The sequence below is a fragment of the Streptomyces sp. NPDC005262 genome (genome assembly GCF_042872425.1).
GTDB lineage: Bacteria > Actinomycetota > Actinomycetes > Streptomycetales > Streptomycetaceae > Streptomyces.
On the sequence record NZ_JBIAKK010000019.1, the window covers coordinates 1 to 55,648 of the forward strand.

The 55,648-nt window shown below is 68.0% G+C and carries 55 protein-coding genes, 1 tRNA gene and 1 pseudogene (1 of these 57 cut by a window edge); 27 read left to right on the top strand and 30 right to left on the bottom strand.

Translation table 11 applies throughout. The features are described from left to right. Positions 1-292: 292 nt before the first annotated feature. Positions 293-991, bottom strand: a complete 699-nt coding sequence (locus ACFYP5_RS32660) for an SDR family oxidoreductase (RefSeq protein ID WP_389042567.1) — start codon at positions 989-991, stop codon at positions 293-295. 91 nt (positions 992-1,082) lie between these two features. Between ACFYP5_RS32660 and ACFYP5_RS32665 the strand changes: the two genes are divergently transcribed. Next, positions 1,083-1,673: a TetR/AcrR family transcriptional regulator gene (locus tag ACFYP5_RS32665; protein ID WP_389042569.1), complete on the top strand. Its 591-nt coding sequence runs from the start codon at positions 1,083-1,085 to the stop codon at positions 1,671-1,673. Here ACFYP5_RS32665 and ACFYP5_RS32670 read toward each other — a convergent pair. Further along, positions 1,670-3,139: an aldehyde dehydrogenase gene (locus ACFYP5_RS32670; protein ID WP_389042571.1), complete on the bottom strand. Its 1,470-nt coding sequence runs from the start codon at positions 3,137-3,139 to the stop codon at positions 1,670-1,672. The two genes, ACFYP5_RS32665 and ACFYP5_RS32670, sit on opposite strands and share 4 nt — an antisense overlap. Before the next feature lie 231 nt (positions 3,140-3,370). Further along, entirely contained in the window at positions 3,371-4,795 is a 1,425-nt protein-coding gene (locus ACFYP5_RS32675) for an aldehyde dehydrogenase (RefSeq protein ID WP_389042573.1), read from the bottom strand. Between the two features lie 148 nt (positions 4,796-4,943). Here ACFYP5_RS32675 and ACFYP5_RS32680 point away from each other — a divergent pair, with 148 nt between their 5' ends. Then, positions 4,944-5,639: a TetR family transcriptional regulator gene (locus ACFYP5_RS32680; protein ID WP_389042575.1), complete on the top strand. Its 696-nt coding sequence runs from the start codon at positions 4,944-4,946 to the stop codon at positions 5,637-5,639. Positions 5,640-6,092: 453 nt separating this feature from the next. Here ACFYP5_RS32680 and ACFYP5_RS32685 read toward each other — a convergent pair whose 3' ends face one another. Then, positions 6,093-6,284 (bottom strand): hypothetical protein, encoded by a 192-nt coding sequence (locus ACFYP5_RS32685; protein WP_389042576.1) that lies wholly within the window; start codon positions 6,282-6,284, stop codon positions 6,093-6,095. A 381-nt stretch (positions 6,285-6,665) separates the two neighbouring features. Here ACFYP5_RS32685 and ACFYP5_RS32690 point away from each other — a divergent pair, with 381 nt between their 5' ends. Both ACFYP5_RS32690 and ACFYP5_RS32695 read left to right on the top strand, forming a co-directional pair. Next, positions 6,666-8,072 carry a lipase family protein gene (locus ACFYP5_RS32690; RefSeq protein WP_389042578.1) on the top strand — a complete coding sequence of 469 codons (1,407 nt, stop codon included), beginning with the start codon at positions 6,666-6,668 and terminating at the stop codon, positions 8,070-8,072. Positions 8,073-8,685: 613 nt separating this feature from the next. Next, entirely contained in the window at positions 8,686-9,441 is a 756-nt protein-coding gene (locus ACFYP5_RS32695) for a dienelactone hydrolase family protein (protein ID WP_389042579.1), read from the top strand. Between the two features lie 190 nt (positions 9,442-9,631). Here ACFYP5_RS32695 and ACFYP5_RS32700 read toward each other — a convergent pair whose 3' ends face one another. Continuing rightward, complete coding sequence (locus ACFYP5_RS32700) at positions 9,632-10,177, bottom strand: ATP-binding protein (RefSeq protein ID WP_389042581.1); 546 nt, start codon at positions 10,175-10,177, stop codon at positions 9,632-9,634. A 180-nt stretch (positions 10,178-10,357) separates the two neighbouring features. Here ACFYP5_RS32700 and ACFYP5_RS32705 point away from each other — a divergent pair, with 180 nt between their 5' ends. Further along, positions 10,358-10,900, top strand: a complete 543-nt coding sequence (locus ACFYP5_RS32705) for a TetR/AcrR family transcriptional regulator (protein WP_389042583.1) — start codon at positions 10,358-10,360, stop codon at positions 10,898-10,900. Between the two features lie 285 nt (positions 10,901-11,185). Continuing rightward, complete coding sequence (locus ACFYP5_RS32710; protein ID WP_389042585.1) at positions 11,186-11,953, top strand: alpha/beta hydrolase; 768 nt, start codon at positions 11,186-11,188, stop codon at positions 11,951-11,953. A 529-nt stretch (positions 11,954-12,482) separates the two neighbouring features. Here the strand turns inward: ACFYP5_RS32710 and ACFYP5_RS32715 are convergent. Both ACFYP5_RS32715 and ACFYP5_RS32720 read right to left on the bottom strand, forming a co-directional pair. After that, positions 12,483-12,557, bottom strand: a complete 75-nt coding sequence (locus ACFYP5_RS32715) for a 50S ribosomal protein bL37 (RefSeq protein WP_100661309.1) — start codon at positions 12,555-12,557, stop codon at positions 12,483-12,485. 195 nt (positions 12,558-12,752) lie between these two features. Continuing rightward, positions 12,753-12,986, bottom strand: a complete 234-nt coding sequence (locus ACFYP5_RS32720; RefSeq protein WP_389042586.1) for a hypothetical protein — start codon at positions 12,984-12,986, stop codon at positions 12,753-12,755. 517 nt (positions 12,987-13,503) lie between these two features. On the opposite strand from ACFYP5_RS32720, the gene ACFYP5_RS32725 reads away from it, so the two are divergent. After that, a complete protein-coding gene (locus ACFYP5_RS32725) occupies positions 13,504-15,006 on the top strand; it encodes a carboxylesterase/lipase family protein (protein ID WP_389042588.1) in 1,503 nt (500 codons plus the stop codon). Positions 15,007-15,367: 361 nt separating this feature from the next. On the opposite strand, the gene ACFYP5_RS32730 is transcribed toward ACFYP5_RS32725, so the two are convergent. Then, a complete protein-coding gene (locus tag ACFYP5_RS32730) occupies positions 15,368-15,955 on the bottom strand; it encodes a hypothetical protein (protein ID WP_389038185.1) in 588 nt (195 codons plus the stop codon). Positions 15,956-16,755: 800 nt separating this feature from the next. Next, positions 16,756-16,832: transfer RNA gene (locus ACFYP5_RS32735), tRNA-Trp, on the bottom strand. A 326-nt stretch (positions 16,833-17,158) separates the two neighbouring features. Between ACFYP5_RS32735 and ACFYP5_RS32740 the strand changes: the two genes are divergently transcribed. After that, positions 17,159-18,142 (top strand): alpha/beta fold hydrolase, encoded by a 984-nt coding sequence (locus tag ACFYP5_RS32740; protein WP_389042589.1) that lies wholly within the window; start codon positions 17,159-17,161, stop codon positions 18,140-18,142. 216 nt (positions 18,143-18,358) lie between these two features. On the opposite strand, the gene ACFYP5_RS32745 is transcribed toward ACFYP5_RS32740, so the two are convergent. The 7 genes from ACFYP5_RS32745 to ACFYP5_RS32775 form a co-directional block, all read right to left on the bottom strand. Then, complete coding sequence (locus ACFYP5_RS32745; protein WP_389042590.1) at positions 18,359-20,143, bottom strand: MOSC domain-containing protein; 1,785 nt, start codon at positions 20,141-20,143, stop codon at positions 18,359-18,361. Positions 20,144-20,950: 807 nt separating this feature from the next. Beyond that, complete coding sequence (locus ACFYP5_RS32750; RefSeq protein WP_389042592.1) at positions 20,951-21,409, bottom strand: MarR family transcriptional regulator; 459 nt, start codon at positions 21,407-21,409, stop codon at positions 20,951-20,953. Next, the gene (locus ACFYP5_RS32755) at positions 21,406-21,900 is read right to left on the bottom strand and encodes a MarR family winged helix-turn-helix transcriptional regulator (protein WP_389042594.1); all 495 of its coding nucleotides are present in this window, start codon (positions 21,898-21,900) and stop codon (positions 21,406-21,408) included. Before ACFYP5_RS32755 ends, ACFYP5_RS32750 begins: the two co-directional genes overlap by 4 nt. 230 nt (positions 21,901-22,130) lie before the next feature. Continuing rightward, positions 22,131-22,838, bottom strand: a complete 708-nt coding sequence (locus ACFYP5_RS32760) for a hypothetical protein (RefSeq protein ID WP_389042596.1) — start codon at positions 22,836-22,838, stop codon at positions 22,131-22,133. 474 nt (positions 22,839-23,312) lie between these two features. Next, positions 23,313-23,840: an SMI1/KNR4 family protein gene (locus ACFYP5_RS32765; protein ID WP_389042598.1), complete on the bottom strand. Its 528-nt coding sequence runs from the start codon at positions 23,838-23,840 to the stop codon at positions 23,313-23,315. Positions 23,841-23,903: 63 nt separating this feature from the next. After that, a complete protein-coding gene (locus ACFYP5_RS32770; RefSeq protein WP_389042600.1) occupies positions 23,904-24,563 on the bottom strand; it encodes a response regulator in 660 nt (219 codons plus the stop codon). Between the two features lie 2 nt (positions 24,564-24,565). Continuing rightward, a complete protein-coding gene (locus tag ACFYP5_RS32775) occupies positions 24,566-25,513 on the bottom strand; it encodes a HAMP domain-containing sensor histidine kinase (protein ID WP_389042809.1) in 948 nt (315 codons plus the stop codon). Positions 25,514-25,785: 272 nt separating this feature from the next. Between ACFYP5_RS32775 and ACFYP5_RS32780 the strand changes: the two genes are divergently transcribed. The 3 genes from ACFYP5_RS32780 (at position 25,786) to ACFYP5_RS32790 (ending at position 28,058) form a co-directional block, all read left to right on the top strand. Further along, entirely contained in the window at positions 25,786-26,070 is a 285-nt protein-coding gene (locus tag ACFYP5_RS32780; protein WP_389042602.1) for a hypothetical protein, read from the top strand. A gap of 138 nt (positions 26,071-26,208) precedes the next feature. Continuing rightward, positions 26,209-27,516: a cation:proton antiporter gene (locus ACFYP5_RS32785; protein ID WP_389042603.1), complete on the top strand. Its 1,308-nt coding sequence runs from the start codon at positions 26,209-26,211 to the stop codon at positions 27,514-27,516. Positions 27,517-27,638: 122 nt separating this feature from the next. Continuing rightward, a complete protein-coding gene (locus ACFYP5_RS32790) occupies positions 27,639-28,058 on the top strand; it encodes a hypothetical protein (protein ID WP_389042605.1) in 420 nt (139 codons plus the stop codon). Positions 28,059-28,200: 142 nt separating this feature from the next. On the opposite strand, the pseudogene ACFYP5_RS32795 reads toward ACFYP5_RS32790, so the two are convergent. Beyond that, positions 28,201-28,465, bottom strand: a pseudogene (locus ACFYP5_RS32795) (ArsR/SmtB family transcription factor); the annotation flags it as partial. A gap of 294 nt (positions 28,466-28,759) precedes the next feature. Between ACFYP5_RS32795 and ACFYP5_RS32800 the strand changes: the two are divergent. Beyond that, the gene (locus ACFYP5_RS32800; RefSeq protein ID WP_389042607.1) at positions 28,760-28,966 is read left to right on the top strand and encodes a DUF5988 family protein; all 207 of its coding nucleotides are present in this window, start codon (positions 28,760-28,762) and stop codon (positions 28,964-28,966) included. 191 nt (positions 28,967-29,157) lie between these two features. Here the strand turns inward: ACFYP5_RS32800 and ACFYP5_RS32805 are convergent, their stop codons facing one another. Further along, entirely contained in the window at positions 29,158-29,598 is a 441-nt protein-coding gene (locus ACFYP5_RS32805) for a protein phosphatase (protein ID WP_389042609.1), read from the bottom strand. A gap of 333 nt (positions 29,599-29,931) precedes the next feature. Between ACFYP5_RS32805 and ACFYP5_RS32810 the strand changes: the two genes are divergently transcribed. Together ACFYP5_RS32810 and ACFYP5_RS32815 are read left to right on the top strand one after the other, a co-directional pair. Beyond that, on the top strand, positions 29,932-30,333 hold the full coding sequence (locus ACFYP5_RS32810) for a YciI family protein (protein WP_389042610.1): 402 nt from the start codon (positions 29,932-29,934) through the stop codon (positions 30,331-30,333). After that, positions 30,330-31,562 carry an RNA polymerase sigma factor gene (locus ACFYP5_RS32815; RefSeq protein WP_389042612.1) on the top strand — a complete coding sequence of 411 codons (1,233 nt, stop codon included), beginning with the start codon at positions 30,330-30,332 and terminating at the stop codon, positions 31,560-31,562. The genes ACFYP5_RS32810 and ACFYP5_RS32815 overlap by 4 nt, the downstream gene beginning before the upstream one ends. A gap of 47 nt (positions 31,563-31,609) precedes the next feature. Here the strand turns inward: ACFYP5_RS32815 and ACFYP5_RS32820 are convergent, their stop codons facing one another. Continuing rightward, complete coding sequence (locus tag ACFYP5_RS32820) at positions 31,610-32,056, bottom strand: DUF6228 family protein (protein WP_389042614.1); 447 nt, start codon at positions 32,054-32,056, stop codon at positions 31,610-31,612. A 531-nt stretch (positions 32,057-32,587) separates the two neighbouring features. On the opposite strand from ACFYP5_RS32820, the gene ACFYP5_RS32825 reads away from it, so the two are divergent. Next, positions 32,588-33,091 (top strand): DUF1203 domain-containing protein, encoded by a 504-nt coding sequence (locus ACFYP5_RS32825; protein WP_389042616.1) that lies wholly within the window; start codon positions 32,588-32,590, stop codon positions 33,089-33,091. A 168-nt stretch (positions 33,092-33,259) separates the two neighbouring features. Here the strand turns inward: ACFYP5_RS32825 and tpg are convergent, their stop codons facing one another. The 7 genes from tpg to chvE all read right to left on the bottom strand — a co-directional run bounded on the left by tpg (position 33,260) and on the right by chvE (position 42,107). Further along, positions 33,260-33,817 (bottom strand): telomere-protecting terminal protein Tpg, encoded by a 558-nt coding sequence (tpg, locus tag ACFYP5_RS32830; protein ID WP_389042618.1) that lies wholly within the window; start codon positions 33,815-33,817, stop codon positions 33,260-33,262. A 9-nt stretch (positions 33,818-33,826) separates the two neighbouring features. After that, positions 33,827-36,031: a telomere-associated protein Tap gene (tap, locus tag ACFYP5_RS32835; protein ID WP_389042620.1), complete on the bottom strand. Its 2,205-nt coding sequence runs from the start codon at positions 36,029-36,031 to the stop codon at positions 33,827-33,829. A gap of 21 nt (positions 36,032-36,052) precedes the next feature. After that, positions 36,053-36,409 (bottom strand): hypothetical protein, encoded by a 357-nt coding sequence (locus ACFYP5_RS32840; protein WP_389042622.1) that lies wholly within the window; start codon positions 36,407-36,409, stop codon positions 36,053-36,055. A 354-nt stretch (positions 36,410-36,763) separates the two neighbouring features. Further along, positions 36,764-37,939, bottom strand: coding sequence for a S1 family peptidase (locus ACFYP5_RS32845; protein WP_389042811.1), 1,176 nt, complete (start codon positions 37,937-37,939; stop codon positions 36,764-36,766). Between the two features lie 272 nt (positions 37,940-38,211). Continuing rightward, positions 38,212-39,447 (bottom strand): multiple monosaccharide ABC transporter permease, encoded by a 1,236-nt coding sequence (mmsB, locus tag ACFYP5_RS32850; RefSeq protein WP_389042623.1) that lies wholly within the window; start codon positions 39,445-39,447, stop codon positions 38,212-38,214. 6 nt (positions 39,448-39,453) lie between these two features. Further along, the gene (gene mmsA / locus ACFYP5_RS32855; RefSeq protein ID WP_389042625.1) at positions 39,454-40,995 is read right to left on the bottom strand and encodes a multiple monosaccharide ABC transporter ATP-binding protein; all 1,542 of its coding nucleotides are present in this window, start codon (positions 40,993-40,995) and stop codon (positions 39,454-39,456) included. Then, on the bottom strand, positions 40,992-42,107 hold the full coding sequence (gene chvE / locus ACFYP5_RS32860) for a multiple monosaccharide ABC transporter substrate-binding protein (protein WP_389042627.1): 1,116 nt from the start codon (positions 42,105-42,107) through the stop codon (positions 40,992-40,994). Before chvE ends, mmsA begins: the two co-directional genes overlap by 4 nt. Before the next feature lie 486 nt (positions 42,108-42,593). Here chvE and ACFYP5_RS32865 point away from each other — a divergent pair, with 486 nt between their 5' ends. The 4 genes from ACFYP5_RS32865 (at position 42,594) to ACFYP5_RS32880 (ending at position 47,898) form a co-directional block, all read left to right on the top strand. Continuing rightward, the gene (locus ACFYP5_RS32865) at positions 42,594-43,616 is read left to right on the top strand and encodes a nucleotidyl transferase AbiEii/AbiGii toxin family protein (RefSeq protein ID WP_389042629.1); all 1,023 of its coding nucleotides are present in this window, start codon (positions 42,594-42,596) and stop codon (positions 43,614-43,616) included. A 412-nt stretch (positions 43,617-44,028) separates the two neighbouring features. Continuing rightward, a complete protein-coding gene (locus tag ACFYP5_RS32870) occupies positions 44,029-45,009 on the top strand; it encodes an alpha/beta fold hydrolase (protein WP_389042631.1) in 981 nt (326 codons plus the stop codon). Between the two features lie 363 nt (positions 45,010-45,372). Next, positions 45,373-46,011, top strand: coding sequence for an HD domain-containing protein (locus tag ACFYP5_RS32875; protein ID WP_389042632.1), 639 nt, complete (start codon positions 45,373-45,375; stop codon positions 46,009-46,011). Positions 46,012-46,620: 609 nt separating this feature from the next. Continuing rightward, on the top strand, positions 46,621-47,898 hold the full coding sequence (locus tag ACFYP5_RS32880; RefSeq protein WP_389042634.1) for an MFS transporter: 1,278 nt from the start codon (positions 46,621-46,623) through the stop codon (positions 47,896-47,898). A 232-nt stretch (positions 47,899-48,130) separates the two neighbouring features. Here the strand turns inward: ACFYP5_RS32880 and ACFYP5_RS32885 are convergent, their stop codons facing one another. Then, a complete protein-coding gene (locus tag ACFYP5_RS32885; RefSeq protein ID WP_389042636.1) occupies positions 48,131-48,514 on the bottom strand; it encodes an alpha/beta fold hydrolase in 384 nt (127 codons plus the stop codon). An 89-nt stretch (positions 48,515-48,603) separates the two neighbouring features. Here ACFYP5_RS32885 and ACFYP5_RS32890 point away from each other — a divergent pair, with 89 nt between their 5' ends. The 4 genes from ACFYP5_RS32890 to ACFYP5_RS32905 all read left to right on the top strand — a co-directional run bounded on the left by ACFYP5_RS32890 (position 48,604) and on the right by ACFYP5_RS32905 (position 50,594). Next, positions 48,604-49,008 (top strand): hypothetical protein, encoded by a 405-nt coding sequence (locus ACFYP5_RS32890; RefSeq protein ID WP_389042638.1) that lies wholly within the window; start codon positions 48,604-48,606, stop codon positions 49,006-49,008. Positions 49,009-49,122: 114 nt separating this feature from the next. Then, positions 49,123-49,353 carry a DUF6233 domain-containing protein gene (locus tag ACFYP5_RS32895; protein ID WP_389042639.1) on the top strand — a complete coding sequence of 77 codons (231 nt, stop codon included), beginning with the start codon at positions 49,123-49,125 and terminating at the stop codon, positions 49,351-49,353. A gap of 69 nt (positions 49,354-49,422) precedes the next feature. Continuing rightward, positions 49,423-49,971 carry a GNAT family N-acetyltransferase gene (locus ACFYP5_RS32900; RefSeq protein ID WP_389042641.1) on the top strand — a complete coding sequence of 183 codons (549 nt, stop codon included), beginning with the start codon at positions 49,423-49,425 and terminating at the stop codon, positions 49,969-49,971. Between the two features lie 263 nt (positions 49,972-50,234). Beyond that, positions 50,235-50,594, top strand: a complete 360-nt coding sequence (locus ACFYP5_RS32905; protein WP_389042643.1) for a hypothetical protein — start codon at positions 50,235-50,237, stop codon at positions 50,592-50,594. A gap of 58 nt (positions 50,595-50,652) precedes the next feature. On the opposite strand, the gene ACFYP5_RS32910 is transcribed toward ACFYP5_RS32905, so the two are convergent. Beyond that, positions 50,653-51,402, bottom strand: coding sequence for an SDR family oxidoreductase (locus tag ACFYP5_RS32910; RefSeq protein WP_389042644.1), 750 nt, complete (start codon positions 51,400-51,402; stop codon positions 50,653-50,655). A gap of 70 nt (positions 51,403-51,472) precedes the next feature. Between ACFYP5_RS32910 and ACFYP5_RS32915 the strand changes: the two genes are divergently transcribed. From ACFYP5_RS32915 to ACFYP5_RS32925, 3 genes are all read left to right on the top strand, one after another. Beyond that, a complete protein-coding gene (locus ACFYP5_RS32915) occupies positions 51,473-52,375 on the top strand; it encodes a LysR family transcriptional regulator (protein ID WP_389042646.1) in 903 nt (300 codons plus the stop codon). A 52-nt stretch (positions 52,376-52,427) separates the two neighbouring features. Then, entirely contained in the window at positions 52,428-52,658 is a 231-nt protein-coding gene (locus ACFYP5_RS32920; RefSeq protein ID WP_389042648.1) for a hypothetical protein, read from the top strand. A gap of 70 nt (positions 52,659-52,728) precedes the next feature. Next, a complete protein-coding gene (locus ACFYP5_RS32925) occupies positions 52,729-53,820 on the top strand; it encodes an IS630 family transposase (RefSeq protein WP_389042650.1) in 1,092 nt (363 codons plus the stop codon). 189 nt (positions 53,821-54,009) lie between these two features. Here the strand turns inward: ACFYP5_RS32925 and ACFYP5_RS32930 are convergent, their stop codons facing one another. After that, a complete protein-coding gene (locus ACFYP5_RS32930) occupies positions 54,010-54,564 on the bottom strand; it encodes an SMI1/KNR4 family protein (protein ID WP_389042652.1) in 555 nt (184 codons plus the stop codon). 401 nt (positions 54,565-54,965) lie between these two features. Continuing rightward, complete coding sequence (locus ACFYP5_RS32935; protein ID WP_389042813.1) at positions 54,966-55,364, bottom strand: transposase; 399 nt, start codon at positions 55,362-55,364, stop codon at positions 54,966-54,968. A gap of 152 nt (positions 55,365-55,516) precedes the next feature. Here ACFYP5_RS32935 and ACFYP5_RS32940 point away from each other — a divergent pair, with 152 nt between their 5' ends. Next, positions 55,517-55,648 carry the start of a hypothetical protein gene (locus ACFYP5_RS32940; RefSeq protein WP_389042654.1) on the top strand. 330 nt of this gene lie beyond the right edge of the window, so the window shows 132 of its 462 coding nt (coding positions 1-132); its start codon is at positions 55,517-55,519; its stop codon lies beyond the right edge, outside the window.

Consider the following 55,648-nt stretch of genomic DNA (forward strand, 5'->3'; position numbering starts at 1 on the left):
CCGCCGAACCCACCCCCCATAGGCCGGAACTCCAACGCCACCGACCGCCCCAGCCGCACCCACCCCACCCCCCCACCCCCCCCCACCCCCCCCACCCCCACCACCCCCCCCCCCCCCCCCCCCCCCCCCCCCCCCCGGGGGGGGCGCCCCCCCCCCCCCCCCCCCCCCCACACCACTTCCTCCGAGCTGCGGGAACGCAGTAATTGGTGTTGCGTGTCCCGGTGGCCGCCCACGTGCTTCGACGGCGCGCCGGACGGCTGCCGGAGCCAAGAAGGCGAAGGCAAGAGGCCGGTCAGCCGAGTTCCGGGTAGATGTTGGTGATGTCGCCCGACAGGGCGGCCTTGACCTGGCGGGAGGTCTCGTCGGCGAGCACCTCGTACGCGCCCTTCTCGATCCCGTCCAGTGCCTCCTTGGCGATGTCGGCCGGCTTCGACTTGGGCTGGGTCACCTCGGCGGTCATGTCGGTGTCGACGTATCCCATGTGCAGGCCTGTCACGCCGATGCCACGGTCCAGCAGTTCAAGCCGGATGGCGTTGGTCTGCAGCCAGAACGCGGCCTTGGTGGCGGAGTACGCGCCATGCCGGGCCATCCAGGAAAGTGCCGAGTGCGCGTTCAGGATGTGGCCGCCGCCATTGCGCTCGATCACCGGGACGAAGGCCCGGGTCACATTCAGCGGGCCGAAGAAGTTGGTCTCGAAGACGTTCCTGATGTCCTCGATCGGTACGTCCAGGTAGGTGTCCGGTGCGTTGCTGCCGGCGTTGTTGATCAGCACGGTGACATCGGGCGCGGCCGCCACCAGGGCCTCGATCGAGGCCAGGTCGGTGACCTCGAGAGCCAGCGGTACGACGCGGGGGTCGGTGCTCGGCTGCGGGTTCCGTGCGGTGGCGTAGACCTTCTTCACGCCGCGGGCGAGCAGCTCGTCCACGATCGCCTTGCCGATGCCGCGGTTGCCGCCGGTGACGAGTACGACGGCGCCTTCGAGAGTGGTCACTTTGACTCCAGCAAAATTGGAAACCGATCTGTTTCCACTATCGTAAACCGATCTGTTTCCGACGGCAAGCCCAGCCGGTACCCTCGATGACATGACGACCTCGACGACACCCCGCGAGCGACTGCTGCAAGCGGCGGGCGAACTCTTCTACCGCGAAGGCATCAACATCGGCGTGGATGCGCTGTGCAAGGCCGCCGGGGTCTCGAAGAAGTCGATGTACCAGTTGTTCCGGTCGAAGGACGAGGTGATCGCGGAAAGCCTCGCCAGCCGCGGCCCGACGTACCAGGCCGCCCTGCTGCCGGGCCCCGACGACGAGCGGTCGCCGCGCGAGCGCATTCTGACCGTGTTCGAGCGGCAGGACCGGATGACCGCCGAGGGCAGCTTCCTCGGCTGCCCGTTCGTGAGTGCGGCGGTGGAGCTGAAGGACCCCGGGCATCCGGGCAGTGTGGTCGCGCGCCGTTTCAAGCAGCATCTGACCGACTTCTTCCGGGCCGAGCTCGTCACCGCCGGGGCTGAGGATCCGGACGGCCTGGCCGTGCAGTTGACGATCGTCTTCGACGGCGCGAGCGCCCGGGTCGTCGTACAGTCCCAGGCGCTCGCCGGCATCGGCGTGGTCACGGCAGCGGCCCTGCTGGATGCTGCCGGCGTCGAGCAGACAGCGCCGGCGGGCCAGGCCCGCTAGTCGGCGCTTCCGCGCACTCGGCGGACGCGGGTGATGGTCTTGTGCTCGACGTATCCGGTCAGGCCGACCTTGCCGTACTCGCGGCCGATGCCGCTGGCCTTGTAGCCGCCGAACGGTCCGTCGAAGCTCATCGGGGAACCGTTGATGGTGAGTGTGCCGGTACGCACCCGCCGAGCGATCTCAAGTGCCCGGTCGGGGTCGGCGGACCACACGCCGCCGGACAGGCCGTACTCGGAGTCGTTGGCGATCCGGACCGCGTCGTCCTCGTCGTCGTAGGCGATGACGGCGAGCACCGGGCCGAAGATCTCCTCCTGGGCGATGCGCATCCTGTTGTCGACGTCGGCGAACAGGGTCGGGGTGACGTAGTTGCCGCTTTCCAGACCCGCGGGGATCTGTGTGCCACCGGTGACCAGCCGGGCGCCCTCCTCGATGCCCACCTGGATGTAGGAGATCACCCGCTCCTGCTGATCCGGACGGATCATGGGGCCGACGAAGGTGTCGGGGTCGGCCGGGTCGCCGACCTTCGCCGACTCCACCAGTTCCTTGAGCGCGGCGACGACCTCCTCGTAGCGGCTGCGCGGCGCGAGGATGCGCGTCTGGAGAATGCACGCCTCGCCGTTGTTGCCCAGCGAGCCGAACTTCAGCCCCTCGGTCACCTTGCCGAGGTCGGCGTCCTCCAGGATGATCGCGGCCGACTTGCCGCCGAGTTCGAGACTGACCCGCTTCAGCTGCTCGCCGGCGATCGAGGCGATGCGACGGCCGGCCCGGGTGGAACCGGTGAACGCGATCTTGTCCACATCGCGGTGCGACACCAGGTATTCGCTGGTCTCCCGGTCGGCGGGCAGGATGCTGAGCACACCTTCGGGAAGGCCGGTCTCGGCAAACAGCTCGGCAAGCATCATCATGCTCAGCGAGTTCTCCGGCGAGGTCTTCAGCACGACTGTGTTGCCGGCCAGCAACGCCGGGGTCAGCTTCGCCATCGCCGCCGAGAAGGGCGAGTTCCACGGGATCACCGCGGCGACCACCCCGATCGCTTCCCGGCGCACGATGGTGTCGTACGGAGCCTCGGGGTCGGAGGGATCGACGATCTCCTCCCAGCCGAACTCCGCGGCGGCCTTGACATAAGAGTTGATCTGTCGGGTCAGGAACGGCTGGCCCATCTTGGTGAACCAGCCGGCCGAGCCGTTCTCCGCGGAGATCATCGCGGCGATCTCGTCAGCTCGCGCCTCACGCAGCGCGTTGAGACGACGGATGATCTCCTGCCGCTCCTTGGGATCCGTACGCGGCCACGGCCCGTCGTCGAACGCCGCACGGGCCGCGGCCACGGCCCGGTCGATGTCCTGCGGAGCGGCCTGTGCGACACGGCCCAGAACGGACTGGTCGTGCGGAGAAACGATCTCCAACAGGTCAGGGGAGCTGGGGGTGGTCCAGGCGCCGCCGATGTAGAGCTTGTCGTACACGATCATCTTGGTTCACTCTTTTCTTCCCGATTCGCAAGGCGTCGCACAGCGGGACGGCGCCTCGCGAGCGGTGTTGTTTACAGGGGGAGCCGGTGGACCCGAGACTGCGGGCCCTGCCCGGGTGGTTGTGGTGCGGGGCCGGCCGGTGCAAGGCAGTGGCCAGGGCCGGTCCCTTTTCGCCACTTGCGGTGAGCGGGTCACGTCCGGCCGGTCGCCCGGCGGTTCCGCTCGGCTGCGTCAACTGCTGATCGTCTTGAACTCGACGTACTGGCCCAGTCCGACGAACCCGAATTCACGGCCGATGCCGCTGGTCTTGTAGTCGCCGAACGGCCCGTCGAACGCGGCGTGGGCGCCGTTGACGGAGAACGTTCCGGTGCGGACCCGGCGGGCGATCTCCATGCCGTGCTCGGTATCGGCGCTCCACACGCCGCCGCCGAGGCCGTAGGGGGAATCGTTGGCGATCCGGATGGCGTCCTCCTCGTCCTCGAACGGGATGACGACGAGAACGGGGCCGAAGATCTCCTCTTGAGCGATGCGCATGCTGTTGTCGACATCGGCGAACAGCGTGGGGCGCACGTAGAAGCCGCCCTCCAGTCCCTGCGGCACGTCGGATCCGCCTACGACGAGACGCGCGCCCTCCTTGATCCCGAGGTCGATGTAGTTCCGCACGCGCTGCTGCTGGTCGGCGCGGACCATGGGACCGATGAAGGTGGTGGGGTCGGAGGGGTCCCCCACGGTGAGCCCCTCCATCATCGTGGCCAGCGCGGCGACGATCTCCTCGTAGCGGCTGCGGGGCGCGAGGATGCGGGTTTGGGCGACACAGCTCTCGCCGTTGTTCGCCAGAGACGCCGTCTTCAGCCCCTCGGTCACGGCAGCAAGGTCGGCGTCCTCGAGGATGATCGCGGCCGACTTGCCGCCCAACTCCAAGCTCACGCGCTTGAGCCGGGCGCCCGCTATCGCGGCGATACGGCGGCCTGCCGCCGTTGAACCGGTGAAAGCGATCTTGTCCACGCTCGGGTGCGAGACCAGGTACTCGCTGACTTCCCGACCGGCGGGCAGGATGCTGAGAACGCCCTCCGGCAGACCGGCCTCGGTAAAGATCTCGCCGAGCACCAGGGCGTCGAGCGCGGTCTCCGGCGCGGCCTTGAGGACGACGGCGCAGCCCGCGAGGAGGGCGGGAACAACCTTCGCCAGAGCCGACTGATGGGGTGCGTTCCACGGGATGACTGCGGCGATCACCCCGACCGGCTCACGGCGGACCGTCGTGCCGGATTCCAGTCGCTCCTCCCAGCCGAAGGATTCCGATGCCCGCAGGTAGGAGGCGGTCTGCTCGGCGATCCCGCCCTTGTGCAGCAGACGGGTGAACCACAGCGGGGTGCCGTTCTCGGAGGTGACCAGGGCCGCGAGCTCCCGGCCGCGCGCCGTGTGCAGCTCGTTGAACCGAGCGAGGACGGCGTGCCGCTCGCGCGGCGTCGTCCGTGGCCAGGGTCCGTGGTCGAAGGCCTGCCGCGCGGCCTCTACCGCCAGGTCGACGTCCGCCTCGGACGCGCCTGGGACCCGGCCCACCAGCGACTGATCGTGCGGAGAACGCACCTCGATCGTCTCGGAGCCCGCAGGTTCGGTCCAGCGTCCGCCGATGAAGAGCTTGTCGTAAGAGGTCACGGGAGGTGTCGCTTTCATGAGACGGCAGAGCCACGGAATAAGAGCCCAGTGGCCCTCTATGTCGTCCAAGGTAACAACCCACTGGCCCTTTAACAAGAGACCAGCGGGTCTGCTACTTTGATGGCGAGCCATACCTAGGAGGAAGGCCGTGAGCCAGACCGAGAGCACCGCGTTCCAGCGGGCCCGGCGACCGGAACAGGTCGAGATTCGCAAGCAGACGATTCTCGACGCGGCCGAAGCCCTGCTCGGTGAGATGCCGATCGCGGAAATCAGCCTGCGCGAGCTCAGTCGCCGGGTCGGGCTGTCGAAGACGAATGTCGTGCGCTACTTCGAGACCCGCGAGGCGGTCTTCCTCGAACTCCTGCGCCGCTCCCAGCAGGAATGGCTGGACACCCTCGAACGCGAGCTGCCGCCCGCCCGTCCGGCGTCGCACCACGTCGTCTGCAGCGCGCTCGCGGCTTCCCTGGCGCAGCGGCCCCTGCTGTGCGAGCTGTGGAGCGCACTGGCCACAGTCCTGGAACGCAACGTCTCCCTCGAATCCGTGCGTGCCTTCAAGCTGTCCAATGTGAAAGCACAGGTGCGCTTCGCCGGCCTGGTCAGCGACCGCATTCCCGAACTGGGAGATGACGCCGCCCGGGAACTGGCGGCCCTGTGCACCGTCGTCGTGGCGGGCCTGTGGCCCTTCGCCAACCCCTCCCCCACCGTTCTGGCGGCGACCGAGGACCCGCGCCTGGCCGGATCCCGCATCGACTTCGCCACCATGCTGAGCCGACACCTCGACCTACTGGTCACTGGACTGCTCCACCGGCCCGCCGCCTCGCCGACTCCTCCCTGCCAGCAATGAATTCGGGCCGCGAGGCCATCCGGCGGGCGATCCGGAGCGCATCATCGATGCCGGGCCGCGGGCCGGACACCGCCCCGGCCGACATGGAGGCGGTATACGCGGCCAGCCGCTGATCCAGGCGCGACAGACCTACGAGGGCCGCTTCGACGACTCCGCGGTCACCGACGGCACCGTCCAGGGCTCGCTCGGCCGCGAACCAATCAGTCTCGCCTCGCCGGCCACCGCACACCACCTTCCCCAGCTGCGGCAGCGGGCCGACGCCCCGGAGCGCAGGTCGCGGCCGGCGATGTCGCGGGAATCCTGTCCGAGTTCTACGCGGTCGCCGCGTCTCCGAACAGGTCATCGAGGTGGTCACGGTGCCGAAACGCCACGGCACCATGCGCCGAACAACGCCCGCCATGAGCTGTTGTGGTTCCGCAAGGCCTCATACGGCGCCATGCCATCGGGCCGTCCTCAGCGGGTCGGTGGCTCCCAGGACAGCCCGTTGCGGACCAGATCGACCGCCCGGTTGAGCACGGTGACCGCATCGCCGCCGGAGTCGGGCCGCCAGCAGGCCACGGCTGCCTGCTGGGCGGCGAAGGCCACCGCCGCGGTGGTGCAGACGGAGTACGCAGCGGCCGGGCTCCCCGAGGGATACCTCCGCATCGTGGTCTCGTCCGTCGGCCGGAACCCTCTGGTCCACCAGAAGCTGTTGCAATCCGGTGCGGTCGTCCGCGCGGACTTCGCGTTGCACAGCCGAGCAGCGAGGGTGTCGCACCAGGCACATTAGGCACGATGCGGTGGAGCCGGCCTCCATGCCGGATCGCCCTGCACCGGCACCCGTACGGACTCCTCGACGGGCTCCCGTCGGACTCGGTGGAACCAGGCGGTGACACCGGCCCGGGCCACGTCGGCACCACCTGGACAGCTACGTATGGTTGCCTGAAGCAATAGTTACCATAGCGTAACTTACTCACGAGTTACTTGCGGTAAGTGTGCGCTGCTAGCTTGCGCTCACCTGCATCGGAGCAGAGCGAGGAGTGAGCTGTGAGCCGCAAGAGCACCCGTTCGCGTTCCACTTTCAGCACCATGCACTCGGTGGACTCCCCCAGCCGCCGTCAACGGCGAGGAAACATGCGAGTGCCGGCCGTCGTGGTGGCCGCGGCAGCATGTATGGGCACGTACGCCGTACCCGCCTCCGCCACCCAGGGGTCGGCGCCCGTGGTGTCCCGGGGAGTGACCATCCCCGCCTTCTACAACCCGCCCGCCGAACTGCCGTCCACGAACGGCGGACTGATCCGTACCCAACCCCTGCCCCTCGGTCTGAGCCTTCCGGGCCTGGACGGCCGCCCGATGCCGGGTACGGCGACGCGACTCATGTACAGGTCCACCGACTCCAACGGACGACCTGTCGCGGTGACCGGCTCATACATCGAACCTTCGGCGGCATGGAAGGGCGACGGGCCCAGGCCGCTGGTGGCGGTGGCCTCGGGCACCATGGGCCAGGGCGACCAGTGCGCGCCCTCGCTGGCGCTGCAGTACCCGCTCACCTTGAGCGGCGAGACGGTGTCGGTCGGCTACGAGGACTTGGCGATCTACCGCCTCCTCTCCAGCGGTGCCGCGGTGGTCGTCACCGACTATGTCGGCCTCGGTGTCACCGACCGGCTCCACACCTACGTCAACCGCCTCGACCAAGGGCAGGCCCTGCTGGACGCGGCCCGCGCAGCGCGCGGCGTGCCAGGAGCGTCGATCACGCCCGATTCACGCGTCGGTCTGTACGGCTACAGCCAGGGCGGAGGGGCCAGCGCCGCGGCCGCCGAGCTGCAGCCCTCGTACGCGCCTGAGGTCAATCTGGCCGGTACCTACGCGGGCGCACCACCCGCCGACCTGACCTCGGTCATGAAGGGCATCGACGGCAGCGCCCTGGCCGGCGCGCTGGCCTGGTCGATCAACGGCTTCGCCCAGGCCGACCCCGACCTGCGGAACATCGTCGAGGCCAACATCAACACCACCGGTAGGGCCGCACTGAAGGACGCATCGACCATGTGTGTCGGCGACGCGATCTTCGGTTACGGATTCACCAAGAGCACCAAATGGACCACCAGCGGGAAGTCCATCGGCGACATCATCGCGGCCGACTCCCGGGCACAGGCCGCTCTCGACAAGCAGCGCATCGGCACACTCAAGCCCGCCGGCCCGGTGCGCCTGGCAACCGGTATTCAGGACGACATCGTTCCCCACAAGCAGGCCCGTCAACTGGCCGTGGACTGGTGCCGCAAGGGAGGCAACATCACCTACGAGGCCATCGCCCTGCCCGACCTCGGCGACAAGCTCCTCACCAACCACCTCGTGCCCCTCATCACCGACCAGGGCGATGCGGTGTCCTGGCTGGCCGACCGCCTCTCGGGCAAGGCAGCCGGCTCCAACTGCTGGTCGATGCCACTGCAGCGCTGATCCGGATACCTACCGCCCACGGGATCGGTCCCTTGACCGGAGCCCCCCAACCCGGTGCGGTCGATACCCTCACGCCAGCCTCGGCCGCGGGCGTGAGGGCGTATCGCCCGGAGGCGGTGGCAAATGGCTTCTCACCGGCCGGCGTCGCCCAGGTTCCGACCGGTGGGGACGAGGAAACCACTGGTCCGCGCCCACGTACGCCCACCACGATGACGCCCCCACCACCCTTGCGATGCGCCGCATCTGACACCGCGCGCTGGTCCACCAGGGATTACGGGACAGCCCTTAGCATCCGTTGTCGTGGCACACACCCTGGCACTGCGAATCGATAAGCGGCGCGCCGCGCAGGAGGCGCACGCCGGGCCGTGCAGAGCAGGACGTGTACCTCAACGGGTGAGAAGCATTCAGCGCCTGAGTACACCGCGGGAGGTCCGGCCGAGGGACCGGTTGGCACATGGAAGGACGAACGGGGTCACCCGGTCGACGACCAGTGCTCGCCCCCGCCTTCCGGTGCATCGCAGATCCCCCTTCGTCCTGAGACCATCCCACTGGCCCACCACGCGAAACCCCTTCCTTGCCCCGAGCAGCGGAGGGGGAAGAGAGGAGACCGCCCATGACCGCCGCGCGCGGAACATCGGTGGACATCCCCACCCAGGACGGCACCACCGATGCCTACCTGACCCACCCCGACGACAGCAGTCCCCACCCCGCGGTCCTGCTCTACATGGACGCCTTCGGACTCCGCCCTCACCTGAAGAAAATGGCCGACCGCCTCGCCCATGCCGGCTACACCGTCCTGGTTCCCAACGTCTTCTACCGCCATGGGCGGGCCCCGGTGGTCGAACTGCCCGATGTCATCGACGCGGCCCGGCGCCCGGAGATCTTCGAGCGTCTCGGCCCGGTCATGGCGTCACTGACACCCGATCTGGCGATGCGCGACGCAGACGCCTACCTGCGCTGGCTGACCACCTGCCCACTGACCACCGACGGGCCCGTCGGCATCACGGGCTACTGCATGGGCGCCGGCCTGGCCCTGCGCACCGCCGGCACCTACCCGGACCGGGTCGCGGCCATGGCCGGCTTCCACGGCGGCCGTCTGGCCACCGACTCACCCGACAGCCCGCACCTGCTCGCGGACCGGATCACCGCGGAGCTGTACTTCGGCCACGCCGACCAGGACCCCTCGCTACCGCCCGAGCAGATCGACCGCCTCGACAAGACCCTCACCGCAGCGGGCGTACGCCACCACAGCGAGATCTACACCGGGGCGCACCACGGCTTCACCCAGGCCGACACCGCCGCCTACGACAGCACGGCGGACAAGCGCCACTGGAGCGCACTATTGGCGCTCCTGGACCGCGCCCTCTGACCTCCCCCGCCGCCCGCCACTGCTCGGCACCACACCCTCCAGCGGAACCGTCTCCTCCCGGGCGAACCGCGCGCCCTCTTCAGGGCTGCCCACGGTAGAGGGCCTGGCTCGGTCGGCAAGCCGCTGATCCCTTGTCGGCCCGCTGATCGCCATCGCTGTCCTCCTGGCACTCAAGGACGCCGCCCGGGCCTCAGAGGCCGCCGGGCCTGCCGGTCTGCGCGGGTACGGGAACCGGCAGTTCGAACCACAGGGTCTTGCCGGTGGCGGTACGGGAACTGCCCCAGGCTTCGGCGAGCAGGTCGAGGAGTTCCATGCCGCGCCCGCCCTCCGCGTCGGCGCAGGCGGTGCGGCGTACCGGACCGTCGGAGTTGGTGTCCTCGACCTCACACCGCAGATGTGAACCGCGGACCCGGAGATTGAGCCGCACGGGACCTCGTGTGTGGCACAGGGCGTTGGTGACCATCTCGCTGACCAGCAGCTCAACGGTATCGGCCATCTCGTTCATTCCCCACTCGCCGACTTGTGCGATCACCAGTCGGCGGGCTCGGCTGACGGAGATCAGCTCCGGCGCCAGAGGCCAGGAGGCGTCCTGGGCAGTGGCCCGGGCGCGGGGAGCGCTCAGCGGCCGCAGGGGCTCCGTGGCATGCGACCACAGGGCCAGCTGGCGGGCGAACCACGAAGACGGAGCGCCCTCGGAGACACTCGCCTTGCCGAGAGCGGCGTCCTGGGCAGCCATGCTGATCAGTCCCTTCCCTACGAGCCCGTCGGTTTACGTAGCGTTCGTTACATTTAAATATACACGTAGCGGGTGTTACGGTAAAGCTCGGTATGAATCGGACATTGGCGAGGAGGCTTCATGCCGCGGCCGGCTGATCCAGCCAAACGAGCGGAGCTACTGCGCCGCGTCCGTGCATACGTGCTCCGCAATGGACTGAGGGGCCTGTCCCTGCGCCCGCTGGCCCGGGAACTGGGCACCAGTGACCGCATGCTCCTCTATTACTTCGGCACCAAGGAACGCTTGGTTGCGGAGGCACTGTCCTTGGATGACCGACGCCCGCTCCTGCGTTTTCGCGATGTGGGCAACTCCGCCGATGCCCCCGAGGACGCAGTGGGCATGCGGCGCTTCCTGGAAGAGCTGTGGGAGGAGTTCCGCAGTCCGGACCGCCGCGCCGTAATGCCGCTCCAGTTCGAACTGATGACGGCCAGTGTGCTTCACCCCGACCAGTACGGGCCCCTCATGCGCGATCTGATCAACGAGTGGACGGATCTGCACGCCCCCCTCTTCGTCCGCCTCGGCATGTCCGACGAACGCGCCCTGAACGAGGCCACCCTGCTGGTCGACGCCATCCTCGGACTACTCTACGGGTCGCTCGCCGACGGCGACTGGGACCGGGCCGCGGCCGCGTTCCGCACCCTTCTCGACCGCCTTGAACCCGGCTGGGTACCCGACGGCACATAAACGGCAACGCCCCAAGTCCGGTCACTCAGTCGGACGTTGGGATGCACGTCCTCCTCGGCGGAAAGCCCCTGAAGGCTGTCCGGAGTTGGGATCACACGCAGGAAAAGGGCTGGAGGGATGACGATCGTTGCGATACCTTCCAGTCGACCGTGACACCGCCCGAGGAGGTGAGACCCATGAGCGCTGTATCCATGTGGGTGCTCCCCCTTGCCGTCACGGCCGGCGATTGACGTAGGTGTCGCCGGGAGCGCCTCGACAACAAGGCACTCCCGAAAGGCAACACCTATGCACCCTCTGCAGTTCACCGCCGAGTCGTCGTCGAACGGCATGCTCGAACGCGACTTCACCGTGGGCGGCATCCCCGGCGTCCTCTGGTCGTCGGCCTCCGATGCGGCCGATCGCGCACCCCTGGTCCTGATGGCCCACGGCGGCGGCAACCACAAGAAGCATCCGGCGATGTCCGGCCGCGCCCAGCGCCTCGTGACCGGCTGCGGCTTCCACGTCGCCGTCATCGACGCGCCCGGTCACGGCGACCGGCCGCGCACGGAGCACGACGAGGCGGAGATCGCCGAGCTGTTCCGGGCGAGGGCGGCGGGTGAGCCGGAAGGCCCGATCGTCGTGCGCTACAACGACTATCTGGCGGAGCTCGCCGTGCCCGAGTACCAGGCGACCCTGGATGCCCTCCAGGAGCTCCCGGAGATCGGCCCCGACGGGCTGGTCGGCTTCTGGGGCATCAACATGGGCACCGCGATCGGCGTACCGTTCGTGGCCGTCGAACCCAGGGTCACGGCCGCGGTCTTCGGCCAGCACTGGCCCGATGTCCTGGCCGAGAAGGCGAAGCTGATCACCATCCCGATCGAGTTCGACATGCAGTGGGACGACGAGCACATTTCGCGTGAGGAGGGTCTCGCGTTGTTCGGCGCCTTCGCCTCGAAGGAGAAGTCGTTGCACGTGAACTCGGGCAAGCACAAGGAACTGCCTCGGTTCGAGGCCGACAGCGCGGTCCGGTTCCTCGCCCGGCACCTCGGCGGAGCGCTTACCGCGTCGGCCTGACCTGAGTGGTCGCGGCGTCCGGCTTGCCGGCCGGGCGCCGCAAGCGCGGCCCCGGGTCGAGGCTGCGTCTCCAGATGATGGATCCGCGCATTTGGAGCCCCGCCATGCAGCTCACGGGCGTCTTGTCGTAGCGCGTGGCCAACGCCATGCCTGGATCTTGTTGATGCAGCGTTGCACCGTATTGCGCTCCCTGAACTGCTCAGCCTCATGGACCTTGCTCGTCAGCCCACCGCGTGAGCGGCAAAGCGCCGCTTCCTCGAGCCAGGCCCGGCGGCGCCGACGCACGTGTCGTCCTGGCCTCGCCGGTCATCCCCCATGCAGCAGCGGTCCCCGCGGGCGCTTGGTCGACGAGTTCGCCTCCCGCAGGGACCGCACCTGCATAACCCTCGTCGATTGGAAGCCGGCCAGAACAATGACGTCCTGCCAGACCCCGTGCCGGAGTCCTGCGCCGCCTGACTGCGCGGCCACTCCGGCGCCGAGAGCATCCAATAGGTCCTCAAGGCTGTTCACGAGCGCATGTTGGGCACTCTCAGGCGTTGGGACGCTTGCCGTGATTGGCCTTCTTCTTCTTGCGCGCGCGTCGCTTGTTCCCTCGCTTGGCCATGGTCCACACCTTCCAGATTCAGGACTTTTCGGGCGCTCGTCAGTCTAGGATCAGCCCGGCGCTTCCGCATCGAGCAGCACGCCGTCGGGGCCATGGATCTTCGTCGTCATGCTCGAAGCCCGCCTGCACGTCCTGGAACGCGAGCTGACGCCGGGGGCGAAGCAGCGGTGCCGGATACGCCAGAGACCCACCCGTTCAGGGGACCCACTTGTACTTGGCTCCGCCGACCCATCTCACGACCGCGGGATCGTCGAGGTCGACATCGGTCACCCCCGCCAGGTGCGCCAGCCTGATCACATCCACCATGTCGTAGGCAGGCCCAGCCACCTCCCCGTTGATCTCCACCATTCGGTAGGGCGGATCGTCCGGTACTACGCCGAGGACGACGACGGGCGAGGGGTGGAACTCCTCTTGAGCATCGTTGGTCATGTCTACAGCGTGTGGCAGGCGCGCGACGCGCACATGTCGAGCAGACCAGTGGGCGCGAACGGCGCGACGTACCACTTGCGGCCCGCTACAGATTCGGCTCGGTCCGTGGTGGTGCGGCCGACTGCGCGCCCGGTGGGTCCGTCAAGGGCAGACCGCGTTCAGCACAACGCCGGGATGCGGACCGCAATGCGTATGTGCCGTAGAACCCGTGGATCTGAACGTTCGCGATCCGATGCCGGGCCTCGGCCGGATCACCGTCAGACGGCAAGGAGCTCCTTGAAGCAGGACCGGGCGCTGATGCCGTGACCCGGCGGGATGTCAGCGATCCGGAACAGGCAGACGCTCGGCCTCGGAGGCCGCCGACCGAGTTCATGATTGACATCGCAAGTGCGTCAATCGAACCGATCCAGGCGTTGGTGCTGAGGCCGGCCTCGCTGACAGGCTGAGGGCCGTGGCCGATCTCCACCCGAGTGGCCGTCACTGGATCGGTCGACACCATGCCGTGCGAAGGAGCCCTGTGGACAGGCGTAGGACAAACGACGGTTGGGTGCAAGGCCATCGGCCAGTTCCGGATGTCGTCGCCTTTCTCGGTATTCCTTACGCTGCTGCACCGTTCGGAACCGACCGTTTCAGGGAACCGCGTCCGGTTCACGGATGGGAGGGAGTTCGAGAGTGCACGGATTTCGGCCCCATAGCTCCGCAGTCGGCAAGACTGCCCGGGGCACCTGCCTGGTCGCCCGGCGACGAGGACATTCTCACGCTCAACATCTGGGCTCCATCATCCGACGGTGGTTCCCTGCCGGTCCTGGTATGGATCCACGGCGGTGCTTACACCTTCGGGTCCTCCGCGCAGCCTGATTTCGACGGCACCGCACTGGCCCGTGCCGGTGTGATCATGGTGACCTTCAACTACCGACTCGGTTTTGAAGGCTTCGGTCATCTTCCGCCCGGCACCGAGTCGCCGTACCCGGAGAACCGTGGCCTTCTCGACCAGATCGCCGCGCTGCGGTGGGTGCGTGACAACATCGCCGCTTTCGGCGGCGATCCGGCCAACGTCACCTTGGCCGGGCAGTCTTCCGGGGCGGCCTCAGCCGCCTGCCTGATGGTGATGGACCAGGCCCGCGGTCTGTTCCGGCGTGTCATAGCCCATAGCGTCGCGAGCCCTTGCTATTCGATCGAACTCGCTGCGGAGACCACCCGGAAGGTTGTTGAGGCAGCCGGCATCCCCCGCACGGCCGATGCCTTGGTGTCTGCCGCTCCGCACACGCTCGTCGCCGCCTCCGACCGGGTGGTCGACGACTACCGGCAGGACCCTTTCTCCGGGCACCGCCACTACGACCCCGTGATATACGGTCCCGTCGCCGGAGGTGGCATCCTGCCCAGCGACCCGTTGTCCGCGACAGCCGCCGGATCGGCCCGCGAAGTGGACCTGTTGGTCTGCCACACGACGCAGGAGTACCGGCTGCTCGATGCCGTCGGCAGCAGCGCCAAGGTCACCACCGACGATCAACTCGCGCTTTTCGCGAAGGACTTCCGTCTCCCCGACACCCTGGTGCCGGGCTTCCGTGCGCTGATGCCCCTCGCTCCCGCCCTCGACATCTACCTGGCGATCTTCGGCGACATGCAGTTCAGCGAGTACAGCACTCGGCTCGCCGAGCAGCACGCTCAATCCGGCGGCCGAACCTTCATGTCCCGCTTCGCCCGTCAGCGCAACGGTCCAGAAGGAGCGGTGTACGCCTGGCACTGCGCGGACGTCCCCTTCGCGTTCGGCAACCTCAGTACCAAGAGCGTCGAGTTCCTCATCGGCGGACCACCGAGCGTTGAGGACCACGAGCTGTCTCGGCGCATGCTGAACGCATGGGTCAGCTTCGCCACCACGGGTGACCCCGGCTGGCAGCCGATCAACCACCTCACCAGCAGCGTCCAGACCTGGGGCACGTCGGACAGCCCTTCCCAGCCACCCGCCGCTGCCATCCGTGAGCTGTGGCACCGAGCCGACTTCCCGCTCCTGCGGCCATGAGACGCAATCGCTCCACGGCTCCGATGTACCACCCCGACCAGTGCCCGCCGCAACGGCCGGTCGGACAACGCGTCCGAACGAGCGGTGCCGGCCGATCGAGCACCCCACAGCCACAGGCACCGGGAATCGGGGTTGCAGGGCCGCAGCCGATCGGGGCCGCCTTGCCGCGACACGCGGGGAACTCGATGACCGCTTACTATGACGTAGAGGGTGTATAGGACCTCCAGGCCCTGGTCGCACGCGTATGCGGCCGGCTTCCTTGCATCCGTACATCTGCGCATCCGCCGAGGGGTACCCCCGCGCCGGAAACCCCGGCCCGATTCCGACGGGCCGGGGTTTCCATGTTGGGCGGGTGGAGCTGTTACCACTTGTCGCCGTAGCCGTAGTGGTCCCTGACCACGCGGAAGCTGCCCACGACGCCGTTGCGGACCTTCACGCCACCGCGGACCTTGCGGGTGAAGACACCGTTGCTGGTGCTCCAGGGGCCGACCGTGGCGACCGGCGAGCCGTTGTCGCAGGTCGCCCCGCGGAAGAGCTCTACAGTCCGGCGGCTGTCGTTGCGGACGTTGAAGCTCCGCGAGCCCAGACCGCTGACCACGGTGATGCAGCCGTCCGGGTGGGCGGAGTAGGAGCGCTCGTTGATGTGGATCCGGCCTTCGTACTTGTAGCCGCCGTGGCCACCACCGTAGCCACCGCCACCGCCACCCCCGTAGCCGCCTCCCTCGTTGCCCTTCCCGCCCGCGATTCCGCCTTCGTTGCCGCCTTCGTTGCCGCCCGCGCCACCGAGCGGAGCCGCCGCAGGGGCACCCTGCTGGACGGCCGGCGCGGCCTGCTGGACGGACGGGGCGGCCTGGGGGGAACCAGCGGCCGATGCATAGGTGATACCAGTAGTTGCGAGGACCGCGGCGCCCACTGCGGCGGCGGTCACGGCGACGGTACGCGTCGTCATGTCATTCTCCCTTGTCTCTGAGGGTCGGCCGGACAACCGGCCTGCAATGAACGTACTTATGGCGTCTTTAACTGTCATGTCGGATGTGGCATCAGGGGGCCGACCGGGCGAACACGCGGCCCGTATCGCACACCTGAACACACCTGACGCATCGTCAAAATGCCTAGAAATAGGCTTATATGACATACCGCTAGGCCTTCTGGGTGACTTCATGACACCCGCTCACCCTCTCGGCAGCATGCCGCCGGATCCCAGCAGCCAAAGCTGCGCCTAGCCTCCCCGAACGAGCGTCACCGGCACTCATGCCGGCCGCCCCGACCGCCGCAGCGGCCCGGCCGCATTCTCGTCGCACATCGAGGCGGAGCCGTCGGCACCACCACGGCCCACCCCGTCGACGAGGCACTCGCCGGCCCGCCCGACAGTGCGGCCCCGGCCTGGCCGCAGGGAGGCGCCCGGCAGGTCCGTAGCGCATGAGGAGGTGACACCACCACACCGGTGGCCTCAGGTCGTCACCGTCCGGCGACGACCGCCGACACGGCGGAATGTCCAGCAGAACGGCGAACAGCTGACGGACGTCGACCGGTCGCGAAGGGACGCACGCACCTCGAGATCCATGACGCGGACGGGAAGATGCGTAAATCACCTGTTGGCGGATCGCTCCATGGAAGAGCTCGGGACCGAGGCCGCCGCCCCGGCGACGGATCCGTTCGTGATTCGCAAGGTCACTTCGGTCGGAGAGTCACCACAGCGGCGGCCCCGGACCCCGGAAGAAGCCTGTACGAAGTGGAAACCCTGATCAGTGGCAGGGGTGACAGGAGTCGAACCTGCGGCATCCGGTTTTGGAGACCGGCGCTCTGGCCATCTGAGCTACACCCCTTCGGCACTCACAGCTTGCCACGCACGGCGAATCCTGATCCACGGATTTTCGCCGTCGGTCGCGACCTCGAACATGTGCTTCTCGCCGAGGTACACGGCCGGCCCCGCTCCGTGCCGCTGATCGCTCCCGACTCTCCACAGCCCGGTCTTGCGTCCGGTCCGGCCGGCACCCATGTCCACGTGCGGTCACCGGAGCCGGCTCCGACCCGCCCTCTTCACTCCGCTGCCCGGCCGCTTTCACCCGGCTGGACGGTGCGGCCGCGCTCAACGGCACCAATACGTGAACGCTGAGGTGCTCCAGGCACCTCAAGGGAAGCGAGAACGGCAATGACCGCATTGGCGATCTTCGGCGCACGGCATCGAATACTGCGTGCGCACGTCACCGTGGCCGGATGTGCCCTGGCCCTGTGCATGGCCTCAGCGGCCCCCGCGGACAGCGACACTTCGGGTCCGAAACCCACCGTGGTCCTGGTGCACGGGGCGTTCGCGGACGGCTCCAGCTGGGACGGGGTCATCGCGCGGCTCGAGCGCAGCGGCTACACCGTCATCGCGCCCGCCAACCCACTGCGCGGCCTGTACAACGATTCCACCTACATCGCCTCCGTACTGAACAGCATCAAGGGCCCGGTCGTGCTCGTGGGCCACTCCTACGGCGGCGCTGTGATCAGCTCCGCCGCGGCCGGCAATACCCAGGTGAAGTCGCTGGTGTATGTGTCGGCCCTGATGCCCGATGTGGGCGAGAGCGGCATGTCCCTGGCGGCACGGTTCCCCAGCGAACTGAGCACCGCCACCAGGTCGGTCCCGTTCCGGGAGAGCGGCCGGAGCGGGACCGACCTGTACCTCAAGCGCGACAAGGTCCACCAGGTCTTCGCCGCCGACCTGCCCGCGAGCGAGGCCAATCTGCTGGGGGTCACCCAGCGGCCGGTCGCCACGACAGCTTTCTCCGAGAAGGCCAAGGTCGCGGCCTGGAAGGACATCCCGTCCTGGGCACTCGTCGGCCGGCAGGACAAGACCATCAACCCGGACCAGGAACGATTCCAGGCGAAGCGCGCCGGTGCGCACACGGTGGAGATCAACTCCTCGCATGTGTCCTTGATCGCCCACCCCGAGGCGGTCACCGCCCTGATCCTGCAGGCGGCCACGGCTTCCTCCTCCGCCCAACCGTCCTTGGCGACCACCGGGTCCGTGCATGACGCCCGTGTCGAGGCCGGCCTCGCGGGGGCGTCCCTGGTCGTCGGCACAGGTGCCGTCCTCCTCGGCCGCCGGCTGCGACGCCGCCTCCCTGACGGCGTACCGGAGCAGCGCACCTGACGGGCGGCTGACGTCCGGCCGAAGGCACGGACTCGATCGCCGCGGGGCCACGGTGTCTCAGGGCATCCGGGACCGGTTCCGGATGCCCTGCACTGCGCAAGTGCCCGACCACGACCATTCGTGCCTCAGCGGCTCCCGCGCGCCGCCTTGCACTCATCGGTGTCGCCGGACACAAGTGGCCCGCAAGGCGAGTGAACGCGGCGGCAGCACCGAGAGTCAGAGATCGAGGATGAGGTCCGTGGGTGGCTGTGAGCAGCAGATGAGCGCGTTGCCCTCGGCCGGCAGGTCGATCGGGTCGGGAGAGTAGTCGACACGGCCGGAGACGACTGCGGTCTCACAGGTGTGACAGACACCGGTGCGGCACGACCACTGCACGGGGACGTCACATGCCTCGGCGAGTTCCAGAAGTGTGCCGTAGCCGGCGTCCCAGGGAACGGTCAGACCGCTGCGGGCGAAGGAGACGGAGGGGCCGGTGCCCGGTCCGGGTGGATGAACGGGCAGATGCGGGGCCGGCGCATCGGTCGGGACCACTCCGGGGGTGATCGCGGTCACGGATCCGAAGGACTCCTGGTGGACCCGTGCAGGGTCCAGGCCGCAGTCCACGAGGGCCTTTGTCATGTCGTCCATGAACGCCACCGGACCGCAGATGTAGGCATTCGCGTCCGGCGGGAATTCAAGGTCCTCGAGCAGCTGAGCGGTGAGCCGGCCGGTGGAGGTGTAATCGTCGCCGAGACGGTCGTCGTCGCGCGGGCGGCTGTAGGAGACATGCTGTCGACCGGACGGAAGGCGGGCCAGCAGAGTGCGTGCTTCGTGGGCGAAAGGATGCTCCGTGCCGTCCCGGGCTCCGTGGACCCACCACACCGGGCGCGGATCGCGGCTGTCGGCCAGCGCATGGAGCATGGCGAGCACCGGGGTGGCCCCGACGCCGGCGGAGACCAGCACGATGGCTGCCTCGTCCTCGGCAAGGATGAATGTGCCACGCGGGGCAGCCACATCCAGGACGTCGTCGACCGCGACGTGTTGATGCAAGTAACTGCTGGCCACGCCATGGGGTTCCTGTTTGACACTGATCCGGTATTGCGCGTCTCCGGGGCGCGCGGACAGGGAGTAGCTTCGAATGACCGGCGCGCCCTGCGGATCGGGGCGCATCCGGACTGTGACGAACTGGCCGGGCAGCGCCGCGGGAAGCGGACTGCCGTCGGTGGCAGCGAGGGTGAGGGAGAAGATGCTCCTGCTCTCCGGAGCGATGTCCTTGACCACCAGGGGACGGAAGCCCGGCCAGGCCGGCGGCGGGCTGGTCGCGGCGGACGTCAGGCCCGTATTGCCTCCCGTACTGCCTGTTGACCATCCCTTCGAGTCGTAGTCGTCCAGAAGCGACTGCATGGACGTCTTCCAGCCGGGGCTGAGCGCGGGAATGCGGAGCGCCCGTTCCACCTGGGAACGCGAGCGCCCAGGTTTGTAGAGGACGGCGTCGATCTCCGCGACGGTCATGGCTTCCGGCCCGGTGGAGACCTTGACGATCTCGTCTCCGGCCTGGACGAATCCTTCGGCCAGCACCTTGAAGTAGAAGCCCGGGCGTCCATGGGCGACCAGCAGGGCGGGCATCTGCGGTTCGTCCATGCGAAGGCCTACGCGGTAGCACGTCACCCGAGGCTGCGTTACTTCGAACAGCGCGTCGCCGATGCGGTACTGGTCGCCGATGCACACTTCGTCGTCGGGCAGGCCGTCCACGGTGAAGTTCTCACCGAACTGGCCATGAGTGAAATCGTCGCGGTGCAGGTGCTTCTGCCAGTGCCGGTAGGAGTCCACCTGGTACACCAGCACTGCCCGGTAAGGACCGCCGTGACCGGCAAGGTCGCCTTGGCCGTCTCCGTCGATGTTCAGTTTCCTGACCATCTGCGGGCCCGCGACCGGCTGCTTCCACACACCCGTATGTGTCACTCGGCCCTTCCAGGGAACATCCCGGGGCATCCCGACATTCACGGCGATGAGCGTGGCCATCGGTACATCTCCCTGGTCGAGCGGACCACCCCCAACGGGGCCACGCTAATACGCCGAGTTTCGATGGTGAGTCAGGACACGTGACGCGACGCCATGCACCGAGGTCCTTGGTGAGACTGAGGCCGGAGCCCGCCACGTAGCGCGGCGAGGCGCGATCTCAGCATCACGTAGAACCAGCGCAAGGTCGAAGGAGGTCACGGGAGGACATGAACGTCTCATGACGCCGAGTTACTGCGGCAGCGGGCCGACAGGGCAACAGGTGACTGAATCCGTTCCTCACGACGTTCGTCGTGGCGTGGTCCCCACCATGTGATGGGCGGGAGTTGCACGCCGTCGGGGGACGAGGGCGGACTGTTCATGTGGTGGCGGATCCCCACGAGTGTCTGCCGTCGCTGTCCACGGACATCGGCGCGCAGGGACGAGCGCCCGTCGGCCGACCGTGGCCTACCCGTTCAGCTCAAGTACCGGCCCCGTCAGCGCCACCGGCACGGGCAGCCAGGGCAGCGTGGAGGTGGAGCCCGTCCGGGAGCCCTTCGCACGTCGACCGGGCGGGCCGCCACGTACGCGCCGCAGGTGTCAGATCCTGCGCGACACGGCCGGTGTTTGCCGGAGGGAGCCGTGTCCTCACCGGGCTGCGCATGCCTCACGGTGGAGACGCGCCCCCGGATGACTTCGCCGCTGACGCTTCGGCACATCGCACTCAGCGCGAACGGTTCGCCCTCATCGACCAGCCGGCGCGGCCGCGGAGAGAGCGCCGCCAACCGCAACCGACGGTTGAACACTCCACTGATCGGCCCGGTCGGACGGTCAGGCGGCCGGCGCCCCAAGCTCCGCGTCGGCTCGCTCGGTGATCAGGGCGAGGACCCGGCCGGCGGCGGTCAGGTCCTCGGCGGGTATCCCGCCCCAGATGCGGGCGGTGATGGGGGCGATCTCCGCGCCGATGGCGGCGATCAGCTCGCGTCCCGCGTCCGTGGGGCGAAGGTGGTGCGCGCCGTCCACGACGAGCAGCTGCTTGGCCATCAGCTCGTCGAGAATGGCGCGGATGTCGACCGGATCGGCCTTGAGGGAGCCCTGGACCTGGACGGCGAGATCGTCCGGCGTCTGGGGGGCGTCGGCGGTGACGGCGGCGCGCAGGGCGACCTGCTGCTGGAACGTGGTGCCGTGCCGGGCCAGTACGCGCTCCAGGACGCCACGGGCGGCGTAGTGGGCCAGGCCGAGGGCGCGCGCGTCGGCGACGGGTGCGGTGGTGGATGCGGTGGTGGTCATGGTGTAGTCCCCTGAGTGCTCTCGTCGTTCGGTACGGATGGAGCGAGAGGTGCGTCGAGCAGGGTCGTCAGCTCGTCGGTGAACGCGCGTGTCCGCGGGGCGTCGAGGCCGCCGAGCGGCTCCAGGAACTGCTGCAGCAGTTCCTGGACCACCGCGATGGCCCGCCGAGTGACGGCCTGGCCCTGCGCGGTGAGGGCGAGCTGTACGGCGCGCGGGTCGCGGGGATCGCGGGTGCGCTCGATCAGGCCGGCCGACTCCAGGGCGCGTGCCAACTTCGAGACGTACAGCGCCTCCAGGCCGGTGTGGTCGGCGAGTCGGCGCTGACTGGGCCGCTCGCCGGCGCGCTGCATACCGTACAGCGACGCGACCAGCGAGTACTGCGCGTGGGTGAGGCCCAGCGGAGCCACCGCGCGATCGACCGAGACGCGCCACTTGTTGGCGAGCCGCCATACCAGGAAGCCGGGCGTGGGGCCCGGTGAACCCTTGCTCATGCCAAATAGAGTACATGGCTACTATGTACATGGCTACTATTTTCTTCTGCTCGGCCGGTGACGGTCGATGGCGTCGAGCTTGCGAAGCGGACGGTATCCGCCCGTCGATCGGTGAGCCCTTGGAGGTTGACGCAGAATTCCGGGCGGGCACGCGCCGGAGGGTATTCGCACGCCGGAAACCCCGGCCCGATTCCGACGGGCCGGGGTTTCCATGTGATGCGGTGGCGCGGTCACCACCCGCCGTGGTCGCCGATCACCCGGAAGCTGCCCACGACGCCGTCGTTGAGGGACAGGCCCCCTTGAACGGTGGGCGTCACGACACCATGGGTGCTGCCCCAGGGACCGACGGTGGCGACGGGAGAGCCGTTGTCGCAGGTGGCCCCACGGTAGACCTCGACGACCTTCCGGCTGTCGTTGCTGATGCTGAAGCTCGAGGAGCCCAGCCCGCTGGCCGCGGTGATGCACCCGTCCGCGGCTGCGGAGTACGTCCGGTCGTTGAACTGGATCCTGCCCTCATCCCTGCCGCCGTAGCCGCCACCGTAACCGCCGTCGTCACCACCGCCGTAACCGCCGCGGTCACCACCACCGCCGTAACCGCCACCGCCATCGCCGCCGCGGTCACCGCCACCGCCGTACCCGCCGTCGTCACCACCGCCGTAGCCACCACCGCCGTAACCGCTGTTGTCACCGCCACGACCCCCTCCCCCATTGCTCTTGCTGACGTCTTCGCCCGGGGGAGCCGCGGCCGGAGGCGCCTGCCGGACGGGGGGCGCAGCCTTGTGCGCGGGTGGGGCGGCCTTCTGGACAGGCGGCCGAGTCTCCTGGGCGGACGAGGCGGTGTGGGGGGATTCGTCGTTCGAGGCGTAGGTGATGCCGGTGATGGCAAGCACCGCGGCGCCCACTGCAGCGGCGGTCACGGCTACGGTACGCGTGGTCATGTCACTTCTCCCTGTCTCAGAGATGCCGACCGGACAGCCGACCTGCGACGAACGTACTGACGGCTCCTATAACTGTCATATCGGGCATACCTATGGTGTGACACCAGAGGGCCGACCGGGTGTACACATGGCACTCAATGCACATGGATCTCGTACCTGACATAGCATCAAAAAACTTGATAGTGGGTGTCTCCAGCGCATCGTCAGGCTCTCCGGGCGACGCATGCCGCCCGCTCACCCTGTCGGCGGCATGTGGTGGGAACCCGGCAGGGCGAAAACGCAGCCACTCCCCCTGAACGACCGTCATCGACGCCCACCCGCTCGCCTCGGCCGGAGCGGTTGCCGAGCGCATCCCTCCGCCTTCATCTGTTCATGCCGCGCATCCGCAACGAGGTAGCAGGCGACCCGGATGCAGGCCGTGGACTCGCCGTGGTCCGACCAACCCGAGGCCTTCAAGGGCGGGTGACTGACGGTTCAGCGGCAGAGCTCCATGATGATGTCGTCGAAGTCGGGGAACTCCTCGGCCGCCAACTGGATCACTGCGACGGCTGACCGGCGCCGGCCGGGCGCGAACCGCTCCGCGATGGCCGCCAGCTTTTGGCTGGGTGGTGGCACCCTGTCGCGCTCGTACCGGGTGGCGGCTTCCCAGGGGCCGAGGCCATCGGCCAGCAGCCAGAGGAAGTCGCCCAGATCGTGCGCGACGACGCCGGTCTCACCCTCGGATCCGAGGAAGACGACGGGCTGGTCGACCAGGGGCCGGTGCGGGCGGACGAGCCAGAACGCCGCGTACCCGCCGGAGCCGTCCTGCCCGAACACCCGGAAGCCGTCGCCGCTCAGCTCCCCATTACCGGTCCAGGCCCGGAACCAGTCCGTTGTCTCCTCGGCCGGCAGGAAAGCCGCGAAGGGCTCGAAGTCGACTCCGTCGCCGCCTGCGTAGTCGAACGGAACCGCCATCGCGAGGGCGAGCGCGGCAGGGAACTGTCGATCATCAGTGGGAGTCATGGGCACACGCTAGCGACCAGTCCGCGCACAGCGGCTGGTCGGCGGCCTACAGGGCGGTAGGGGTCACGGTTCGATCAGTCCGACCCGGATCGCGTATCGGGTGAGCTCCAGCCGGTCCTTCATCCCCAGTTTCTCCAGCAGGTTGGCACGGTGGCGTTCGACGGTCTTGATGCTGATGACGAGGATGTCGGCGATCTCCTGGGAGGTGTGGCCCTCGGCGACGAGCTTGAGGATTTCTTCTTCCCGGTCGGTGATGGCCTTCGCGGGGAGGGTGCCGCCTTCGCGGGCACGGTCGAGGTAGTTGCGGATGAGGGCGTTGACGGCGCCGGGGTAGAGGAACGGTTCGCCGCGCATGGTGGCGCGGCAGGCTTCGACGAGGTCGCGGTCGGCCACGGATTTCAGGACGTAGCCGGAGGCGCCGGCGGCCAGGGCTTCGAAGAAGTACTGCTCGTTGTCGTACATGGTCAGGATGAGGAGGCGCAGACCGGGCTGGGTGCGGGCGAGTTCGCGTGCCGCTTGCAGGCCGGTCAGGCGGGGCATGGCGATATCGAGGATCGCCAGGTCGGGCTGGTGGATGCGCGCCGCTTCGACTGCTTCGGCGCCGTCACCTGCTTCGGCCACGACGGTGAGGTCGGGTTCACTGTCGAGGATGAGGCGGACTCCACGGCGGACCAGCGCGTGATCGTCGGCGAGAAGGATGCGGGTTTCGGTCGCCTCGGGCATGGTCAGTGGCTCCGGTGGGAGGTGGGCACGGTCAGGCGTACTTCGGTGCCTCCGTCGCGGGCGGCAGCGAGGGAGAGGCCGGCCCCGACGAGCAGGGCGCGTTCACGCATGCCGCGGATGCCGGCTCCTTCTTGAGCGCCGTCGATGCCGCGGCCGTCGTCGTGGACACGCAGCTCCACACCCGCGGGGGTGTGCGTGACGGTGAGCTCGACGCGGCGGGCGCCGGCATGGCGGGCGGCGTTGGTCAGGCTCTCCTGGGCGACGCGGTAGAGCACGAGCTCGGTGTCCCGGCTCAGCGGTGGCAGATCGGCGTCGATGTGGTGGCGTACGGCCAGGGCGGAGCCGGTGAACTCGTTGGCCAGGGCTTTCAAGGCGCTGGTCAGTCCGAGCTCTTCCAGGACGCCGGGGCGAAGACGGCGGGCGATACGGCGGATTTCGTCGAGGCTGGCGCGGGTGGTCTCTTGTACCTGATGCAGTTCCTCGCGTACCGCGGGTGGGACGTGATCGGCGACGCGTTTGAGTTCGAGCAGAACGGCGGTGAGGGTCTGGCCGATCTCGTCGTGGAGTTCCTGCGCGATGCGGTGACGTTCGGCTTCCTGCGCGGACAGGGCGCGGCCCGCGCTGGCGGCACGTTCGGTCTCCAGGCGGTCGAGCATGGTGTTGAACGTCGTGATCAGTTCTGCGACCTCGCCGTGACCGCCGACGGCCGGACGGATTCCCGGTCGAAGCAGGTCGGTGGTGGTCATGGCGCGGGTGAGGCGTTGCAGCGGGGCGAGACCGATACGCAGCAGCAGACCATTGGCGATGAGCATCGCGGCCAGTCCTCCGGTGAGCACGGCGGCTTCGGTGAGCAGGACGGGGGTGGAGACGGTGACCGGCCCCAGCAGCAGGGCGGTGGCACCGATCAGTACCACGGCATTGAGCAGGAAGATCCGCCAGAACAAGGGCACCGAGACCGCCTCCGTCCAGTCGCCGTCCTCACCTGTGATACCGGTCTGACGTCCCCACCGGCGCAACTGCCCCGGCGGGGGATCCATGCCCGTCATGGTCAGCCTGGGTGCGATGTGCGTCGGTGTCCATCGGGGGCAGCACCCATGTGCCGGCCGGCGCGATGGGGGTCGGCCACCTGGGGAAATGGGTGCCGGCCCCGATGGTGCCGGCGGAAGGATGCGTGTGACCGTGGCAGAAACCCCCTGACCTGCCGGCCCCGGGAGGAGGAGCCATGGCACGTCCTGGCGACCGTCCGCACCACCATCTCGAGGATCGGATGCGGCGGAAGGACCTGCATGTCGTGCGCGGTCCGGATACGGGCCGCCCGCGCCGGCCGCGGGCAGTCCGGCGCAGACCGGCCTGGGCGTTGCTGGCCCTGTCTCTGGCGATGTTGGTCACCGGCATGGTGCTGCCGCACGGCCTGCTCCTTGCGGCCGGCCTGGTCATGGCGGGAATGGCGGCGAATCTGTTCACGTCTGCGCGGGATCGCGCCGAGCCCCGCCCCCGCCTGCCCTGACACTCACCGCCACACCCATCAGCGACAGCGACCGTCAGACGATCACCAGTGCCCGAAGGACCGCTGGGAGGGGAGGACGCATCCGCTCCCGCCACTCTCGACACCCCAGGCCCTCCGTGCTCCCGAAGGTGGTGACCCGTGGGACATGCTGACACCCTGCTCGCCATGGGCGGCGCCTTCCTGGCCGCCGCTGTCCTGGCCCGCCTCGGCAGCCGGATCGGCCTGCCGACCATCCCGCTGTTCATGCTCGCCGGCATTCTCCTCGGCCCTCACACCCCGGGCCTGGTCCTGGTCGAAGACCCACGCGACTTCGACATGCTCTCCGCGCTCGGCCTGGTACTGCTGTTGTTCTACCTGGGCCTGGAATTCCACCTCGACGAGATCAGAAGTGGCGGCCGACGGCTGCTGACGGCCGGCGGAATCTATCTGCTGCTGAACGTCGGCGCCGGACTGGGATTCGGGTTCGCAGTTGGCTGGGGGGCGCGGGAAGCCCTCGTACTCGCCGGTGTCCTGGGCATCTCGTCCTCCGCGATCGTCACCAAGATCCTCATCGACCTCGGCCGTTTCGCACGCCCGGAGACCCGCCTGATCCTGGGCGTCATCGTCGTGGAGGACATCTTTCTCGCCCTGTATCTCGCCGCTCTCCAGCCCATCATCAGCGGGGCCCAGGGCGTCACGGAAGCGGTCCTGCAAGCGGCCAAGGCGTTCGCCTTCCTCCTCGTCCTGGCCGCCGCAGCCCGCTACGGCACCCGTCTGATCGGCCGCCTGATCACAGTCCGCGACAACGAACTGCTGGTCATCAGCTTCCTCGGAGCCGCAGTCCTCATCGCCGGCATCTCCGAAGTCCTCGGGGTCGCCGATGCCATCGGCGCATTCATGGTCGGCCTGATCCTCGCAGGAACCCCTTCCGGACCGCGGATCCGCGAACTGGTGCACCCGTTGCGCGACGCCTTCGCAGCCATCTTCTTCTTCGCCTTCGGACTGGCCATCGACCCGGGAGACATCGCTTCCGTCGCCATGCCGGTCGCCGCAGCAGCAGCCCTGACCATCGTCATCAACGTGGCCGCGGGTCTGCTCGTCGCGCGCCTCTACCACCACGGCCCCCAGCCCGCCGCGCGAATCGCCACCACCCTCCTGGCACGCGGCGAGTTCGCGCTGATCCTGGCCGCCATGGCCACCAGTGCCGGCCTCGACGGCCGCCTCGCGCCGTTCATCGCCGGCTACGTCCTCGTCCTCGCCGTCCTCGGGCCCGTCGTCGCCGGGCGCGCGCACCTGCTCGCCCATGTCCTTCGAGCGGCGGCCACCTGGCTGCCCGGCCACCGAGCCCGCACCCCCTTTGCCGCCACCCCGTCGGCCGATCCGGTACTGGGCGCGTCCGGCACCCGCTCCGACAGCGACGGCTGCCTGCCGGCCCCGTCCGGCGCGCCCACCGAAGCGCAGCAGTAGTGCGGGAGAACCGCGGAGGGTGCCCGCGCCAACGACGGGGCTCCGCGGGCCGACGCCTTGGTCGGACCGGAGAGCGATGTCGGCCGCACCGGCCATCGCCCGACGCGGCGATCCCGCCTTCCATGCGCACCGAGCGCAGCCGTCGCACGCTCGCCGTGTCCGCAACCTCGGCCACCGTTTCGGCGGCAGCGCTGATCCTCGCCGGTGGATTCTGGGGGCTGCAGGGGCCCGCCATCCCGACCCTCGTGCAGCGCCACGCCCCGGCGGGCAGCGTCGGCAGTGCCTACGGGGTGGTCAACGGCGTCGGCAACCTGGTGTCGGCATTCATGCCGACGCTCATGGGAACGGCAATCGCCACGGACGGCGGACACGGCTTCGCCGCAGGACTGTCCCTCCTGGTGGTCACCCAGGTCATCACTCTGGTCAGTGCCGTGGTCCTGCTCCTCCGCCGCCGAGGACCGCACGCCGGACAGGATCGGACCGTGCCAAGCGCCGGGCCAGCGGTCAGCTCCCCGGGACAGGCGACCAGCACTGCTCTCTGACGTCGAAGGAGGTGCGCGTCGGCAGGTACGTCGTCCACGCGAAGGAGGTGGCCGGGATGCCGTCCCGGACCAGCGCCGCCTTGTACGGCTTCACCGCGGGATGACCGTCGGGCTCCAGCAGCAGTTGGGTCCCGTCGGGGTCTTCCGGTGAGACCACGGTCAGCCATCGAAGGGGATCGGTGTTCAGATCGTGGAGCTTGTATCGGCCCTGGCGCCGCGAATGGACCAGACCCGCGGATTCCAGTACGGCCAGATGCTGGCTGATCGCCTGACGGGACAGCCCCAGACCGTGTTTGGTCACCAGCCGTGTAGATCTCGAACAGGGTCTGGCCATCCCGTTCCACCAGCTCATCAAGGATGCGCCGACGAGTGGGATCGGCCGGTGCCTTGAAGACGTCCTCCGCCATGGGAAAACGGTAGGCAAGCGACGGCTTGCCTATCAAGTCACGTGCTCCGGCATTGCCTGATCGAAGCGACACGCCCTCCCGCCCGCGCGACAGGCCCGGTACGGTGCGGTGCCCGGGTCGGCCCACGGCTACGACACAGCCGAGCCCGGCCGGACTCGACGGACATGCCGTCGACACACCATCAGCGGCCGTCACAGCATGCCTGGTGGCAAACGGCTGTGAGGGAGAATCCCACAGAGAGCCTCCTCGGCGCGTCATGAAGAAGCCGAGCCACCCTCCGGGGAAACTCTCGTCATGACCAACGCAACAAAGGCAGTCCTCGAGGGCGGACCCGACGATCTCCCCGAGCGGATCGTCTCCCTCACCGCGCCCGGGACCGACGTCAAGATTCCGTTCCGCGGCGGATACGAACACTTCAAGGCCACAGCGCGCCATCAGGAAACCACCGAGGGCGAGCTGCCTGTCTACGAGTGGTGGGAACGCACAGAGATTCCGGGCTGATCACTTCTCACAGGACGGGCCCGGGCACAGAACCGTCGGTACGCCGGCACCACGCGACCTGCCTGACCACTTCCGCGGTCATGGTTCCGTCCCCTCACCGCCGCCCCCATCACTGCACCGAAGTCAGGCAGCGGCAGGGAATCAGCGACCACAACAGCCCACAGCCTTGGGCGGCGGTCCGCATCCGTGCCCTACATCTCCCGTACGTCCTGGAAGCGCAGTACGAATCGTCGTTGCCAGGGAGTTTCCACCGCGCGGCGGTGGTAGTGCCGGCGGACGAACGCCACCGCCTGGTGGGCCGGGACTCCATCGAGGACAGCCATGCATGCCAGAGCTGTCCCCGTCCGCCCGTATCCACCGCCACAGGCAATCTCGACGCGTTCGTTCGCCGCGCGCGTCAGAGCCTCTTCGACGAGGCCCCGCGCCTGCTGACGGTCCGGAAGCCAGAAGTCGGGCCAGCGCAACCAGCGAGCATCCCAGGCGGTGGCCGGTGGCTGCTTGCCGAGCAGATACAGCGCGAAGGACGGAGCCGGTCCCGGCGGCAGTGGACGACGTAGGCCACGGCCGCGCACCAGTACGCCAGAGGGAAACCGAATGATCCCGCTGTCCGTCGAGCTCCAGTTCTCCACCACCCGGGCAATCTACCGGTGGTTGATGGGCAACCACGGCACGGTCTCGACGTTCCCTCCGGACCGGGCGAGATGACAGGGACTCCGTCGGAACTCGGTGCTCCGGCACAGTGATGGCGGTTCGGGCGGCTGCCTGACAGTGCCCGCCCTCCCCCGCACACGGGAGGCAAGTCCCCCATCAGCGCGGATTCGCCGCACCGCCTGACCGGCACGCCGCCGGCGAAGGGGCGGCACCCCTCCCGCAAAAGACTTCCGCCGTCGATGTAGAGATCTGCTTTGCCGCTCCGTCCATGGGGTGAGTGCGCCACACTGGGCGCAGCAGACACAGGAGCCGACATGCCGAAGTTCTTGCTCATGGTCAACCACGACGGGGGCGTCTTCGAGGAGCCCATGGACCAATGGAGGCCCGGCGACATCGCAGCGCACTTCAACTACTACGAGCTGCTGACCAAGGAACTGACCGAGAGTGGGGAAATGCTCCAGTTCGTGGCGCTCGCCGACCCCCGACTGGCCAAGATCGTACGGTCGGACGGCAGTGCAGCGCCGCTGGTGACCGACGGGCCCTTCCCGGAATCGAAGGAAGTGCTGGCCGGGTTCAACGTCTTCGACGTGGAGTCCGAGGCCCGCGCCCTTGAGATCGCGGCGCGGATCTCCGCCGTGCCCGGACCGGGCGGGGTACCGACACAACAGCCGGTCGAGGTGCGGCAGGTGATGAGCGGCAGCCAGGACGACCTGTGAGCGGTCTCCACTCCGTCGAGGACCTGTTGCGCTCGCTGGCGCCGCAGGTCCTCGGTGTGCTCGTACGGCGGATGGGGGACTTCGACGCATGCGAGGACGCCGTGCAGGAAGCCCTCATCGCCGCCGCCCGGCACTGGCCCGAGGACGGTGTACCCGGCAATCCGCGCGGCTGGCTGCTGCAGACCGCCACGCGGCGATACATCGACCAGGTACGCAGCGAGCAGGCGCGGCAACGGCGCGAGGAGCTCATGGCCCAGGAACCGGCCGCAGGCAGCGTCCCCGCCGGTGACGACACGCTCATGCTTCTGTTCATGTGCTGCCATCCCGCACTCACACCCGCCTCGGCGATCGCACTGACGCTGCGGGCGGTCGGTGGCCTGGCCACCTCCGAGATCGCGGGCGCCTACCTGGTGCCGGAGGCGACCATGGCGCAGCGCATCAGCCGGGCCAAGCAGCGTGTCAAGGCATCGGGCCCCGGATTCGAGGTCCCCGAGCCCGGGGCGAAAGGCTGGGCGGTTCGGCTGCGTTCCGTCCTGCACGTGCTGTACCTGATGTTCAACGAGGGCTACGCCACCACGTCCGGCCCCGCAGTGCACCGCGCCGACCTGTCCGGCGAGGCCATCAGGTTGGCCAGACAGGTACACCGGATCCTTCCCGGCGAGACCGAAGCAACCGCGCTGCTGGCCCTGATGCTGCTGACCGAGGGCCGTCGCCCCGCCCGCACCGGCACGGACGGCGACCTGGTCCCTCTGACCGAGCAGGACCGCACTCGCTGGGACCGCCGCCTCATCGGCGAAGGCGCCGCGCTGCTCGCCACTACGATCGGCGGCGGACCACCTGGCGAATACCGGCTGCAAGCCGCCATCGCAGCCGTCCACGATGACGCGGCACACGCCAAGGACACCGACTGGCCACAGATCCTCGGCCTGTACGGACTGCTCGAACACGTGGCAGGCAGCCCGGTGGTCACCCTCAACAGGGCGGTCGCGGTCGCGATGGTCGACGGCCCCGATACCGCCCTCGCACTTCTCGACGAACTCGACACCGACAACGGACCGCTCCACGGCCACCACCGTGTGCACGCCGTGCGGGCACACCTGCTCGAGATGGCAGGCGACATCCCCTCCGCGCTCGTCCACTACCGTGCCGCGGCGGCCCGCACCACCAGCTTGCCTGAACAGCGTTACCTGACTGCGAAAGCCGCTCGGCTTCACCACGCGCGCAACTGAACGCCGGCGTCATCTCACGTGGTGGGCCTCGCCTCAGGCTCTTCCGGCTACTCCGCGAGGCTCGTGATGAACGTGTGGATGTCGGCGGCGAGGTTGCGCATGTCCTCGCCTGCCGGGTGCACCGTGGTGGCCTCGAAGTGCCATTGCTCGCAGGGCGCCCGGTCGTGGATGCCCCAGGTCAGTTGGACGTAGCCACCAGTTCGGTGCTCCGCCGAGAGGGTCAGGTCGTAGCAGACGGAGTGCCAGGTACGTACTCCTTCCCAGCCCCGGAAGTCTTCGGCAAGTGAGGTGAGGAAGGTGTCGAGGCCATCGCCGCCCCAGGTCTCCACCGAGGTCTCGATACTTCCCCAGGGCCCGCAGGCCGTGATGAGGAAGTCGAGCGTTGGTTCATCCTCGAACGGCCGTGTCGGCTCCGAGAGCAACAGGCGGGCGGGTCCGGGACCGGGGTCTCCCACATGGACCGCAAGGCGGCCGGAATCGTCGTAGTCGATCACGCGAACAGGTTAGAAGACCGGGCTGGGCATCCAACCGCCGCTTTCGGACGGGCCGGCATCGGGCGCGGCCGGCCTTGAGTGGTGATCATCCATCGTGGCTGTGGATCGAGCTCCATCTGGTTCCTGACGGACTGTGGGCGATAGCGGCGTCGCTGACGGGCCGCCGGGAGGCAGTGTCTGCACGGTCACGGCGAAGTGGTGCGTACCCTCATCGGCCGATCCGGGCTGTCCGGCGTCCCGTCATTCAGCGGCACCACCGGCTCGTACTAGTCTGCCGACCAGGACCGGCCATAAGCTCCGGCCGCGGACACCCGAGTGCCCATCTGCCAGGAGTCGATGGGCCCCGGCGACACGGGACTGCTGCGGAGCTGTTCGCGTAGGCTGCAGTACGGCGTCCCGGGAGCGATGACCGTTACGAGTTCCAACTGCGACTGTGCGCCCCGGGTGACCGGCCTGAGCGTGGCAGCCGACCCAGAACCCTCCGTCGGATTTCCGCCAGCACCTCATGCCCGGCCGCGCCACGATGAAGGCATGACCAGCACCTATCAACCGCGGCCCATCACCCCCACCGCCCTCAAGGAGCTCCGCGTCCGTGACGACGCCGGGCGTCCGATGCGCCCGTACGTGGACGAGGAAGGCGGCGCCCCGCTCCGCTGCTGCCTGCGGCTCAGCGTCGTAGGCGACCGGATCGCCCTCGCCTCGTACGCCCCGCTGCGTCGCTGGGCGGCCCGGACGGGTGCCGAGCCCGGGGCGTACGACGAGCAGGGTCCGGTCTTCATACACGCCCAGGAGTGCGACGGGCCGGCCCCGGACGGCTCCGGCTATCCCTGGGCCCGACCGGGCGCTCTCCGTGCCTTCCGCCGCTACGACAGCCGAGGGCGCATCATCGGCGGCCGCATGGTGGAGCTGCCGGAGAATGCCGACGCATCCTTCGACCGCGCCTTCACCGAAGCCTTCGCGGACCCGGATACCGCACAGGTCCATGTGCGAGCCGTTGAGTACGGCTGCTACCACTTCCGCGTGGACCGACCCTGACTGGCCGAGGGGCGGACTGTCGTCCACGTAGGGTCCCGCCCCTCACGCCTCCGAATGACCGACGCCGAGCAGCCCGACGCTGAGCACCAGAACCGCCGAGCGAAATGCTCGGTGGCCAACTGAACCGCTCAGCCACAGCCATGAGATTGATGAGGGATACAGCGCGGGTCAGTACTCGAGCTCTACATAGTCGATGTCGGTGAACTCCACGAGCAGGTCGTCTGCCCGGCGTCCCCCGTCCTTGAAGTAGATCTCCTGGAGACCCTCGGCAACGATGGTGCGCAACTGCTGTTCGGACGCACCGGTCTGCCGGGCGTCGAACAGGCGTGCCGCATAAGCAGCTGGGAGATGCTGGGTGATCCGGCGGATACGGCCGTCGTCCGTGCTGCCCGGGGCGGCGGTGAAGCCGAATCGGGCGCGGGTCTCCACGACGATGCCGCCCGTGGCAGCCGCCTGCTTCTGGGCCCGTTCGCGCACACGGGGCTGCCAGTCCCGGCGGACTTCGGCGGCGAGCCGGGCGGCGAGATCTCTGCGCGGGTGCTTGAACTGACCTGTCAGATACCGCTCGACCGTACGCTGGGAGACGCCCAGGCGGTCGGCTGCCGCGCGGGTCGAGCCTCTCTCACTCCTGACCAGGAAGCGCATCTGTGCCGGGGCCGTCTTCGGGAGCGGGCGGGTGAACGAGGCCGTCTCGGCCCTCTCCAGACTGTCGCCGATCTTCCCCATCCGGGTTTCCTACTCTCCGTCTGCCGCGGCGTCGGTGCCCTTGATGTGGCGGGCAGGGTTGTGGCCCTGGTCGAGCATCTTGACGGCCCACATCAGGTCCTGGGTGCCTTCGTGCTTGACCATGCCGGGGCTCACCCCGAGGCGGAATCCACCGGGCAGCGGTTTGCCGTCGGGGGTGTGCGGCAGGAAGTCGAGCGGCGAGGGTCCGTCGGACAGATAGACCGCGCAGTCCGACAGGACCGCGATCGGGAACAGGTCGGCCGCCGTGGCCAGCTTGACCATCTTGCGGTGCATGTTCACCCGGGCCGTCGAAATGACCGCGGCGCGGATGTCGGGCCGCCAGGTCGGCCGTGCCAGGGCGGACCACGGCTCGCCCGAGCGGTACTTCGCTCCCTGCGGGCGCTCCCTCAGCTTCCCGATCCCTCCCTTGACCGTCGCCTTGATCGCCGACAGTACCGCCACCGGTCCCGGGTCGGAGTGCTTGTGATGCTCCATCGCGGTCAGGAAGTCGTCCTCGGCCATCCCGGAACCGACACCGAGGTCGGCCATGGTCTCCTTGTACGCCTCGGCCAGGACCTTGTACCAGGGGTCCAGATACGGGCCGGCCTCCGGGCGGATGTACGCCTCGGTCGGCTGGATCCGCACGTCGAGGCCCTGAGTACTGATGAGTTCGGCGGCGTAGGCGACGGTGGGTGTCGCGTACCAGGCGGGGCCCGTGGGTGGGGCGCCGTGCGGGGTGAACGGCGACGGCAGGCGTGGATCCAGGGCGATCGCGGAGAGATCGACCAGCCAGCAGCCCGGCACCTTCTTGTCGAAGACCGGTGCGGTGACGTGGACCGGTTCCCCGAGACCGACGATCAGGCGGTTCGCGGCGGCGAGGAAGGCGGTGTTCACATCGATGCCGACCGCGAAACTCTTGACGCATTCCGCGTCGGTGAGCAGTTGCGGATCACGGAACCAGTCGAACGCCTCCTCGTCCAGGACCTCGTCGTGCGTACGCACATGGCCACGGGGGTGCAACGCCGCAACCACGGGATGCTCATCCGGTGCTTCGGGCGGCGCCGGGTCGACCGGGTGGGTGAGCGAACCGGGCACCGGCCCCGACGCCCACCCGCCGGACGCCTCGTCCAGCACGGCACGCGTCGGTGGGCGCAGCGCGGTCATCAGCTCCAGCCCTGCCACCGCCGCCGAACCGCACGGAGTGATCACGCGGGCCGCGTACGTGCCCAACACCTGGGCCAGCGCAGCCGGCTGCAGCTGACCGGCACTCCCCCACGCTCTGGAATCCAGCGCGCCCCACGGCAGGATTGCCAGCTGGACACACTGACGTCGGCCACCCTGAACCGGACGGTAGATCCGCACCCATGGCCCGAACCCACGCCGCGTCAACCGCCACCCCGCCTTTGAGATCTGCTTGACCACCTTGTGGTCCTCGGGCAGACGCAGCGTGCGGCGGTCCGCGAGCTCGGCAGGCAGCCCGAAGCGGGCGGCCGCGGAGTCGGTGAGCACGACCAAGGGGTCGGCGTCCCTGCCGTTGCGATGCAGACGAGCAGCGCCGAGTCCCGCCTCTGTGAGCGTCCAGTCGACGAGGGAGGGGATGTCCCTGGCCGGGCAGTCCAGGACGAGACCGCCAAAGGCGTAGGCCGATCCGTCGCCGTCCACGACGGCCAGTGGTCCGTTCACGAACCGGGGATCGGAGGAGGCCGACGAGGCGGAAGAGGCAGGGGCCGGTTGCCTCCCGGGGGACGTGGTCCTCCTGGGAGCAGTGGTCCTGCTCGGGGTGGTGGCCCTCTCGGGGGCGGGCCGATATGGCGCGGGCTTCTCCGCGGCGTCCCCCACGGCCCTGTCCGTGGTGTCCTTGCTTCCGGGAGCCTGCTCCCCCGCCGACGTGCCCGTCACGGCACTGTCCTCCGTCGCGTCCGGCGCGCCGGTCGGCATGCGGGGTGCGGCCGGTACGTCGGCCGCGGCGGCCAGTTGGGCCGCGATGCCGTCCAGCAGCTTCGCGTATGCAGCACGGGTTGCGCCCTGGGGCTCACTGCGGCCGGCTTCCCACCCGGCGACCGTCGTCCGGGTGACGTCGAGCGCTTCGGCGATCTCCGCCTGAGTGAGCCCGTAGCCGGTCCGAAGGCGCGCCCGCTCGGCGGGCTCGGGCAGTTGCGTGCGGCGCGGCCCGGACTTGAGCAGGGCGTCGACGGGATCGGGCTTGCTGGCCATACGGCGCTTGCTCCTTCGGTGTCAGTCCCGGTCGCTGCCGGAAGGGCGGTAGGGGGCCGCGTCCAGGAACTCGCGCAGGTGCTGGCCTGTGAGAATACGGGCGGGATTGCGCCCCGGGGGCAATGGGAGCCGCTGCCCCAGCGCCCACTGGAAGCGGGCGGCCGGAGTCAGGTCGAAGGCGTACTTGCCGCCTTCGCCGGCATCGGGCGCGGAATTGACGATCCGGTACGCGCCGACGCACACCCCGCCGTCGACGAAGGCCAGCAGGAAGTCGCCGTGCCGGGCCACGGTCCCGGCCGAGAAACGCCACCAACGGGCGGCACCGTCCTCGACGGTCCGACCGGCACGGAGCGAGGCCCTCACATCCACAGCCAGCATCAAGCCCCTCCCCACGCGCCTGCGCATCCAGCCGACTCACTCAGTCGATCAACCGATCAAACCAACCCTAGTACAGAACAACACTCTTTATAGCCTCATAAAAAACGTTCCCTACGGCCGACACGGACGTCGACATCGGATCCGGTTGGCCGGGCCGGGCCGTTCGGCCCGCGACTACGCAGGCGGCCTTCGTGAGGTTGGTGCCGGCTCCGACCGGCTCGTCGCACGAAAGGCCTGCCGCGACGGGAAGTCTGTCGCGGCAGGCCTCGGAGACGGGACACGGCGGTCGACGGAGCCGATGTGGACCATGGCGTACGACTCCGCCGACGTGTCGACGCCGTTCCGCCGTAGCCGTCAGGCCGTGTGCAGTGTCAGCCCGTACCGGTTGAGGATCTCGTTGATCGGCTGGTGCCAGGTCTCACCGCCACTGCTGCAGTTGCCCCAGCCGCCCGAAGTGACGCCCTGTGCCTGGTCGCCGCTGATGAACGAGCCGCCCGAGTCGCCCGGCTCGGCGCACACGCTCGTCTTGGTCATCTGATAGACGGCGCCCTGGCTGTAGTTGACGGTCTCGTTCGTCGCCAGCACATTCCCGCAGTGCCAGTGGGATGTGGAGCCCGAGCGGCAGATGGAGGCGCCGATGGGAGCCACCGCGGAGCCGCGGACCAACTGGTCGGAGACGGTGCCCCAGCCAAGGACCACCGGCACGGTCCACCAGCCGTTGCCCACGCTGACCCAGGCGTAGTCGTCGCCCGGGAAGGAGGACCCTTGGAAGTTGCCGATGTACGAGCCGTCCCATCCGCTGACCCCGGCTCCTGCCTGACCGCAGTGGCCGGCCGTGACGAAACCGCCGTACACGGAGAAGCCGATCGAGCACCGCACGTTGCCGGTGTAGTACGGGTCGCCGCCGACGGTGCCGGCGGAGAAGGTCTTCGGTGCCTCGGCGGTCCGCTGCACGAGCACCGGTCCGGCCTTGCGGGCCTTCTCGACGAACGTGCGGACATCGTTGTCATCCTCCGACGATGCAACGACGTTCACCACTACCCGGCTGGCCTTCGGGTCGACGTGCCAGCCGGCGACACCCTCGGGGGCGGAAAGCGCGTCGAGCTGCGCCTTGGCGGCATCGAGCTGACGCGCACTGTGGGCCACCAGCCGGACTGTCGCACCGGTCGCGCGTACGGCACGAGCCTTCTTGTCACTGGTGACGGCGACCGTGAGCTTGCCCGTTGCCGGATCGAACCAGGAACCGCCGTAAGACGGCCCTGCCGCCCGTCGAGCCTTTCCCTGTACGGCCGTTGCCGTCCGCTCCGCGGTCAGGCGCGCCTTCGCCTGACTTATCGTCAGACCCAGGTCCTTCTGCATCGCGGACAGCAGGCCGGCCGAGGCCGGCGCCTTGGCGGTGGACGCGGGGGTGAAGCTGGAGGTACTGGTGGATGCGGATGCCGTGGAAGGGGCATCCGCGGCGGAGGCGGGGGCGATGCCGGCCGTTGCCCAGGCTCCGAGCAGAAGTACGGCGGACAGACCGGTGCGTATCACTGTCGTACGTCTCAAGGGAATGGACCCTTCTGTTGTTCCGACATTGGTGGGGGAGGAACAGCAGACGTCCGAGACCTCTCACCTGAGAGCGCTCTCAGAGTGTGCCGCGACAGACTGTAATGCAGCGTCATCGTCAGGTCCATGCCAATGACGGCGAAGGTGTTCGCCATGCCGTTCAGGCTCTCGTCGCCGGGCTGTTGCGCCGGCGACGAGAGCCTGCTGGTTACTGGTCGTGCGCGGGGGTGGCTCCTTATGGGCGGCAGGGTCGGTCAGGAGCCGGCCTTGCGCTTGTTGTAGACGTCGAACCCGACCGCGGCAAGGAGGACGAAGCCCTTGATGACCTGCTGGTAGTCGGTACCGACACCTACCAGCGACATCCCGTTGTTGAGCACACCGAGCACCAGGCCGCCGATGATGGCGCCGAACACCGTGCCGACGCCTCCGCTCATCGAGGCGCCGCCGATGAACGCGGCGGCGATGGCCTCCAGTTCGAAGTTGGTACCGGCCTGAGGGACACCTGCGTTGAGGCGGGCTGCGTAGACGATCCCGGCGAGGGCGGCCAGCACCCCCATGTTGACGAAGACCAGGAAGGTGACGCGCTGGTCCTTCACCCCGGACAGCTTCGCCGCCGCCCGGTTGCCCCCGAGCGCGTACACATGGCGTCCGACAATCGCGTTGCGCATGACGTAGCCGAAGCCCATGAGCAGTACGGCGAGCAGGAGCAGGACGACCGGGACACCTCGGTAGCTGGCCAGGGTCATCGTGAAGGCGAGGACCGCCGCGCCCATGGCCACGCACTTGGCGAGGAAGAGGTTCCGGGGCAGGACGTCGAGTCCGTACCGCTGTTGCCGCCGCCGGTCGCGGACCTCCTGGATCAGGGCGAAGGCCAGGAGTGCGAGGCCCATGAGCAGGGTGAGATTGTGATAGTTGGTCTGGGGACCGACCTCCGGGAGGTAGCCGGTGGAGATCTTCTGGAAGCCTTCGGGGAACGGGCCGAGCGAGCGGCTGCCGAGGAGGATCTGGGTGCCGCCGCGGAAGAGCAGCATCCCGGCCAGTGTGACGATGAACGACGGGATTCCGACGTACGCGATCCAGAATCCCTGCCACGCTCCGGCGACCGCTCCGACGAGGAGGGCGAGGACCAGGGCGAGGACCCATGGCACATCCTGCTCGACCATCATCACCGCGCAGGCGGCGGAGACGAAGGCGGCCAGCGAGCCGACCGACAGGTCGATGTGGCCGGCGATGATGACGATCATCATGCCGATGGCGAGGACGAGGATGTAGCTGTTCTGGAGCACCAGATTGGTGACGTTGTTCGGCTTGAGAAGGACGCCGTCGGTCCATATCTCGAAGAGCACGACGATCAGTCCGAGGGCGATGAGCATCCCGTACTGGCGCATGTTGCGGCGGGCCGCCTCCAGGAGGAGGGTTCCGGTGGTCGCGGGCACCGCCGCTGTGGCCGGCGTCGGGCGCTGCGGGGTCTCGGTGGGGGCCTGGGACATTTCCTGCTACCTCTTGTCGCTGGTCATATGGCGCATCAGGACCTCCTGGGTGGCCTCCGCGCGCGGAACTTCGCCGGTGATCCGGCCGGCCGACATGGTGTAGATGCGGTCGCACATGCCGAGGAGCTCGGGCAGTTCGGAGGAGATCAGCACGACTGCTCTGCCTTCGGCGGCGAGCCGGTCGATGACGGTGTAGATCTCGTACTTGGCGCCCACATCGATGCCGCGGGTCGGTTCGTCGAGGATCAGCACGTCAGGTCCGGCGAAGATCCACTTGCTGAGGACGACCTTCTGCTGGTTGCCGCCGGACAGCCGGCCGACCTGCTCGAAGACGGTCGGGGCCTTGATGTTCATGGACTTCCGGTACGACTCCGCGACCCGGGTCTCCTCGTGCTCGTCGACGACGCCACGCCGCGCCACCTTGCCCAGGGCACTGAGGGTGATGTTGCGGCCGATGGTGTCGATGGTGTTGAGGCCGTACTGCTTGCGGTCCTCGGTGACGTAGGCGATGCCGTGCCGGACAGCCTCCGGCACGGTGCGGGTACGGATCTCTTTGCCGTCCTTGAAGATCTTGCCGCTGATGTTGTGACCGTAGGTGCGTCCGAAGACGCTCATCGCCAGTTCGGTGCGTCCCGCGCCCATCAGGCCGGCAATGCCCACGATCTCGCCCCGCCGGGCCTCGACCCGAGCGTGGTCGACGACCTTGCGGTGCTGGTCGATGGGGTGGTGCACGGTCCAGTCGCGGATCTCCAGGGCAGGGTGGGCGCCCGGATCACCCTCGTACCTGGTCCGCTCGGGGAAGCGGTGGTCGAGGTCGCGTCCGACCATGCCGCGGATGATGCGGTCCTCGGTGGTCGCCTCGGCGTGCACGTCGAGAGTCTCGACGGTGCGGCCGTCGCGGATGACGGTGACCGAGTCGGCGACCGCCGCGATCTCGCCCAGCTTGTGCGAGATGATGATCGAGGAGATCCCCTGCCCCTTCAGCTCCTTGATGAGGCTGATGAGCTGGGCGCTGTCCTCGTCGTTGAGTGCGGCGGTCGGTTCGTCGAGGATCAGCAGCTCCACCTTCTTGGCGAGTGCCTTGGCGATCTCGACGAGCTGCTGTTTTCCGACTCCGATGTCCGCGACCCTGGTCTGCGGGTGTTCACGCAGCCCGACCCGTTCCAGGAGGGCGGCGGCGTGCCGCAACGTCTCGTTCCAGCTGATGAAGCCGTGGCTGGCGTGTTCGTTGCCGAGGAAGATGTTCTCCGCGATGGAGAGGTACGGCACCAGGGCGAGTTCCTGGTGGATGATCACGATGCCGCGGGCCTCACTGGCGCGGATGTCCTTGAACGTACAGCGCTCGCCGCGGAATCGGATCTCGCCCTCGTAGCTTCCGTGCGGGTGCACTCCGCTGAGGACCTTCATCAGGGTCGACTTACCGGCGCCGTTCTCCCCGCAGAGGGCGTGTACCTCGCCCTCCGCGACGGTCAGGGAGACATCCGAGAGCGCCTTGACGCCGGGGAAGGTCTTGACGATGGACCGCATTTCGAGGACCGGCACGGTCATCGGAGGTCGCTCTCCTTGATGTAGCCCGAATCGACCAGCTCCGCCTGGTAGTTGGTCTTGTCGACGCTGACCGGGTCCAGGAGGAAGGACGGCACGACGCGCTTCTCGTTGTTGTACGTCGTGGTGTCGTTGACCTCGGGCTTCTTGTCATGGAGGACGGCGTCGGCCATCTGGACCGCCTGCTTGGCCAGGGCCCGGGTGTCCTTGTACACGGTCTGGGTCTGCTGTCCCGCAATGATCGACTTCACGGAGGCGACCTCGGCGTCCTGACCGGTGACGACCGGGTAGGGCTTCGACTTGGTGCCGTAGCCGTCCGATTTGAGCGCCGAGATGATGCCGATGGAGATGCCGTCGTACGGGGAGAGCACAGCGTCGACTCCGGCCGACGAGTAGGCGCTGGTCAGCAGGTCGTCCATGCGCTTCTGTGCGGTGCCGCCGTCCCAGCGCAGGGTGGTGATCTGGTCCAGTTTCGTCTGCTTGCTGCGGACGACGAGCTGCTTCTTGTCGATGTACGGCTTGAGGGTCTTCCAGGCGCCCTGGAAGAAGTAGCGCGTGTTGTTGTCGTCGGGCGATCCCGCGAACAGCTCGATGTTGAAGGGCCCATTCTCGGAGCCGGACTTCAGGCCGAGCTTGTCGACGATGTAACCGGCCTGGAGTTCGCCCACCTTTTCGTTGTCGAAGGAGGCGTAGTAGTCGACGTCCGGGCTGCCGAGGATGAGCCGGTCGTAGGAGATGACCTTGATGTTCTGCTCCCCCGCCTGCCGCAGGACGTCGCTCAGCGCGCGGCCGTCGATCGCCGCAATGACCAGGACGTCCACACCCTTGGTGATCATGTTCTCGATCTGGGAGACCTGCTGATCGACATCGTCCTCGCCGTACTGCAGGTCGGTCTTGTAGCCGAGCTTCTTGAACTCGGCGACCATGTTGGCGCCGTCGGCTATCCAGCGCTCCGACGACTTCGTCGGCATGGCGATGCCGATGGTGGAGCCCTTGCCACCCGACTTCTCCTCCTTGCTGCCGCCGGCGCTGCTCTGCCCGCAGGCGGCAAGGGAGAGGGACAGCACAACGGCTGTCAGGGCGGCTGCTGCAGTACGTGTGCGGGTCGTGCGCATGATCGATCCTCCGGAGTACGAGGGAAGCGGCGGGAGTTGGCCCGAAAGGTGGTGGATCCCATCGAGCGTTCGGTATATCGGACAAGGTTCGAATCGCTGAGCGTGCCCATTCGTGACTGCCGGACGATCAGCCGATCCCCTTGAGCGGCAAGGCGGTTGCTCCTGGGGCTCGCGTAACTCCTCTAGCTCCTAGGGTGTTCGATATTTCGTCACCCGTTCGAAATTCTGGCGTGACCGTAGTGAGGGGTCGGGGAGAGTGTCAATGGTTCGCGCACACGCAACTGGGACAAGCGCGTAGCCGGAGCGGATTTCGGCCGTTCCGAGGCCGGCTCGCATCGATCCGGCACAAGTGCTGGAGCCGGGTCCGGGCGCTCCCCGTACACCCCGGGAACCTATGCTGTCACCAAGCGCTGGCAGCCGCCGCACCTCCAACTGCCGCCTCGGACAAGGCGGACGATGCCACACCTCTGCTCGGGAGCCTTCATCATGACGCCCTCCGCTGGCGATGCCTCCTCCTGGACGAGGCTGTGGGCCGGCTCCCCACACATCCCGCACGCGCCCCTCGACGACGTGACACGGCGGCACGCGGATCTCCCCGCAACGCTGCTGCCGGCCGCCGTCGGCATGCACCACCCGGCGATCTTCGAACCTGCGTTGAAACAGTTCGCCAACGCCTACCGGGCCGGGGAGCCGCGCTTCGGGGATGCCGCGACGGGCCGGCCCTGGCACCGGGCGCGGCGGACCGTACTCGATACGGTGCTCGCGGCTGTCGCGGACGGTCCCTGGGCCCGCCATCTGGTGCTGCGCGGCAGCGTGTTGATGGCCAGCTGGTGCGGGGATGCGGCCCGTGACCCGGGCGACCTGGACTTCCTCTTCGTACCTCAGGACTGGGCCATGGACGAGCTCCGGACCGCGAGTCTGTTCGACACGATCGCCCGGGACAGCGCGGCAGCCGCGCGCGGCGCCGTCCAGATCGACGCGGCCGCCATGGTGACCGAGAACATCTGGACGTACGACCGGGTTCCGGGCCGCCGCATGCTGCTGCCATGGACGGCATCGGGGATTCCCGGTGGCACCGTACAGCTGGATGTGGTGTTCAACGAGGCCCTGCCGGCCCCGGCCGAACTCACCGAGCTCCGCCCCCTGGGTGACGGTCCCGGCTGCCGGGTAGCGGCCGTCTCCCCCGCTCTGTCGCTGGCCTGGAAGCTGCTGTGGCTGGCCACCGACGCCTATCCGCAGGGCAAGGACCTGTACGACGCGGTCCTGCTGGCGGAACACACCCAGCCGTCGTACGAACTGATACGGGACGCCTTCGTGCTCAGCGGCGCGGAGGGGGTGAGGCCGGACGGTACCCGATGGCTCGACGAGCTGGACGTGGAGACCGGTTGGCGTCACTTCACAGCCGAACACCCCTGGGTCACGGAGGATGCGGCAAGCTGGCGGGGGCGCCTCGCCCGCGCGCTCGGACCGCTGCTGGAGACGGCGGAGCGACCGGGAAAGGACGACTGAAGCCGGTGTTGCCCGGTGGCTGCAGCCCCTGGTGGAGTCCACCCGCGCGACGGCCGCCGACCCCCTGAAGTCACCCTCGGGCACCTGTGCGTTTGCGGCAGGGACGGGACTGACGGCTGCGATCGTGATCGTCCGTGAGACCAGCAAAGAGGTCCTACCCGCAGGGGCGCCCGCCAGGAATCACCAGCCCATAGCGGGAGCTTTCACGCACCCGTCCGACCGTCGTGGGCCCTGGACAGTGACGGACATTGAAACGCGTGAGGCAGACCGCCCAAGGCCGCTTTGCGGAACCGGCAAGAAGACTCGCCCCCGCTTTGCTGAACCGGCAAAGGGACTCGCCACGTCCGCGCCGATACCCGCATGATTGGGTAACGATCTTGGTGCATGGCAGATCGAGAACTTTGGAGGGGTCATGTCGAAACAGGCCACGGAAGTCACCCACCGGCTGGTGCCCTCGCCCGCAGGCCGGATCCACTTGGTGGAGCAGGGCACCGGGCCGCTGGTGTTGCTCGTGCACGGCTTCCCGGAATCCTGGTACTCCTGGCGCCACCAGCTGCCGGTCCTGGCCGCAGCCGGGTACCGCGCGGCCGCGATCGATGTCCGCGGCTACGGCCGCTCCTCCAAGCCCGGCGACACCGAGGCGTACCGGATGCTGGAGCTGGTGGAGGACAACGCCGCCGTGGTGCACGCCCTGGGCGAACGGTCCGCGGTGATCGTCGGCCACGACTGGGGGTCGGCCAACGCCGCCAACTCCGCCCTGGTCAGGCCGGACGTCTTCCGCGCGGTGGGCATGCTCAGTGTTCCCTACGCTCCGCGCGGTGGGCCACGGCCCAGCAAGGTCTTCGCGCAGTTGGGTGGGGACGAGGAGTTCTACGTCTCCTACTTCCAGGAGCCCGGCCGGGCCGAGGCCGAGATCGAGCCCGACGTGCGCGGCTGGCTCGCGGGCTTCTACGCCGCTCTGTCCGCCGACACCATGCCCGCGCCCGACGCACCCGGCCCGCATTTCGTCAGCCGAGGCGGGCGGCTGCGCGACCGCTTCCCCACCGGTCGGCTGCCCCTCTGGCTCAGCGAGAACGACCTGGATGTCTACAGTGGGGAGTTCGAGCGGACGGGCATGAGCGGGGCGCTCAACCGCTACCGGAACATGGACCGGGACTGGGAAGATCTCGCCGACTTCGACGGCGCCCCCGTCACCCAGCCGTCCCTGTTCATCGGTGGCGGTCTGGACGGGTCCACCACGTGGATGGCCGATGCGATCAAGGCATACCCCTCCACCCTGCCCGGCCTGGTCTCCTCCCAGATCCTCGACGGCTGCGGCCACTGGATCCAGCAAGAGCGCCCCGACGAGATCAACCGGCTCCTGACCGACTGGCTCGCCTCCCTGCCCGCCTGACGCCTCTCCGAAAACTTGGACACATGCCCGGGAGTGGCCGGACGTCGGCCCGCCAGGAATGCTCAGTGCTGTCGTAACTCGGGTTCTGGAACCCATTCCGTGAGCGATCTTGAGTCCCGCTTCACCAGAGCTGATCGCATACGGCGGGACCGGCCGTCCCGGTCAGGCCTCACAGCGCTCCCCGCGGGACGAGGCCGCTATGGGCTGCTCGCTGACAAGGACAGTTGCCCACAAGGGTGAAATACTTATCTTGTGAGACGGGGGCGGCCACCACGCTTGCCGCCCCGCCGGAATTGGCACCTTCGAGTTGGCTCCGTAGGCGCGCATGCGCGCTCTTGGGGCCCAGCGGAGAGGGAATCAGTTATGGGCGAAAAGATCGCGGGCATCGAAATCCCCGATTCCCGGCTGGCGGCCGAGGCCACGGCGCTGGTCCGCGAAGCTGAGCCCCCGCTGCTGTTCGACCACTCTCGCAGGGTCTACCTGTTCGGGATGCTGCAAGGGCTACAACGCGGCCTGAAGCCCGAACCGGAACTGCTCTATGTCGGAGCGATGTTCCACGACCTGGGTCTGACGCAGACATACCGGACCACTCATCAGCGCTTCGAGATCGACGGTGCGAACGAGGCGCGTCGGTTCCTTACCGAGCATGGGGTCGCCGCTGACCATGTCCGCCGGGTCTGGACGGCGATCGCCCTGCACACAACGCCTGGTGTTCCGGAGTTCATGGAGCCTGAGATCGCGTTGGTCACCGCGGGCGTGGAGACTGATGTGCTCGGGATCGGCCGTGACGACCTGGATCCCGCGTCGATCGAAGCCGTCACCGATGCGCACCCACGACCCGACTTCAAGCGGCGGATTCTGGAGGCCTTCACTGACGGCTTCAAGGACCGGCCCGACACAACCTTCGGCACCGTGAACGCTGATGTACTAGCCCACTTCGTGCCCGGTTTCCAGCGCATCGACTTCGTCGAGGTCATCCTGAACAGTTCCTGGCCCGAGTAGCCGGCTGGCGAAGACTCCTGCGCGTTTCAGCCGACGCATGTGAAGCCAGGGTGCCCGTGGCCGGAGGAGAATGAAATAAGTAGTCAACCGCCAACCACAACGGGCAGGTTGTCCTGTCGTCGGCGACGCTCAGCCGTTGAAGGGACGCGTAGCTGCCGCTGGACGGCGTCGTATTCCTCGCTGCGGAGGCCCGGACGCATGTGGAGCGGTTGAGTGCGGATTGGCGCAGCGCTTCTTCCTGGCTTCCTGGCTGATGCTCCGCCAGGGCATCAGGTATACAGACAGGTCGCCGACTTCTGACCCGAACAACAGCCGAAGGAGACGGCGTCTTGGCCGCCGGGCGGCACCCTGCGCCCGCTGCCGGACCCGGACACCGTCGAGCTCGACGATGACAATGGCGCGGAGGACTGAACCGCGTCAGTGGCCGACCTGACGGTGAGAGTCTGCCGGGCGCCGCCTGTCGTGCGGCTGTCACGACAAAACCGATTGCAGACGGGCCGGTGCCCTGGGTACGGTCCGCGCATGTCTGTTCTGCTCTGTGACGTCTAGCTCGGATACCGGCCTCGACACCACCCTCGTATCCTTGAGCTGTTACGGAGCGTAACTTAAGTGAGTACCTTGCGCGGTTTCGGCCTGCTCCGAAACCGGGACTTCTCCCTGTTACTGAGCGGCCAGCTGGTCTCCTCGATAGGCGATCAGGCTCAGTCCATCGCCCTGCCGCTGATCGTGCTGGCCCTCACCGGGTCGGCCACCCACGCCGGGTACGTACTCGGCTTGGGCACCCTTTCGTTCCTGGCATTCGGGCTGATCGCCGGGGCACTCGTCGACCGATGGGATCGCAAGCGCACCATGATCTGGTGCGAGCTCGGCCGGACCGCGCTCACGGCCGGCGTCGCCGTCGAGCTGTGGCTGGACAGGCTCACGATGCCCCAGCTGTACGCGACGGCCGCGCTCTCCGGAATCCTGACCACTCTCTTCCAGGTGGCAAACATCGCCGCGCTGCCCAACGTGGTCGGTCCGCGACAACTGTCCGCCGCGCTCGGCTACTCGCAGTCCGCCGGCAATGCGGCGGGCGTCTTCGGTGCCTCTCTCGCCGGGGCGCTCTACGCCCTCGGACGGACCGTGCCCTTCGCCGTGAATGCGGTCTCCTTCGCCCTGTCCGCTGCCTCGCTGCGCCTCATGCGCGCCCGGTTTCAGATGGACGGTCACGCCGCGCGGACGAAAGCCGGGCTCGCCATCGAGATCCGCGACGGGCTCGGCTGGCTCCGGCACCAGCCGGTCATCCGCTTCCTCACCCTGGTATCGGCCGCTGACAAGGTTCGCTACGGCGCGGGTTACCTGCTGATCATCACACTCGCTCGGCAACTTGGCGCCTCCTCGCTGTGGATCGGCGTCATCTTCAGCGGTGCGGCGGTCGGCGCAGTGGCGGGGGCGCTGGTCTCGGAAAGGGCCACGCTTCGCTTTCCGCTCGGGCGGATCGCCGTGGTGATGTTGTGGTTGGAGGCACTGATTTTCCCGCTGTACGCGCTCGCCCCCAATCCACTACTGCTGGCGGCGGTCGCGGCCGCCGAGTCGCTGGTGGCTCCGGTGTACATGGTGGCCATGACTACTCACCAACTGGCCATTACCCCAGACGAGTTGCGGGGCCGCACGACGAGTGCGGTATCGACGCTCACCACGGGAGCCTTGTCGGTCGGCACTCTCGCAGGCGGTGCGCTGATCACCACACTAGGCGCCAAGCCTCTGGTCTGGCTCTGTGGAGCGTGGCTGCTCGTGTTGGCCATCATCACTACGGCCAACCGGGCCGTGCGGCAGGCACCGCCGGCAGGCGCGATCCCCCGACGCAAGGCCACCATCACGGTCGAGACTACGGACGTGGCCGGCTAGCGCCCCGGACTTCGGCCACCGCTGATCCTCAGTGGGTGCGAGGACACTGATGATCAGCGGTGGTCGCTGGTCACGCAGGGCTCTCCTGCCGCGCTCCGAACCGCATGCGGGCGAATGCTCGATCGCGGCCTCCCGGTCGAAACGACCGCGGTAAGCCCGAAGTGGTGGTGAATCTGCAGGTCACAAGAGTAATCGCGGTGTACGACCCCAGCCCCGTTCTGGCACCGCGTTGTCAGGAGGTCGGAGTGACGGTGTCGGTGACGCGGAGGAAGGCCCGTAGGCCGTCGAGGAGGTCCACCGGGTTCTCGTAGAACGGGAAGTGGCCGCCGTACTCGTACGTCGCGTACTGGACCACGTTGTAGACCGCCTCCAGGTCCGCGCGCGTCGGGATCGGTGCGAGGGGGTCCGGGAAGCCGGCGAAGCCCGTCGGCACGGTGATGCGCCCGCCCTGCGGCAGGGTGCTGCCGTTCTCGTCGTATGCGCCCTTGTACACCCACCCGCTGGTGTCGAAGGTGCCGGTGGCGACGTAGAGCATGATCTCCGTGAGCAGTTGGTCGCTGGTGAAGATCTGCTCAAAGGTGCGTGTGCGGCGGTCGTATTGCAGCTGTACAACCACTGGATGATTGGGTTGCAGCAGGGCCGGCGGATGGCGAGACCTCGCACCAGGGTCTGTCCGACGGATCGGGATGATGGCAGGGTGTGCCCGTGAGCTACAGCATCTTCCTGCTCCGGTTCGTGGACGGCGAGGTCGTCGCCCTGGACGCCGAACGGTTCCAGCAGGTGACGGAGCCGTACGTCGTGGCGGGTGGTCCGGAGGAGGGCTTCTCCCAACTCCGCGCGGAGGACGGGGGCGAGGCGGACCTCTACCACGCGTCCCACGGTGAGGACGGCATGCAATGTGTGACGGCGACGCACTTCGCCCGGGGCGCGATGAGCGGCGTACTCGCCCGGCTGGCGACAGCCCTCGAAGCCTCAATCGTGCCCCAGGACGGCGACGCACTGATCTTCCACGAGGACCAGCGCCGTCATCTCCCTGCGGACCTCCAGGGGAAGACGCTCGTCATAGCCCCTACGGCCGACGCCTTCCAGGCGGCATTCGACGCGCTCTGAGCGTCTCTGCCCGGAACACGTGCGGAGACCCATGACCGGATCCTTGCTGCGGTGACGGCGCCGCGGAACATATAGCCCCGTTTTTCGTAACGGGTCGCGATGGCATGGGAGTTCTTGACCCGATCGACGGTCCGTTCGACGCAGTGGCGCATCGTCAAGCAGCACCGCGCGTGCGACGCGAATGTCCGCCGCACCAGCGTGCACGGCGCCGGCTGCTCGACCGTCCACGGGAAGAGGACCCTGGTGGACAGCGAGGCGGCGACCCGCGCCGCGATGGCAGAGCCGGGCGCACGGGGCTGCGCCATCTGCGGCACAGATCAGTCGCTCCGGCAGAAGCGGGTGTGAGCAGTTGCGGTACAGGAAATTCCGTCGAGATTGATCTTGCCGGGTCGGGCGTGCGATAGGTTCCTTGCCGTGACTGAACCAGGGTCCATCACTTGGCCACCTGCACCGATGAAGACCGAGCGACTCGTGCTCCGCGAGCCCGAGGCCCGGGACCGTGCGGTGTTCATCGAGCTGTTCACCTCACCGGAGGTGGGCACCTACCTGGGCGGCCCTCGACCGCGTGATGAGTGCGAGCGCGCGTTGCCTGAGACGCCCGAGAGGCGTCCTGGCCTTTTCGTGATCGAGCTCGACGGAGCGATGATCGGCACCATCGAGCTCAACCGGCGCGACGCGGAGCGTCGGAGTCATGTCCGTCCGGATGCCGGGGAGGTCGAACTCGGCTACCTGCTCCTGCCGGAGGCATGGGGACACGGATACGCCGCCGAGGCGTGCGCGGCGGCGCTTGATTGGTTCGCCGACGCACTTCCCGGCGAGCCGGTGGTGCTGTGCACCCAGACCGCCAACGACCGCTCGATACGCCTTGCGGCAAAGCTGGGGTTCGCCGAGGTGCAACGGTACGAGGCGTGGGGCGCCGAACAGTGGATGGGCGTGTGGTCCCCGGTCACGCCGCCCGCTTGAGCTCGTGCCCGGAAGGGACGCAGGCGCCATCGTCGGCGTGCTAGCCGACCAAGACCAATCTCAGCGGCATTTCCTGTACCGCAAATGCTCACACCCGGGAAAGCTCGTAGGTTCACGCAAACTGAAGCGTTCTCAGCAGAACCCGGGGATGGACTGTGGTGATTTCATGGGTCCGGCCGTCGGGTTCAGGCGAAAACAGGGGGTGAGTACCAGCGGGCGCCCCGGGCTCCCTTCTTGGGAAGGGAGCTGGCATCGTACGAGTCATGGGAACAGCAGGAACGACGCCACCGGAACCCCCGAGGCAGAGGGACATCGCATCTCTTGGTGAGGTGGCGTGCCGCTATCAGCCGGATGAGATCCGCCCGGAGGACCTGCCGATGATTGCTGCTGAGACCCTCGCGGCCGGGCTGGACACCCCGACGCTGTGTGAGCTCGCCGGTTTGCCTCGGAACTCGGATGCCCGCGACGCGTTCTGTCCAACAGGCGGCGTTGACGCTGACACCGGGTTCATCAAGAAGGGAACGGTCTTCTACAACACGATCGTCGGCGAGTCGGGAACCGGGGCCAGCCGCAGACTGGCTCTCCCCGTTGCTGCGCCATTGAACGTCCGCGGGAAGCGATGATCGCCAGCGCGTATTCCTGTCGAGACCGGGTAAGCCCCGCGCCCAGCCGCCTGACGGCTCACCAGGGCGCTGGGCCCTCGTCGTCGGTGAAGGTGCCGGTCGGTCCGTCGGCGCCGATGGTGGCCATCCGTACGGCGGCCACCGCGCCTTCGGCGGGGGTGCGGTGGCCGCGGTGGCCGTTCAGGTCGGTGGCGACGTAGCCGGGGCAGACCGCGTTGACCTTGATGCCGTCGGGCAGCAGGTCTCGGGCGTACTGCAGGGTAAGGGCCGTCAGCGCGGTCTTCGACGTGACGTACCCGGCGGAGATCGGGATCGGCGGGCCGTCGGTGCGCTCCAGGTCTGCGTTGATGCTCAGTGAGCCCACGGAGCTGGACACGTTGACGATCCGCGGAGAGGCCGATCGGCGCAGCAGCGGCAGCATCGCGTTGGTGACGGCGATCACCCCGAAGTAGTTGGTCTCGAAGATGGCGCGCAGCACGTCGAGGTCCGCCGTGCTGGGGCGCTGGTCGCCCAGGTCGCCGCTCGGAGGGCCGCTGATGCCGGCGTTGTTGACCAGCGTGTCGAGCCTGCCGTAGCGGGACTCGATCTCGGTGGCGGCTGCAGCGGCCGAGACCGGGTCCGTCACGTCGAGCACGACTGAAGCCGCATCGGCGCCGCTCTCGCGCAGCTCTGTGGCAGCCTTCTGGCCGAGCTCGGCATTGCGGGCGCCGATCACGACGATGTGGCCCAGGGCCCCAAGCTGGGCGGCGATTTGGCGGCCGATGCCCTTGTTCGCGCCGGTCACCAGAGTGATCATGGTTTCGTTCATGGATCCAGCACAACACCGCACCGAACGCGCTGGCCAACACCTGTAGCGTCTCGAACGATACCCTGCAGGTATGGATGTGCCGGAGACGCGGGAGCTCACCTACTTCGTCGCCGTCGCCGAGGAACTGCACTTCGGGCGCGCCGCACAGCGCTTGGGCATGGCGCAGCCGCCGTTGTCCCGCGCCATCGCCCAGTTGGAGCGACGCATGGGCGTGCAGCTGCTGGAGCGCACCAGCCGGGCAGTGAACCTCACCGCCGCCGGCCAGGTCTTCCTGACCGAAAGCCGCAAAGCACTGGACGCGGTCTCGGCATCGGTCCGGCGAGCGCAACGGGCGGGACGGACCGATCCGAAGCTCACGCTGGCGATGAAGCCCAACGGAGATGCAGGGCTGCTGGAGTCGATCCTGCAGCGCTACCGCCGCGATTCTGATGCCGTCGACATCGAGGTGATCGTCTGCGGCATCGGGGAGCAGGCTCCGATGCTGCGCGACGGCAGGGCCGATGTCGCGTTCCTGACCGCGCCCTACGACGACGTCGCGGGATTCGACACCGAACCACTCGTGACCCAGGACCAGGTCGCCATGCTTCCCCGGGCCCACCCTCTCGCCGGCCGCGCCGCCTTGACCCTCGCCGACCTGGCCGGCGAACAGCTACCCCGATGGCCTGATGACGATGTGCACGCCACCGATGGCCGTCTTCCCCAGGTGCGTGATATCTCGCAGCTGATGCAGCTGGTTGCTCTGGGTCAGCTGGTCGCGGTCCTGCCCGAGTCGGTGCGCCAGCGTGCCTGGCCCGACGTTGTGTGCGTGCCGCTGCTCGATGCGCCGCCCACCGCGGTTGTCGTGGCCTGGCCGGAGCGGACGACATCGCGGGCGGTGGCCGCGCTGATCCGCGCCAGCGCGGAGGCGGCGGAGACCGCAGGGGCGGGCGCGCTGCATCGAGATGAGCACCGCAACCAGGACGCCCTGACGTAGGCTTCACACCTTGCGGCGTCACACCTCCCGTTGCTGAGCGCGGACAGGAACCATGGCCGCAGCAGCCGAGGCCTTCGCACAGTCTTCACAAACCACGATCATCATCGGCCCGCAGCGGGATCATCCGTCGGCGTCCGCGGGTAGTTCGGGCTGTTCGGCGGCGATGCGCTTCGACCGCGACCATCCACACGAGCACCGCTGGGACTGGTCAGCCTGGCGACGCCGCCGCCAACACCGCTCCCGCACCTACCACTACCTGCGGCAATCCACCCGCACAGCATGAAGGTTCAATCTACGGCTGCCGTACCAGTCTTCTGAGTCAGGAATTCTGTTCAGATGTATAGGCTTGCTCTATGGTGCGGACTGGGCGGCCAAAGGCCGAGTTAAGACTGTCGGGTGAGGAGCGGGCTGCACTCGAGGGGTGGGTGCGGCGTCGTTCCACGCCGCAGGCGTGGGCACTTCGGTGCCGGATCATCCTGGCCTGTGCTGAGGGGGCCTCGAACAAGGATGTGGCGGCCCAACTCGGTTCCACACCTCATGCGGTGGGCCGTTGGCGGTCGAGGTTCGTGCAGTACCGGATGGCCGGTCTGGGTGACATGCCGCGTCCGGGTGGGCCCCGGACGGTGACGGACGAGCAGGTTGCCGCGGTGGTCGCCAAGACGCTGGAGTCGATACCGAAGAACGCAACACACTGGTCGACCCGTTCGATGGCGAAGGAGATGGGCCTGTCGCAGTCGTCGGTGTCTCGGATCTGGCGAGCGTTCGGCCTGCAGCCGCACCGGTCGGAGACCTTCAAGCTGTCGACCGATCCGTACTTCATCGACAAGGTCCACGATGTGGTGGGTCTCTACCTGGACCCGCCCGAACGGGCTTTGGTGTTCTGCGTGGACGAGAAGTCGCAGATCCAGGCCCTGGACCGCTCGCAACCGGTTCTGCCGATGATGCCCGGAGTTCCCCAGCGGACTACCCACGACTACGTCCGCGCCGGTACCACCACACTGTTCGCCGCGCTGGAAGTCGCAACCGGCAAAGTGATTGGCTCCCTGCACCGCCGGCACCGCGCGGAGGAGTTCAAGAAGTTCCTGATCAAGCTCGACAAGGAAGTGCCCGCCGGCCTGGATGTCCACCTGATCTGTGACAACTATGCGACCCACAAGACACCCGCCATCAAGAAGTGGCTGCTGGCCCATTCCCGGTTCCATCTGCACTTCACACCGACGGGCTCGTCCTGGCTGAACCTCGTCGAGCGATGGTTTGCCGAGCTCACCAACAAGCAGATACGGCGAGGCGTCCACAGATCTGTCCAGGCCCTGGAGAAGGACATCCGCAACTGGACCGCAGCCTGGAACACCGACCCGAAGCCCTACGTCTGGACCAAGACCGCAGACGAGATCCTCGAACGCCTCGCCTCATATCTGAACAGAATTCCCGACTCAGAAGACTAGGCCGTGTATCGGAAGTGGATCTCGAACGGTGCGGCGAAGGTTCATTCCACGATCGGAGATCCAAAGCAGTGCAGTCATTGACGGCTACCAGGACCGGATCGACGCAGCCAAGCCGCAGTAGCACAGCAGAAACATCAGTGGGCCCGTGGTGTCGGTCGGCACCATGGGCCTACGTGCGTACGCCGATCATCAGTCCCAGATCAGCCTGCCGCCCTGAACACGTCCAGTTGCGCCCTGCGCCCCCGCAGAAATCTGCTCCATGAGGACGACCGTCTCGTTGAACAGAGCGGTCAGTGACTCGTGAACTCCGAAGGATGGCTCATCCCCATCGCCGAATGAACCGATCTGACCGCTACGCCCATCCAGGAACTTGCCGTAACAACTATCATCGTCCGAGATGATCGGAATCCACTGCTTATCCCAGAAGGGAAACTCCGGATCGGGGGACGGGTCGTCGCGCTCGATCTCCATCTTGAAGTGGTACGTCCGCTCCATGGCCGCGACTCCCAGCAAATCGCGGTTGTTGCCGGGCACGACCCCTTCCGTGACACCAACAGGGCCGTTGTCGGCCCCGGAGGCCAGGAGCCACGTCCGAAGGTCGACCGGGAAAACGACGCCCATGCGCTCCTCTGCCGCAGTGATCGCTGCCGGCGGAGCGGGAGCAAGGACCGACGATGCAGTCGTCGGTGCATTCGTCTCCAGCCAGTCCACCAATCGCTGCCACGCCAACTGCACGTCCCCCATGGTCATTCCTTTCCCTGAACGTCTACCTCACGGCCTCACCGCGCACCCTACGGCCCGGCAGCAAAGCGCCCCAGAAGCGCAACGTCGTGCGCGAGGACGACTTCGGCTGTGTGTTCTGCGGCATGAAATGGAGCCCATCGCGTGACAGCCGAGGGTCACAGTCACTCGTTGACGGCCGCGATGAGGACGGTCGCCTCGTATCGGACCGCGAGCTTGTCGTACCTCGTGGCCACAGCTCGGTGTCTCTTGAGGCGGTTGATTCCGCACTCGACAGCGTGGCGCTCACGGTAGTCGACCGGGTCGAAACGTGGTGGCCGGCCGCCACGGGAGCCACGTTCTCTCCGGTTGCGCGCCTGGTCGGCCTAGTCAGGGATGGTGCAGCGGATGCCGCGGTAGCGTAGTCAGGCGAGGTTCGCGCGGGAGGCGTACGCCTTGTCAGCGCGCACGCGATCGGGGCGAACACGTGGCCGTCCCGGCCCTGCGCGAGGCACACGCACTCTCTTCAGCACAGGCTCAAACTGCGGAGAGTCTCCACGCTGCCCAGCCGTGAGCACGATCGACATCAGTTTCTGGCCCTGCTCGACGGCCAAGTGCAGCTTGGTAGTGAATCCGCCGCGCGAACGTCCCAGTCCGTGATCACGAGGCTCAGTGAAGACCCCGCCGGGCGGCTCCTTCTGCAGTTCGCCCCGCTTCCGGGCGCCGGCCGCATGCTGATGGGCGCGACATACCGTGGAGTCAACGCTCAGGTCCCACGTAATCGCACCCTTCAGGTCGGTCTGGGACTGAAGCTGAGTAGAGATCCGGTGCTAATTGCCGCTGATGTGTCCCCGTAGAACTCGATGCATGCCCGGGGCGGGCCCGGCCGCTGGGGGGGACCGCTGGACCCCCGCTCTGCGCATGCCGCTACAGTGCGATGCTTGTTCGATTCGCCGTGGGCGGAGGGGGAGGGGTCATGAGCGCACAACTAAGAGACACTGCAGGTGAGTTGGCGGAGCTGTTGTGGCGGGAGCACACCGTGTACCGAGAGAGATCCGGCGGTGTGGTCATCCGGGGTGAGCACGTACGGCGGTGGATCAGCCTCGCT

Excerpts from the sequence above, each read along its gene's own strand:
- ACFYP5_RS32665 (WP_389042569.1), top strand. The coding sequence starts at position 1,083 with ATGACGACCTCGACGACACCCCGCGAGCGACTGCTGCAAGCGGCGGGC.
- ACFYP5_RS32670 (WP_389042571.1), bottom strand. The coding sequence starts at position 3,139 with ATGATCGTGTACGACAAGCTCTACATCGGCGGCGCCTGGACCACCCCC.
- ACFYP5_RS32685 (WP_389042576.1), bottom strand. The coding sequence starts at position 6,284 with ATGCGGAGGTATCCCTCGGGGAGCCCGGCCGCTGCGTACTCCGTCTGC.
- ACFYP5_RS32695 (WP_389042579.1), top strand. The coding sequence starts at position 8,686 with ATGACCGCCGCGCGCGGAACATCGGTGGACATCCCCACCCAGGACGGC.
- ACFYP5_RS32700 (WP_389042581.1), bottom strand. The coding sequence starts at position 10,177 with ATGGCTGCCCAGGACGCCGCTCTCGGCAAGGCGAGTGTCTCCGAGGGC.
- ACFYP5_RS32710 (WP_389042585.1), top strand. The coding sequence starts at position 11,186 with ATGCACCCTCTGCAGTTCACCGCCGAGTCGTCGTCGAACGGCATGCTC.
- ACFYP5_RS32720 (WP_389042586.1), bottom strand. The coding sequence starts at position 12,986 with ATGACCAACGATGCTCAAGAGGAGTTCCACCCCTCGCCCGTCGTCGTC.
- ACFYP5_RS32730 (WP_389038185.1), bottom strand. The coding sequence starts at position 15,955 with ATGACGACGCGTACCGTCGCCGTGACCGCCGCCGCAGTGGGCGCCGCG.
- ACFYP5_RS32740 (WP_389042589.1), top strand. The coding sequence starts at position 17,159 with ATGACCGCATTGGCGATCTTCGGCGCACGGCATCGAATACTGCGTGCG.
- ACFYP5_RS32745 (WP_389042590.1), bottom strand. The coding sequence starts at position 20,143 with ATGGCCACGCTCATCGCCGTGAATGTCGGGATGCCCCGGGATGTTCCC.
- ACFYP5_RS32750 (WP_389042592.1), bottom strand. The coding sequence starts at position 21,409 with ATGACCACCACCGCATCCACCACCGCACCCGTCGCCGACGCGCGCGCC.
- ACFYP5_RS32755 (WP_389042594.1), bottom strand. The coding sequence starts at position 21,900 with ATGAGCAAGGGTTCACCGGGCCCCACGCCCGGCTTCCTGGTATGGCGG.
- ACFYP5_RS32760 (WP_389042596.1), bottom strand. The coding sequence starts at position 22,838 with ATGACCACGCGTACCGTAGCCGTGACCGCCGCTGCAGTGGGCGCCGCG.
- ACFYP5_RS32765 (WP_389042598.1), bottom strand. The coding sequence starts at position 23,840 with ATGACTCCCACTGATGATCGACAGTTCCCTGCCGCGCTCGCCCTCGCG.
- ACFYP5_RS32770 (WP_389042600.1), bottom strand. The coding sequence starts at position 24,563 with ATGCCCGAGGCGACCGAAACCCGCATCCTTCTCGCCGACGATCACGCG.
- ACFYP5_RS32780 (WP_389042602.1), top strand. The coding sequence starts at position 25,786 with ATGGCACGTCCTGGCGACCGTCCGCACCACCATCTCGAGGATCGGATG.
- ACFYP5_RS32790 (WP_389042605.1), top strand. The coding sequence starts at position 27,639 with ATGCGCACCGAGCGCAGCCGTCGCACGCTCGCCGTGTCCGCAACCTCG.
- ACFYP5_RS32800 (WP_389042607.1), top strand. The coding sequence starts at position 28,760 with ATGACCAACGCAACAAAGGCAGTCCTCGAGGGCGGACCCGACGATCTC.
- ACFYP5_RS32810 (WP_389042610.1), top strand. The coding sequence starts at position 29,932 with ATGCCGAAGTTCTTGCTCATGGTCAACCACGACGGGGGCGTCTTCGAG.
- ACFYP5_RS32825 (WP_389042616.1), top strand. The coding sequence starts at position 32,588 with ATGACCAGCACCTATCAACCGCGGCCCATCACCCCCACCGCCCTCAAG.
- tpg (WP_389042618.1), bottom strand. The coding sequence starts at position 33,817 with ATGGGGAAGATCGGCGACAGTCTGGAGAGGGCCGAGACGGCCTCGTTC.
- tap (WP_389042620.1), bottom strand. The coding sequence starts at position 36,031 with ATGGCCAGCAAGCCCGATCCCGTCGACGCCCTGCTCAAGTCCGGGCCG.
- ACFYP5_RS32840 (WP_389042622.1), bottom strand. The coding sequence starts at position 36,409 with ATGCTGGCTGTGGATGTGAGGGCCTCGCTCCGTGCCGGTCGGACCGTC.
- mmsB (WP_389042623.1), bottom strand. The coding sequence starts at position 39,447 with ATGTCCCAGGCCCCCACCGAGACCCCGCAGCGCCCGACGCCGGCCACA.
- mmsA (WP_389042625.1), bottom strand. The coding sequence starts at position 40,995 with ATGACCGTGCCGGTCCTCGAAATGCGGTCCATCGTCAAGACCTTCCCC.
- chvE (WP_389042627.1), bottom strand. The coding sequence starts at position 42,107 with ATGCGCACGACCCGCACACGTACTGCAGCAGCCGCCCTGACAGCCGTT.
- ACFYP5_RS32865 (WP_389042629.1), top strand. The coding sequence starts at position 42,594 with ATGACGCCCTCCGCTGGCGATGCCTCCTCCTGGACGAGGCTGTGGGCC.
- ACFYP5_RS32870 (WP_389042631.1), top strand. The coding sequence starts at position 44,029 with ATGTCGAAACAGGCCACGGAAGTCACCCACCGGCTGGTGCCCTCGCCC.
- ACFYP5_RS32875 (WP_389042632.1), top strand. The coding sequence starts at position 45,373 with ATGGGCGAAAAGATCGCGGGCATCGAAATCCCCGATTCCCGGCTGGCG.
- ACFYP5_RS32905 (WP_389042643.1), top strand. The coding sequence starts at position 50,235 with ATGGGAACAGCAGGAACGACGCCACCGGAACCCCCGAGGCAGAGGGAC.
- ACFYP5_RS32910 (WP_389042644.1), bottom strand. The coding sequence starts at position 51,402 with ATGAACGAAACCATGATCACTCTGGTGACCGGCGCGAACAAGGGCATC.
- ACFYP5_RS32915 (WP_389042646.1), top strand. The coding sequence starts at position 51,473 with ATGGATGTGCCGGAGACGCGGGAGCTCACCTACTTCGTCGCCGTCGCC.
- ACFYP5_RS32920 (WP_389042648.1), top strand. The coding sequence starts at position 52,428 with ATGGCCGCAGCAGCCGAGGCCTTCGCACAGTCTTCACAAACCACGATC.
- ACFYP5_RS32925 (WP_389042650.1), top strand. The coding sequence starts at position 52,729 with ATGGTGCGGACTGGGCGGCCAAAGGCCGAGTTAAGACTGTCGGGTGAG.
- ACFYP5_RS32930 (WP_389042652.1), bottom strand. The coding sequence starts at position 54,564 with ATGGGGGACGTGCAGTTGGCGTGGCAGCGATTGGTGGACTGGCTGGAG.